We start from the raw sequence: 55,155 nt of genomic DNA on the forward strand, positions 1-55,155 counted from the left end.
GAAAATGTATATCGTTGGCAGAAGAAATTATTTAGACCAGTTATCAAAAACTTCATTGATGACTTTATTCTCGATAAAAATCATCTGCTACCACAGAGAATCTATAAATAATAGTGCGTAAGTCCTACCAGTTTAAATCATGAGAATATTTACATATTTTATCTTTGCATTATTGTGTTTTAGTGCAGATTATAACTTTGCAGATGGTGCATATTTAAAAATAGAAATAACGGCAATAACCATTTTAGGACTCGTTTCCTATAGTCTGGTTTATTTGACTCTCTTCGAAAAAATGTCGGATGAGCTGTATAGTCCACATTTAAAAATCATCTTGTGTTTAGCTTTGCATTTGATCGCTGTTGCGATCTTTTATATGAAATATCGTAAACACTACAGATCTACTAAATCATGAAAATATATTGAGATTCAGGATAGATGTTGAGCTTTTTGACAATGATGATGCATATAAAATAAAGAGGTACCTCATGCCAAGAATATTTATCAGATTCTCAAGGTGCATTTTACTTATTTCACTATTCACATTGGCGGGGTGTGATACATACATGTGGCGAGCTAATATCAAGCATTTAGATAAAATAAAACAAAGTGGTTATTTGCCGAAACTCAATCGTGATCGCGATATCGAAGGCCCTGATGTGAATCAAAATGGAATTCGTGATGATGTTGATCTTTATATTGAAAAGAATTTTATAAATATGGAACAAAGACAGGCGGTAAAACAATTGGCTATGGTTCTGCAAGAGAGCTTATTACTCGATACTTCTCAGCAATACCCGCTACGAAAAATTGCATTTGAAAAATCGCGCGCGATAGGCTGCATTTACGAGCGTTTTTCTCAAGATACTTTGTACAAACCATCCAATGTCGTTCAGCATGTCATTGCAGTCACCACAAACACAAAACAGCGCTTTAAGGCGTATTTAGCTTTTAGTAAAGCGATGGATGGTAAAAGTATCACACTTCCAAATGAGAACTTATGTAATGAATAATTCATGCTTACAGCAAAGTCACTTCTCATGTGGAAATATCAGAAAATTACTAATCATTAATTTTCTTAATTTTCAATAAATAACATTTAAAAATATTAACTTAATTATACTTTATGGAAAAATAATTTAAAAATATCTATAATTACTTAATTCGTATCCACCTTGGGGTGGATTTTTGCTTTTTAAGCATTCTGATTTTTTAATTTAACTTCTCCCACTGAACTTGGTTTAGATTTTGCTTTCATATTGTATATAAAGTGCTATGGTATGTTTTATGCACAACTTTATTGCACTATAAAAGAAAGATGGAATAGATCAGTTCAATATCAATTCTCAAGTATGAGGTGATGACATGGCTAAAACACTTGGAATAATGGATAAGGCGGCAATGCGTCAGAAAGGTTGGATGTTGTTTGCTATTGTCGTAGGACTACAAATATTGTTTGTTGTGGGCAGTTATTTACTTCAAGGCTCTTAATTATCTGATTTAAAAAACCACCGTTGAGGTGATTTTTTCATAAATTGTTAGACTTACTTTTTTATAAGAATATTCGTTACTTTGAAGGATGAGGGATATATTCCGTAAGGTAACCAAAATCCTTCGTCAGACTGATAGAATGTCTATATCCCACAGGCTGACAGGTGACATCCATGTCGATGGTCAATTAAATATGATTGATGGAATAGTTAGATTATAAGTTGAACCTGCTTCAATACCGCCTTTAACGTATTTTCATAATCAAAAGATGCATTGGTACTGTCCTGATAACGCCAAGCCACATAACCATCTGGACGAACCAGCACCGCACCTGATTCATGAACTTCAGACTTGGCATTCCAAGTACCATAGACATCACGATACTCACGTGAACCAATCTGAATTACATCTAAATAAGGTAAATCTAGAGTCTCGGCAGCCAATCTCCAGCCTTTACCTGATAAACCTGTCAGTAAGGTAAAACGGCCTTTACCGCTAATATCCAAAGTGGATTGCTTTTGGCCTTTGCTATTGATTAGCCAGGTATGTGGAACTTTGGCACCTGGACGAGTCGTGGCTTGCAGATAAAGCTGTTCATCTTTGTCAAAGATCTCAGGCTCAGCTTCATTCATTACCGCATTTGAGCTATAGCGCTGATTCAGTTCAACACCTTGGGCATTAAATTCAAAATGCTTAATCTCAAGTGCTTCAAATAACTTTTTACGAATTTCGGCACCTTGCTCATCTTCAGCAAAAATACGTTCCAGCATTTGTTTTTGCGTAGTGATGCCTTGGTCAAAACCAAAGACTTCTTTTAAATGCTTATAGTCAAAACGAGACTGGTTGGCACGTGCGACTATCTGCTTGCCTACAGGCGCACGTTCAGACGTATATGAATCGAGGAGGGAAGGTGCGGCCCAACCTTTGATTGCATAGGCGAGTTTCCAGCCAAGGTTAAACGCATCCTGCATACAGGTATTTGAACCTAAACCGCTTGAAGGCGGGTGACGGTGTACAGCATCACCACCACAGAACACGCGGCCTTTAGAATATTCAGTTGCCCAAGTCTGGTTTACATACCAGTAGGACAGTTTTTGGATTTCAACATCTTCCACTTCAGCGCCAACAAATGTATTCAGACGCGATCGAACCTGTTCTTCAGTCACTTGTGGCTCGCCTTTGGAAATGTCAAAGCCCCAGCCCATAATCCATTCATTCCAAGGCGTAATGGCACGTAGCAAGCCCATGCCGAGATCACCAAAGCTGGCTTCAGGATTGACGATCCATTGCAGAATGGCAGGGCGGTGCTGAATATATTTGCTTAAATCGGCTTTAAAAGTCACATAGACTGTACCCGCACGCGCCATCACACCTTCGAGTGGTAGCTCAAGTTGCTCAACCACTTTTGAGCGTGCGCCATCCATACCAATCAGATATTTGGCTCTTAAACTAAATTCTGTGTTGGTAATCCGGTTCAGGAAAGTAGCGGTGACACCATTTTCATCCTGAACATGCGATAAATATTCAGTATTGAAGTTATAGATTGCACCGCGCTCACCGGCATTCTTGACCAGTAAGGCTTCCATTTTCGGCTGAATCAAATCCACCAATGGACATGGACTGCCTTTGATATAGTCGCCATGACGTTCATCACCTGTGCCCCAAGCGCTTAAACGGGCAATTTCTTCACCGACCAGACTGGTGGTAATCAGGCTTTCGCCCATGTGTTCCCACGGTGTCGCAATTTCTTTGACTTGTTCTTCAATGCCTAAATCACGTAATACTTCCATAGCACGCTGATTGGTAATATGTGCACGTGGACTATTGGCCAGCCAGTTAAACTGTGTGAAGAGTTGAACTTTAATTCCATAGTTTGCCAGTGCTAAACCTAAGGTCGATCCTGCAGGTCCTGTGCCAATTACCAATACGTCAGTATCGTAATGCTGTGTCATACATGACTCCATGTGTCTGTCTGAAGAACAAGATTTGAATATATTTACAATCCAGTGTAGTGAAATTCAGGCAATACAATAGGAGTATTCATATAAACTATAGGTCTATTGAGATTCTTACTACTTTCTCGTTTGGCAGCTTAAAATGCCTGAGAATATGCGGCTGAGTTTATGGAACTTCGACATTTACGTGCTTTTTTAACAGTAGCTCAGGAACAGAGTTTTACCAAAGCAGCAGATAAGCTGTTCACGGCGCAGCCTTCTTTAAGTCAGCAGATTAAGGATCTGGAGCAGGAAGTCGGTGTAATGCTGTTTGACCGTTCATCCCGGCAAATCAAACTGACCGATGAGGGGCAAGCTTTTCTGATTCATGCTGAACAGGCGCTTGAAAGTGCCAAACTGGCAGTTGCCGCGGCGCGTCAGGTGGCGCAGCAGAAAAATAACCAGATCCATATTGGCTTTTTAAATGTTGCAGAACTGAAAGTGATGCCAAATATTCTGGCCAAACTGAAGCAGAATATTCCTGATTTAAAAATTCATCTGCATAGTCTGACCTGTATGGAGCAGATTCAACGCCTGAAAAATGCCGAGCTGGATTTGAGCTTTACCCGCTATTGTCTGCAACATCCCGATTTTGACAATATTCATTTAATGAATGAACAGATTTATCTGGTGGCAGCCGAGTATTTACATCCCACAGATCGGCCATTGAAGTTACAAGAACTGAAAAATCATCAGTTGATTATGTGTGAGCAAAATGCCTCGCCAGTCTTTTATGCGCAGTTGAATCACCTGATGTCTTTTGAACAATTGCAGCATGACCAAATACTGTGGGTTACCAATGTGTTGCAACATATTAACCTGATCAATATGGGCATGGGTTTTAGCTTCGTCCCGGAATATCTGCTGCGTTTTTTAAATGAGCATGTGAAAATCGTGCAAACAGATCAAGTCCTGCCACAATTAGGACTTTATGCAACATTTAACAAGAATTCTCATAATTCTGCATTGAATATTATTACCCAGGCACTGGACAATAGATCTTAAATAAGCCATTGAAAATGTTGAAGGGAAACATGCTAAAACTCATTTATTATGTACCAGATGAACATCTTGAAGTGACTAAGGAAGCCTTGTTTAAAGCGGGTGCAGGCGGCATCGGAGATTATACCCACTGTGCCTGGCAGGTACTGGGAACAGGACAGTTTAAAGCGCAGCAAGGTGCAGATCCTTATATTGGTGAAGTCGGGGAATTAGAGCAGGTTGAAGAGTGGCGAGTAGAAATGCTGGTTGCTGATGAAAAGGCGGTCGAGGTCGCCAAAGCTCTGAAAGCAAGCCATCCTTATGAAGAGCCTGCTTTTGAGTTTATTCAGCTCCTGGATATTAAAGTCTAAACGTGCAACCTTATTGCTGCTAGAAGTAATGGTGCGCATCGTGTTTTAGCGTACCATCAGCTTATCTGTTTAAAATGATTAACCTCCTTTTATGAGTATAAAATCAGTCATCATCATAAAAATAAAACAGGAAAATAATAATGCAGTGGTCAAAACAGCTCGGCAATATCCTCAAGAATACGCTCAGTAAAACTATCAAACATGGTGCGGGAATCCTGCATAGCCGCATTCCCTATTCTCATGACAATCCCTATCTGGATGGCATATTTGCGCCACAACGACAGGAGCATTTTGCTACTCAATTGATGGTAGATGGGCAAATTCCTGTAGAACTAGAAGGTGCGCTGATGCGGATTGGCCCGAATCCGATCACGGTAAAGAACCCACGAAATTATCACTGGTTCACCGGTGACGGCATGATTCACGCGCTGAAACTCAAAGCTGGTGAAGCACATTGCTATAAAAGTGCTTATGTCGGATCGGCCAGTGTGCAGAAAAAATTGCATAGACCCCAGATTTTAGGGAAAACGCGTGGAGTCGCGGATGCGGTCAATACCAATATCATCCACTTTGCCGGGAAAATCTGGGCACTGGTCGAAGCGGGGGCTTATCCGATCGAAGTAAATCGTGAACTGGAATCAAAACGGCATCAACTTTTTGAAAATGATCAGGATTTACCGTTTACGGCTCATCCGCATATCGACCCGGAAACAGGAGATATTCATGCGGTTTGTTATGATGCCTTGAATCATCATCAGGTTTTTTATTTACATATTGATGCTCAAGGCAAACTGCAACATCATGTCGAAATTCCAGTCAAACATGGCCCGATGGTGCATGACTGTGCCATTACTCAATCTCAGGTGCTGATTCTGGATTTGAATGTCAACTTTTCTATGCGTAGTGCCTTAAAAGGCTCACTATTACCCTATCAATGGAATCCTAAACATCAGGCTCGTATAGGTATGCTGCCTTTTGGTGGCAGTGCGGCAGACATCCGCTGGTATGAGATTGATCCCTGTTTTATTTTTCATACGGTCAATGCTTATGACCTGAACACAGGTGATGTAGTGATGGATGCAGTGGTACATTCCAAGGCACTGGTCAGTTCCATTCAGGGACCAATAGAAGATCAGGAGATTCGGCTGGAAAGATTGATCTTCGAGCAGCAAACAGGAAAAGTCACTCGAACTGTATTATCCAATATCAAGCAGGAATTTCCGCGGATCAATGAAGCCTATACAGGGCGGCCTTATCGCTATGTCTATAGTATTTCCTTTGCCGGCTTTGATGATCCTTATCATGTTAGCAGTAATACACTCTTGTACCATGATCTGGAAACCGGCAGTACAGCAAGCTATTCCTTTGGAGCAAACTGGGTTACAGGTGAGGCAGTTTTTGTCGCCCGAGAAGGTGCTCAAACAGAAAATGATGGCTGGCTGATGTCTTATCTACACGCCTTGGATGGCAGTCCATCGAAAGTGGTGATTTTAGATGCGCAATATATTCAGAAGGGGCCTATTGCCACGATTCATTTACCGGTTCGTGTACCCGTCGGATTTCATTGTAACTGGATGGATGACCGGAAATTGAGAACTTATTATTCTTAGATTTTGATGATGCATAAGCACTTTGGGTGCTGGCACAGTCTCATATCGCGTGAAGATTTAAATCTTTATTTAATAGGTTGATGTTACTTTGAAGGATGAGAAGGGTAGGTCTAAATTAACCGAGATCCCAGGTTAGGCAGAAAATTCATTTCTGAATCTCTGCCTAAGAGTGGTATTCATATCGCCAAGAATATCAAATCAAAGATTTATTCTTCTATTGCTACTGTTAAACTTTCTGGATAAATAACTCACGATCAAAACGGTATTGCGGGAAGAACACGCCGTCTTTGGCGCGTTCACCTGCACCAATCACCATGACTGGATATTGCTGATCATTTAAGCCCAAGATATCGCGTACCATCGGTTCATCAAAACCTTCCATCATGCAGCTGTCAAAACCATAAGCACGTAAGGCCAAGACCAGATTTTCGCAAGCCAGTGCCGTTGTTTTGGTTGCCCAAAGTTTGGCATCATTTGGACTAAAGGCAGAAACAGGCATCTGTTTATCTAAAGTGCGGGCAACTTTGAAAGCCACTTTTTTAAAGTTGCCAAAGACATTTAAATAACCGGTTTTATAGTTATATGGAATGTATTTATAGTATTTTTTGATGGCAGCTGGCGCTTCCGGATATGGAAATTCATTGACATTCCGTTTGGCCATTTCATCAATACGGTCGGTACGTGCCACACAGATAATCAGCTCAGAAGCCGTTTTTGCTGCCAGTTGGCTCATGCAGGCTTTGACCAGTCGCTTTTTCTTCGCTGGGTTTTGTACCACATAAAATGTCCAGGGCTGCAAGTTTGACGAATTGGGAGCCAGCAACGCCAGATCCAGACAAGCATCAAGTACATCTTCTGGAATTGGTTTTTTGGTAAATTTACGCACTGAACGACGACTTTCGATCACTTTACGGAAATTATCGACATCAATATCCTGTGGAGCAGGTTCATAATAACGTTTTTTATCAGGATTGGCGCTATCAATGGTTTCAGGAGACTGGGCAATAATGGATGAATTTTCAGTAGACATATTCTTTATTCTTACAGGTAAAGGAATCAATGAGGCAGTCTAAACCAGCTCATTGAGATCCTAAGTTTGAAAATTAGTTGAATTGTGTGAAATCAGGTTTACGTTTTTGCATAAAAGCTTGTACGGCTTCCAGCATTTCCGGAGAGCCAACGCGCTGCATGAAAATTTCTGCTTCATGATCGATGCAGGCCACAATTTCATCCAGATTATGTTTCATCAAGGCTTTGGTTTGCTTCAAAGATGCCAAAGGTAATGCTGCTAAAGTCTGCGCCTGTTTTTGTGCAGCCGCATAGGCATCTTCTTCAATACTATTCACCAGACCGGCACCGAGTGCTTTTTCGCTATTGAATTTTTGTGCAGTCAGCAATAATTCAGCCGCTTTATGATAGCCCGCCTGCTGAATCAGCAATTTGCTTGAAGCGCCTTCAGGCGATAGGCCCAGACTGACAAATGGAATCTGGAACAGGGCAGTATTGTCACTATAGACCAAGTCACAATGCAATAAGATGGTTACCCCAATCCCGATTGCAACGCCACGTACCGCTGCAATTAAAGGCTTGGAAAACTTGGCAGCCGCTTTGAGTAAAATAAAGGGCGGGCCTTCAGCCGCAGGGGCCTGACCTTTCTTGGCAGCAGATTTCATGAAATCCTGCATATCATTGCCCGCGCTAAAGTCCGTGTCCTGACCGCGTAACACCACCACACGCACCTGATTGTCCTGATCTGCTTCATCGAGCGCTTGAGCAATCCATAAATACAGCTCGCTGTATAAGGCATTTTTCGCTTCCGGGCGATTGATGGCTAAAGTGAGTACGCCATGTTCTAAATTCGCATGCAAATGCTCATGAGGTTGTTGAATACAGCTCAGTGTCATCGTACTATCCTTGCTTTAAAACTTAATTTGATTTTATGAGATTGATTATGTCGCATATTTATTGGGGCGGCACAACTCATGAGTCATAAAAATGATCTGTTATGAACTATACATTTGATTATCTGGTTTTCATTGGCCGTTTTCAGCCTTTTCATCTGGCGCATATGCAAACCATTCAGATTGCTTTGGAACACAGTCAAAATGTGATTTTGGCCCTTGGTTCTGCGCAGAATGAACGCAATATCAAAAATCCATTTCTGGCTTCGGAACGTGAAGCCATGATCCTTGCAAATTTTAGTCCGGAAGATCAGGCGCGGATTCAATTTGTAGAAGTCATTGATGTTTATAACGATGAAAAATGGCAAAAACTGGTGAAATCGCTGATAAATCAGGCCATAGAACCGAATGCCAAAGTCGGACTGATTGGACATTTTAAAGATGATTCTTCATATTATTTAAAATTTTTCCCGGAATGGGAAATGGTCGAACTGGAAAGCCTAGAAGGTGCTTTATCCGCTACGCCGATGCGTGAAGCTTATTATCGCGGTGAAATTCAACGGGATAAATTTCCACAAGGCACGATTGAGTTTCTAGAGCAATTCCAGCATACCGAAACCTATCAGCAACTCAGTCAAAAATTTGTCCAGAAGGATAAAAGCAATCTGGCCTGACTCGATCAGATGGCTAGAGGCTGATTCATGGTGGTCTGAGCATGCTGTTTTAAACATTCACCCAGAATCGCCAGAGCAGGAGACTGCTGTTTCCAGTGATGCCAATACAAGGGGACTTCAATTCGCATTTCACCGGAAAGTTCAATCAATTGTCCTGATTCCAGCAAATGCCGGGTTTGATAATCCGGCAACCAGCCATAACCCAAGCCCATGACAATGGCATCAAAAAATGCATGCGTCGATGGAATAAAAAAGTGAGGATATTGTGCCGGACTCAGGCCAAATTCTTGCTGGATATACTGGGTATGCAACTGGTCTTTTTCATTAAACAGAATCGCCGGTGCGTGGCGTAAGGCATCACGATGTATTCCTTGTTGAAACCAGTTCCGGGCAAATTCAGGCGTGGCAACCAGACGGTAGTGCATTTGTCCAATCCGCTCGGCCAGACAGCCTTTCATGGCTTTGGCTTCAGTGCTCAAACAGGCATTGACCAGTCCGGCTTCCAGTAAATGATGGGTTTGTGATTGGTCATCCAGTTGAAAATGCAGCACAATTTTATGCTGGATCAGTTGGGCTTGTAAGGTCGGCAATAACCAGGTCGCAAGTGAATCGGCATTGGTGGCAATATTCAGACAGTAAAAACCTTCCTGTTGTACCTGTCCGCCCAAATCCTGCATCAAATTCTGTTCTAGCAAACGCTGATGCTGTAAATAATGCAATAAAGTTTGTCCAGATTGAGTCACGCGACAAGGCCGGTCTCTCACCAGCAGCAAGTGTCCCAATTGTTTTTCCAGACTCTGAACACGAAGGGTCACTGCTGAGGCAGTAATATTGAGTTGTTCTGCCGCCAGATCAAAACTTCCAGTTTTTGCAACCGCGTAAAAAGCATCACATTGTTTCGCATTCAGCATCGCTACAATCTAAGAAAAATTTAGTTAAATTGATATTAACTTAGTTTTAATGAATAGCTTCCTTTTTGTTGAATAATTCATGTATTCAAAAAAGGGGAATGTGATGTTCAGTTATATGGTCAGTGGCTTTGCTGTAGGTATGAGCCTGATTGTCAGTATCGGGGCGCAGAATGCCTTTGTACTAAAACAGGGTTTAAAACAGCAGCATATCTTCCTGGTCTGTTTGACGTGTGCCTTGTCTGATACTATTTTGATATTATTAGGTGTTTTTGGTTTTGCTCACATCATTGAACATTATCCAAATGCGGTTATGTTTTCTAAATATATTGGCGCAGGATTCCTGTTTTATTATGGTCTGCAACATGCAATCAATGCATTTAAATCAACAGAAGTTTTGGCTCCAAGTGATCAAGTTACAGCACATTTTTTACAAGTGTTGATGATCTGTCTGGCATTTACTTGGTTAAACCCGCATGTTTATTTAGAAACCGTCATCCTGATTGGTTCAATTTCAACGCAATATAGCCTAGGAAAATGGTGGTTTGCGCTTGGTGCTGTGTGTGCATCCTGGTTTTTCTTTTTTAGCTTGGGCTATGGGGCAAAGATATTGACACCCTGGTTTCAGCATCGCCATGCCTGGAAGGTTCTGGATGCTCTCATTGCTTGTACCATGTGGATCGTCGCAGGGTCATTAATTCTAAGTATTTAATTCAACTGGTAATATAAAAATCCTCAATTGAGGATTTTTATATTTTGAACAAGAGAATGCGAGTAAGGTCTGTAATTGATATTTGTCTAAACATTTTTCAAAGAGAATCACAATAGAAAATGGAGTTTGCAGTGCTCGCTGTGTAAGCAAATTTTACTTCAGATTTTGTTGGAATATATGATCATATTTAGGAGATGAATTTTAAAATCAAAGTATTAACAGTCTCCATTCGATGAGCATACTTCGATTAAGCCATTTCTTAAAAATAAATACTAACGATTATTTTTTCCATTAGTCACTAAGGGTTTTACAAAAACTTCAGTTAACTGGTATAAAAATAACGAAAACAAAAATTCTAAAACTGAAAAGAAAATTTAATTTCAGCTTGAAGCGTGTATCTAAATCCGATCAATAAGAAATTAAACAAGGTGGATTTAAAATTGAAAACAACAATAAAAACTGGACTGATTGGCCTGGCAATCTGTTTATTTTTCAGCAGTCAGACTTTTGCAAAATCATGGACGCTCACTCCTAAAAGTGATGTCGGCTTTGAGATCAAGTCAATGGGACTGACTGTGGTCAAAGCCAAGTTTAATCAGGTGCAATCCAGCATGCAGTTTGATGCCAAGGCACCGCAAAATGCTTCAACGCATCTGGTCATGGATGTGGAGAGTTTGAGTTTTAATAAACCGTTATTGAAACATATGATTTTGGGTGAAGACCTTTTTTATGTTGAAAAATACAAAACGGTAAGTTTTAAAAGTATCCAGTTTAAAGACCTGGGCAATGGTAAATACAATGTTTTAGGTAATTTGACTTTGCGTGGTGTGACCAAACCGGTGATTTTTGAAACAACCTTTAAGTCGAGTCTGTCTAATGACAACTTGCTCGAAGTCCAGGCATTTGCAGTGATTAACCGCAGTGATTTCGGCATGAGAAAGGGGATCGCAGGCGTAGGGGAGAAAGTGAATCTGCATCTCTCGGGTCATTGTGAAGTTAATTAAGGGTGTTTGAATACAGTCTTTTTTCAGATTAATAGACTGCTGCATGTCTATTGCTTAGCTTTAAAAATTGAAGCATAGAAGACATATAAAATGCTTGTATTACATCAAAGTAATCACAAAAAAAGCCCGATTTTTTCGAGCTTTTATCCTTGCAGGAAATAGTCAATTAAGCACTTTGCAGAGCTTTTAAATCTTCCAGGACTTGTTCGGCATGACCTGCGGCTTTGACTTTACGATATTCTTTGACCAGTTCGCCGTTATGGAAAATAAAAGTCGAACGCTCGATCCCCATGACTTGTTTGCCATACATGTTTTTTTCTTTAATCACATCAAAGTGATTACACAGGATTTCTTCTTTATCACTGATCAGATTAATACTCAGATTCTGCTTTTCAGTAAAATTTTGATGGGCTTTGACCGAATCACGAGATACGCCAATAATGGTGGTATTTAAAGCATCAAACTGATCTTTTAAACAAGAAAATCCGACGGCTTGAGTGGTACAACCCGGAGTAGAATCTTTAGGATAAAAATAAATCACCAGCCATTCTGTATCCAGCTGGGTTAAATTGATTTCAGCTGTCGTTGCAGGGAAACTCTGGTCAAGCAAACTGATGGCAGTCATATTAACTCCTGTTTTATTTAAATTTTTCAAAAAAATAAGCCACATTATAGTGGCTTATTTCATCAAAGAATAATGAGATATTATTTCTTCGGCGCAGCTTGAGCTGATTTCATTGCTTCTTCAGTCAAAGTTTTCAGTTTGCCTGTTAACTGTGGACCAAAACATGCTTGCAGGTCTTTATTCTGCTTCTGTACAAAAGCTAAAGTTCCAGGACTTTTCTTCTGATTAATGGTGCTTTGGATTTCCCATTTTTGTGCATTGGTTAGTTTACCATCTGCTTCAACAGCGCAAGTACAATATTTACTGACTTCAGCAGCGGTCAGTTTTTTACCTTTGCCAGTTTCATCTTTACAAACATTGATCAATGCAGATTTTACATTGGTGCTTTTATAAGCTTGTTGTAATTTGTCATCAGCTGCCTGAGCCGTTGTTGCGAACATAGCAGCAGCTGAAACAATTGCTGAAAGCACGATGCTTGATTTTAAATTCTTCATAAACTCTACCTTGTTATTACGGTATATAACGTGTCGGGTCTTCAACACCTGCGTCCGCAAAACCCTGTTTACGTAAACGGCAACTGTCACATTTGCCACAGGCACGTCCTTGGTCATCTGCTTGATAGCATGACACCGTTTGACTGTAGTCTACGCCATGTTCAATACCTAAGCGAATAATATTTGCTTTGGATAAATGTAACAAAGGTGTTTCAAATTTGAGCGCCTGACCCTCTACGCCAACCTTGGTCGCAAGGCGTGCCATGTTGGCAAATGCGTCAATAAATTCCGGTCGGCAATCCGGATAGCCCGAGTAATCAACCGCATTAATTCCGATCACAATTGCTTCGGCTTTAAATACTTCCGCAGCGGCTAAAGCATAAGACAGGAAGATGGTATTACGTGCCGGAACATAGGTAATCGGGATACCGGCTTGTTCATGATCAGGCACCTCAATGCTATGATCGGTAAGGGCTGAGCCACCCAGATTGCCCAGATCAATATTAATCACACGATGTTCCACACCGGCAGCTTGAGTCAGTGCTTTGGCTGCATCCAGCTCTGTGGTTGAACGCTGACCATACTTAAAACTGATCGCGATACATTCGTAGCGTGCCTGTGCCCAAGCCAGACATGTAGTTGAGTCTAATCCGCCAGATAACAGAACAATGGCACGAGGGCGCATAAGCTGATTCTCCAAAAAAGTAACTTTACAAAAAATTAACGACCAGTTTCATCATTCCATAACAACTTGTGCAGCTGTAACTGGAAACGAACAGGGAGATGGTCTTCTAAAATCCACTGAGCCAAATCACGCGCCAGTTGCGGTAAACGAACCGCGCCTTTTTCAACCGCAAATGCAGGCGAGAACCAGACTGTACTGACTTTCTCTTGAAGCTGATACTGTTCAAGCTGCTGCTTTGACCATTCATAGTCTTCACGGTTGCAGATCACAAACTTGATTTGATCATGTGGCGTTAAATGATCCAGATTGGATAACAAATTTCGTGCAACTTCACCTGAAGTTGGGGTTTTTAAATCTAGAACTTTGGAAACGCGCGAGTCTACTTTAGCAACATCTAAAGCGCCACTGGTCTCTAAAGAAACCTCACAACCTAAATCAGCAAGGCGCTGCATTAAAGGCAGGGCATTCGGTTGAGCCAGTGGTTCACCACCGGTCACACAGACATAGGGTGTTTTAAAATCGAGCGTGGTCTGAATAATTTCATCCAGAGACTGACGCTGACCACCTTCAAATGAATAGGTGGTGTCACAGTATGTACAGCGTAACGGGCAGCCGGTTAAGCGGATAAAAACCGTTGGCAAGCCCGCAGCATTGGCTTCACCTTGTAATGAATAGAAGATCTCCGTAATGCGTAAACCCGCAGACGGATCAGAAACTGGAATTGCGGAAGAACGAAGCGTATTCATAACAAAACTAACCACTGAGAAATAAATAACCGGGTATAAAAATAAAAATCCCTACGATCATGACTGATCGTAGAGACGGGGAGCGCTTGAAGCTCCGAGGAACACCAATGTGCCCTCTAAGTTAAGACATATTAGTCTTCGCGTAATAGATCGTTCAGGCTGGTTTTGGAACGAGTTTGCGCATCTACTTTTTTCACGATAATCGCAGCATAAAGGCTGTAAGTACCACATTTAGAAGGCAGACTACCTGCAACAACGACTGAACCTGCTGGTACGCGACCATAGTGAATTTCACCAGTGGCACGATCATAAATCTTGGTCGATTGACCAATGAATACGCCCATTGAAATTACAGAGCCTTCTTCAACGATCACGCCTTCAACGATTTCAGAACGTGCACCGATAAAGCAGTTATCTTCAATAATAGTCGGGTTGGCTTGAAGTGGTTCAAGTACACCACCAATACCAACACCACCAGACAAGTGAACATTTTTACCAATCTGTGCACATGAACCCACAGTTGCCCATGTGTCCACCATCGTACCTTCATCTACATAGGCACCGATGTTGACATAAGAAGGCATCAAGATCACGCCTTTAGCCTGGAATGAACCTTTACGCGCCACCGCAGGAGGAACTACACGTACGCCAGCCGCTTTGAATTGTTCTTCAGTCCAGTCTGAGAATTTAGTATCTACTTTGTCATAGAAACGAAGATCACAAGCTTGCATTGGTTTATTGTCGTTTAATTTAAATGATAACAATACCGCTTTCTTAATCCATTGATGAACAATCCATTCACCATCGATTTTTTCAGCAACACGTAAAGTACCATTGTCTAGACCAGCAATTACGTCCTCAACTGCTTGACGGATTTCAGCAGGGCAATCTGCAGCTGTGAAATTCGCACGATCTTCAAACGCTTTTTCAATGATTGTTGAAAGCTGCGACATGATCTTCCTTCCAGAAAAAATTTTCTAGATTTTACACTATATTGCATTAAAAATAGTTGAGCAGACTGAAAATAGATGAAAAATAGCCAAAAGTGTGGGAAGTTTGAAATAATGAACGTGATAAGTGTTATTTTTCATTATTTTAAAATGTAGTAGAAGTGTTAGAAAAAGCCAGGTTATCAACAAGAAAAACTAATTTGTATCAAAAAATAACAAAAGATCAGCAAAACATGAATAAAAAATATTTTTTAAGTCCTTTATATTGAACCCATCACGAATAACTAATGATCAAAATAAGTTCTTTTGAGGAGAGAAATAATGAAGTCTTTACATAAAATTTTAGCAGTTTCCATTTTGGCTGCAGCAGCTGGCTCTGCTATGGCTGCTGATGAAACAATCGTAACAGATGAAGGTGTGGCATCTTTTTCTTTCTTTAAACCCGCAGCTGTTCGTGCTGAAGTCGGTACTACAGGTTATGGCGGGGCAATTTCTTGGAATGCCAACCCATATGTAGGCGTGACTCTAGGTTATAACGGTGGTGACATTTCCTGGTCTGATGATTTATCAATTAACGGTACAAAATATGATCTAGATATGGACAACAATCTGACTTATTTAAATGCTGAAATTCGTCCTTGGGCAAACTGGTTCTACATGGCTGCTGGTGTCGCTTACATTGATAATGATTACGATCTATCTCGACGTATCGGTGGCGGTGAAACCTTAAGTATTGATAACAATGATTATCAGCTTGCTACAGGTGCCACAGAAGGTCGCGTAAACGGTAAGCTATCCTATAAAAATAACATCGCTCCTTATGTAGGACTTGGTTTCTCTCCGGCAATTACCAACCGTTGGGGCGTATTTGGTGAAATTGGTGCATACTACAATGGTAATCCAACCGTGGATTTGATCGCTACGGGTCTTGCACCTGTCGAGGGTTCTCCTAGCGTAGGTACAGCGATTGAAAATGAAGAACGTAAAATTCGCGAAGATAACAAATATGAATGGTTCCCTGTAGCAAAACTGGGTGTAAGCTTCCGCTTCTAAGCTTGAGCTGCATAAAAAAACGAGCTTCGGCTCGTTTTTTTATGCGTTGTAATGAAAGTTTTAAAAGTGATAACCCAGTTTTAAGCCCATGATCCAGGCACTATTATCAGAAACAGCGGATAAGCCTGCAATCTGAGGCATAAGTGACTCAGATGTTGAGACCTCAGGTTTTTGAAATTTTAAATAATAGAACCCTGTGGCAATATCCCAAGTATCTTGAATCTTGTAAAGATGACCTAGTCCAATACCCCAATATCCATCACTCGGATTTAATGTCGAAGCCGGATTTCCTGTACCGGAATCCCATAAAAGCTCGATAGAGTTTATGCCAAAGGAGGGCCATTGATGCGCCAGACCGATTTTGGCAGACCATTGATCCTCCCGATAATCAATCATCCTGAATGATTTTAATTCTGGGAACTGTAAGGCCGCATAGTCAATCACTGCACCGAATTTAGGCGGCTGAATGACAAAATTTTGCCAGTTCGACCAACGCAGTGTGCCATAAAAGGCATTTTGATAAGGCAATCCTGTTTGAAAATCCAGATGGATGGATTGAGGGGTTTGAATCTGGGTATAGGGGGAGGGATTGGTGCCTACGACAATCGATTCAGCAGTTTTATGATGGTGAGCAATGGCTGAACGGTAAGTCAGCGCAGTTCTAAAAAAATATTCGGGTAGTTGATAACTGAATCCTGCAAGCCAGCCCCAAGCGGGATCTTGTTCAAATGTAGCCCGATAACCATTAAATATATAAAAGGTTTGCCCGGATAAATATAAGCTTCCTTCCAGACTTTGATAACTTAGCCCTGTATAAAAATTCCAGTGATTATCCGGTTGGAAGCCGATTAATGATGTGAGATTGTGGCTATCAAACTTGATAGTCGCGGCCTCAACAGAAAGCGCTTCACCTGCAAAAACAGGATTATAACTATAAGCCACATCTACATGATAAGGCTGATCATAAATCAGTCCCCATGATAGTTGAGGGTGAAGCTGTAATTTTAAGGCAACATTAGAAATAAATTGCGTACTGGCAAGTTGGCCCGTAGAAAAGTCAGTAATACCCAGTTGTTGCAGCTGCTCGGTATGCTGTACCTGACCGCTAATATCAGGGCGAACCCAAGCCAATGAAATTTCAGCATAATGATTTTTTTCAAAAAAAGACTGAATACTTTGATTGGACTGTTCAAAAGCAGCGCTATAACCTGACCCAGAAAAAGCGCAGCCCATACAGAAAAGAGCAAATTTGCTGTCGATCATATTGGTATAATTCAATTTATTATTAATGTGATTATGCTTGATATTTATACAGAGTATCCACTTGAAAATAATAAAGAGGCTCGCTGGCCTCTTTGATTGAAAACTTATATATTTTTATTCGTCTGGATAGGCGACTTTTTTAAGCGCTTTAATATCGGCATCCGGCGAGCACAGGGAAATAAACTCGTAGCCATAACCACGTAGTAAATGTCCTTTACGTACCGCAATCCAGGTGGTATTCATGCCAAAAATATCCGTTTTAATCTGCTTTAAACGGTAATCACGCTCCGGGTCATAAGCGACATCGTTGACAATGCCGACGCCCATATTCATTTCCACATAGGTTTTAATCACATCGGCATCGAGTGCGGACATGACGATATCGACATCAAAGCCGGCTTCTTCAAAGGCAGTATCAATCTTGGAACGACCGGTAAAACCACCATGATAGGTAATAATCGGGTAATGGGCCAGATCTTCGATCCGGATCTGATCTTTAGTTGCAAGTGGGTGATTTTGCGGCGTAATAATACTATGTTGCCAGTTATAATAAGGTACGCTGACCAGATTGTCTTCAGTCGTCAGTGCTTCGGTTGCAATACCGATATCGGCTTGACCTTGCAGCAGCATTTCCGTGATTTCTACCGGGCTGGCCTGTTGCAGAATCAAATGTACTTTAGGAAATTCTTTTTTAAATTGGCTGACAATCGGCGGTAGCACATAGCGCGCCTGGGTATGCGTGGTGGCAATGGTCAAGGTGCCTTCATCAACTTTATTAAAATCATCAGCCAGTCGCTTAATATTATCGGCATCGACCAGCATGCGTTCCACAATCCCTAATAGTGCCTGACCCGGCTCGGTTAAACCCAGTAGACGCTTACCCTTACGGATAAACAGCTGCACGCCAAGCTCATCTTCCAGATCTTTAATATGCTTACTTACTCCAGACTGCGAAGTATAAAGTGCAGCTGAGGCTTCAGTTAAATTAAAGTTCTGTCTAACCGTTTCTCGTATAATTCTTAATTGTTGGAAATTCATAATTCTCTTTACCCTAGAAGAGGATGGGGCATTTCGAAGCCCCATCTTTTGGTCTTAAGCGACCTGATTTTCAAATAAATGCAAGTTCACCGCACTTAACCACACGGTTTGATTGGGGCGGAATTGGTGTGCTCTTGCTTCATCAGGTGTCAGTAAAATTTCAATCAAGTTACCCTGACGGTCATTCAGTTCTGCAACGACTTTACCGGCAATCCATAATTCACGTATGAAGGTGGCCTGAATGGCATTGTCTTGTGGCTGTGCATGAATGCGCAGCTCATCAGGACGTGCGAATAAAATCACTTCACCTTGAGCAGCATTTTTTGCGCCATCAAAGTGAATGCGATCTTGCCCGAGCTGAATAATGCCGCCGTTGTTCTGGCCTTCAAAACGATTGGCTTGACCCAAGAAATCAAACACAAATGGGGTTGCCGGCGTTTCATAGACCTCACGTGGCGAACCGATCTGTTCGACATTACCTTTGTTCATCACCACAATCTGATCGGCCACTTCCAGTGCTTCTTCCTGATCGTGGGTCACAAAGATCGAGGTGATGTGCAACTCATCATGCAAGGTACGTAACCAGCGACGTAATTCCTTACGGACTTTGGCATCCAGTGCACCGAAAGGTTCATCTAGCAACAGCACACGCGGTTCAACGGCTAAGGCACGTGCCAATGCAATACGCTGACGCTGGCCACCTGAAAGCTGAGCAGGGTAACGGTCAGACAGAAAACCCAGCTGAACCAAATCAAGTAAACGCGTAACACGTTTTTTAATTTCCGCTTCAGATGGACGGGTTTTACGTGGGCGAACACGCAGACCAAAAGCAATATTGTCAAATACCGTCATATGACGAAACAGGGCATAATGTTGAAACACGAAGCCGACTTCACGTTCACGTACATGAACATTGGTCGCATCCTGACCTTCCAGAATGACCTGACCGCCATCTGCAGATTCTAGACCTGCAATAATCCGTAGCAGGGTGGTTTTGCCGCAACCTGATGGGCCGAGCAGGGCCACCAGTTGACCATCTGGAAAATCCAGCGAGATATTTTTAAGTGCATGGAATGCACCAAAGTGTTTTTCAATATTTTGTACTTGAATACTCATGTTGGCATTCCTTAAGAAACTGTAGAATCTTGATTACGTTTGTCCTGTTTTTCCTGGCGCAGTTCCACCCATGTTTTTAAAATCAGGGTGACAATTGCGAGGAGAGCCAGAAGCGAAGACACGGCAAACGCAGCACTAAAGGTATATTCGTTATAAAGAATTTCGACGTGTAGCGGTAAAGTATTGGTTTCACCGCGGATATGACCGGATACAACCGATACCGCACCAAACTCACCCATGGCCCGTGCATTACACAGAATCACGCCGTAAATCAGACCCCATTTGATATTTGGCAGGGTCACTTTCCAGAAAGTTTGCCAGCCAGATGCACCGAGCACAATCGCAGCTTCTTCTTCTTCCGTGCCTTGTGCTTCCATTAATGGAATTAACTCACGAGCCACGAAGGGTACAGTAATAAAGATGGTCGCCAGGACAATGGCAGGCACTGCATAAAGGATCTTGATGTCATTGTCCATTAACCAGGACCCCATCCAGCCTTGCGTACCGAAAATCAGTACCAGCATTAAACCGGCAATCACGGGAGAGACCGAAAATGGCATATCAATCAAGGTGGTCAGGAAGGATTTACCCCGAAAGTTAAACTTCGCCACTGACCATGCCGCAGCGACACCAAATACCACGTTCAGCGGTACGGCGATTGCAGCAGTCAAAAGTGTAAGTTTGACTGCAGATAAAGTATCTGGATGCACCAATGCCTGTGTATAGACACCAATTCCCTGTTTAAAGGCTTCCACAAAAACCAGAATCAAAGGCAGGATCAGGCAGCTCAAGAAAAAAATCAGTGCAATAGTGATCAGGGTATAACGTACCCAGGTTGGCTCACGGGTTGCATCACGGGATTGCAGTTTTTCAGCCAGTGCATTGCTGTTGGTATTCAAACTCATCGTGCAGTTCTCCCGGTACGGCGGCTGGCCCAAGCTTGCAGTAAGTTAATCAGGAACAGCAGGACAAATGAAATCAGCAACATCACCACCGCAATTGTGGTTGCACCGGCATAATCATATTCTTCTAAACGGGAAATAATCATCAGTGGGGCAATTTCTGTTTCAAAAGGCTGATTCCCGGCAATGAAGATCACCGAACCATATTCACCAACACCGCGAGCGAAAGCTAACGCAAAGCCAGTGATAAGCGCAGGAAGTAAAATCGGGAAAATTACCTTGGTCACAATTTGCAAGCGATTTGCCCCGAGTGCAGATGCAGCTTCTTCCAGTTCAGTTTCCAGATCACTGAGTACCGGCTGTACGGTACGAACCACAAAAGGCAGGCCAATAAAGATGAGAGCCAGCGTAATACCAATCGGGGTATAAGCAACCTGAATACCAATCGGTTCAAGATACTGACCAATCCAGCCAGTCGGCGCATATAAAGAGGTCAAGGCAATACCGGCCACCGCTGTTGGCAGCGCAAAAGGCAAATCGACCAAGGCATCGACAATACGTTTGCCCGGGAAGCTATAACGTACCAGACACCAGGCCAATAACAGGCCAAACACCACATTCACCAGCGCAGCAATAATGGCTGCACTGAAACTGAGTTGTAGGGATTTTTGAATACGTTCAGAGCTCAGGATTTCCCACAAGCCTTCCCAGCCAATGCCCAGTGATTTAATAAAAACAGCAGACAGCGGGATTAAAACGATTAATGATAAATACGCTAGGGTAAAGCCTAGAGAAAGACCAAATCCTGGCAGCACTCGGGATCGCTGCGACATGATGACTCCTCAAAAGAGAGAAAGCTGGTTAAAACTAACCAGCGAAAATTAAAAAAAGAAATTGGACACAAGCATAATTTGCAACGACTAAAATGCAAATTTGAAATAATACTTGCTGTCATCAGTATTGCTGATATGTTGCATAGTCTTTTCTGAAATCAAATACTGGGCAAGTTCAGGAAAAGGGCCAAATCCTGAAGCGACATTGACATGCCCCACCTGTCCGAGATTAATCGGTTTGAGTTTCCAGGCTTTGGCCAGAAACTGGGCGTCTGCATAGCTTAACCAGGGATCATTTTCACTGATTAATAACGTGGCCGGAACCTGAATCTGCACTTGCTGAAAATAATGGCTGTAATCGGTCTGGCTGTTACGAACAAAACCATTTTCCCCAAAACGTGCCGGATTGGCCGGCGCGACCAGAATCAGCTTTTTAACTTTAGCAGTCAATTCTGGATGTTGTGCCAGTGCTGCGACCGAGGTTAAACAGCCAAAGCTGTGCGCTACAATCTGTACATCATCTTGAATATCTTGCAGGGCTTTGACAAATTCAGTGATCCATTCCTGCAAAACGGGATGATTCCAATCTTTTTGTTGCACACGAGAGCATCGACTGAGCTGATGTTGTAAGCATGTTTGCCAGTGATTGTATTCGCTACCACCTACACCTGGAACAATAAGCGTATGTATCATGTCGATGCTCCTGTCAGATCAGCTGCGAATTACTTCGCGCTGTTTGCCTTCACAATCTGGTCGAAAATACCGCCATTCTCAAAATGCGCTTTTTGCACTTTTGCCCAGCCGCCAAATTCCTGATCAATCGTCACCAGTTTGAGTGGTTTGAACACATGATTATATTTCTTTAAAGCTACTTCACTGCGTGGACGATAATAATGTTTGCCTGCCAGGTCTTGACCCAATGGCGAGTACAGGAAGTTTAAATAACCTTGAGCCAGATGCTTATTGCCTTTTCTCGCTGCATTTTTTTCTACAATCGCCACTGGCGGTTCAGCCAGAATAGACAGACTTGGTGTGATAATTTCAAACTTACCTGGTTGCTCACGAATCGCTAAGTACGCTTCATTTTCCCAGGCCAGCAAGACATCACCGATCCCACGCTCGGCAAAGGTGGTGGTTGCACCACGCGCACCTGAATCCAGGACTTTGGTGTTTTTATAAATTTGGCGAACAAATTCTTGTGCAGTCGTGTCATTGCCACCGGCCTGATGTTTAGCCCATGCCCATGCCGCCAGATAGTTCCAGCGCGCGCCACCTGATGTTTTCGGATTCGGGGTAATAATGCCGACACCCGGTTTCATCAGATCGCCCCAGTCTTTAATCCCTTTGGGGTTGCCTTTACGCACCAAAAATACGATTGTTGAGGTATACGGTGTCGAGTTTTGTGGCAGTTTCTTTTGCCAGTCTGCTGGCAATAATTTGGCTTTTTCTGCAAGCACATCAATATCGGCTGCGAGGGCCAAAGTCACCACATCTGCATTCAAGCCATCAATAACAGAGCGGGCCTGTTTACCAGAACCACCATGGGATTGCTTGAAGTTAATTTTTTGACCCGTACGGCTTTCCCAGTATTTGCCAAAACTCTTGTTGACATCTTCATACAATTCACGTGTCGGATCGTAGGAAACATTCAGAAAATCACGTGCTGAAGCACCCAATGAGGTTGCCGAAATCACAGCAGCCAGAACCCCAAGTTTTATTGTTTTTGAAATACTCATTAGAAACCTCAATTTCTTACACGTTTTGTAACATAGCTGCAGAATAAACCTATTCTTTATGCGTAAAAAATAAATAAAAACGAATTTTATATGAAAAAAAAAGATAAGACAGAGCTGAAGTTATTGAAATGAAAATGGCCTTATCAATAAAGGCCATTGTTTCTGCTGGACTGCCTCATTATTTCGTATGATTTACCTTTACAATTTGATCAAAGATCCCGCCATTATCGAAATGTGCTTTTTGTACCTTGGTCCAGCCACCAAATTCTTTGTCGATGGTGACTAACTTTAAAGGTTTAAATACGCTGCTATATTTCTTTAATACTTCGCTATTACGTGGACGATAGAAGTTCTTCGCAGCCACAGTTTGCCCCGCAGGAGAATACAGATAATTCAAATAAGCTTTGGCCAGGTTTTCATTGCCATCTTTCTTGGCGTTTTTTTCTACAATTGCCACCGGTGGCTCGGCCAAAATTGACAGACTTGGCGTGATGATTTCAAATTTACCCGGCTGTTCACGAGTAGCGAGATGGGCTTCATTTTCCCAAGCCAGTAATACATCACCGATCCCGCGCTCAGCAAAAGTGGTGGTGGCTCCACGTGCGCCTGAGTCCAGAACTTTGGTCTGTTTATAAATTTGACGCACGAAATCTTGTGCTTTGCTGTCATTGCCACCAGGTTGATGTTTGGCCCATGCCCATGCCGCCAGATAGTTCCAGCGTGCACCGCCAGAAGTTTTCGGGTTTGGCGTAATGATCTCTACTCCAGGCTTCACCAGATCGCCCCAATCTTTAATCCCTTTTGGATTGCCTTTTTTGACCAGAAAGACGATGGTGGAGGTATAGGGGGTCGAGTTTTGCGGGAATTGTTTCTGCCAGTCTTTAGGCAGCAGACCTCTCGCTGCAATTTCATCAATGTCGGCCGCTAGCGCGAGGGTCACGACGTCTGCATCCAGACCATCAATCACAGCACGGGCCTGTTTACCTGAACCGCCATGCGACTGTTTATAGTTCACGTCCTGACCCGTGGTTTTTTTCCAGTATGCGCTGAATTCCTTATTAAAATTGTCATATAATTCGCGGGTTGGGTCATAAGACACGTTCAGGAAATCTTTTGCAGACACACTGAAAGCAGTGGCCGAAACCAGTGCAGCCAATACCCCAATTTTTAATTTACCAATATTCATTTTTGCCTCAATTTTTTTAGCTTTTGTTGGATAAGGCAAGAATAGCTGGAGATATTTTGCATAAAAAATAATTAAAAATGCATTTGATGTGAGTAAAAGAGATAAATCGATGGAGCTTATCTCTCAGTACTCAATTGTTGATTTGAGAGGCAATAAAATATGCTCTGTTTGAAAAATGCGAAACATGTCAGTGGGATAGAAGTACTCGATCGGGCCTTTCATTATGGTGATGGCTGTTTTAGCACGGCCCGGATTCGACAGGACCGGGTGGAATTATATGATCGTCATCTGGCACGTTTGCAGCTCAGTAATCAAAAATTAAGTTTGCATGCTGATTTAGCTCTGATTGCAGAAAGTTTGGAACTTTTACGTGAATCAGAAAGTCAGCTGAATGGAACATTAAAGATCGTGCTGAGTCGTGGAGTCGGCGAGCGGGGCTATAGTTTGCCAGAGCATCCGGCGGATCTGTGGGTATTTTATTATCCTCAAGCCCTACATGATTTAAAGTATGAACAGATCCAAAGTGGGGTATTACAGCAGGCACTGGGATTGACCATGCCGGGTCTGGTCGGACTAAAAACCTTGAATCGCCTGGAGCAGGTTTTGCTCAAGCAGGAGGCGGATCAGCGCGGTTGGTCTGAGGCACTGGTGACAGATGTACAGGGCGGGGTTGTCGAAGGGGTGAGCAGTAATTGTTTCATTTGTATAAACAATACATGGATTACGCCGGAACTTCGTTATAATGGCGTCTTTGGGGTGATGCGTGCAGAAATTCTACAACGGATGCAAGATCAGGGAATTGCCTGTCAGCAACGTTACATCGATATGGAGGAAATAGCCCATATTCAGAGTCTGTTTTTTTGTAATGCGCTAAACCCGATGAAAATTGTCACTCAATTTGAGCAGCGATCCCTGGATGGCGATGCTTGTATTGAGCTTTTTAACCGTCTTCGATTAAATCAGATGTCTTAATATGTCAGCTTCCAAGTCTAAAGCCAAAAAGAACAATACAGCCAAATTTTCGTCACTTTTCAAAGGAATTGCCTTCGTCCTGATTGGACTTGCCTTGATTTTGGTACTGGTCTTAAAAAGTAGTTTGTGGAAAGACTATCCTGTAGACGGACAAAAACAGCTGCTGGCGATTGGGTCAGGGGAAACCTATTCTGGTTTTATTGACCGTCTGGCCAAAGGAAAACAGGTCAGTTTCCCGATTATTCTCAAGCTTTATCAGCGCATCCTGATTCATGACACCATGAAAGCTGGCGTATATGAAGTGCGCCAGGGCATGAGTATTCGTCAGGTTCTGGATATGATCTCCAATGCTGAAAATGCCCAGATGAACCGGATTTTGGTGATTGAAGGAACCACATTCAAACAGCTGATTGATGCTTTGAAGAAAGATGATCTGGTGACCAAAGAAGTGTCACATTTGCCAACGGCACAACTCCTTAAAGAGCTCAATATTCCATTTTCACATCCTGAAGGTCTGTTTGCACCGGATACATACTTCTTTGCTAAAGGTGAAACTGACCGTAAAATTTTAACCAATCTGTATCAGCGCCAGATGAAGGCACTGGATCAGGCCTGGGAAAAACGCGTGACTGATCTGCCCTATCAGAATAAATATGAAGCGCTGATCATGGCGTCGATCATTGAAAAAGAAACCAGTGTGGATAGTGAGCTAGAACAGGTTTCTGGAGTGTTCGTGCGCCGTTTAAAAATTGGCATGCGTTTACAGACCGATCCTACCGTGATTTATGGAATGGGCGATGCCTATAATGGCAATATTACCCGCAAGGATTTACGTACGCCGACGCCGTATAACACCTATACCATGTCTGGTTTGCCGCCAACGCCAATTGCACTGCCAAGTAAGAAAGCCATTGAAGCAGCCATGCATCCGGATAATTCTGACAACCTTTATTTTGTCGCCACGGGCAATGGCGGACATACGTTTACGACCAATCTGAATGATCACAATAAAGCAGTGCAGGAGTATCTGACCATTTTACGCTCGAAGAATAAGGAATGAGTATGTTTATTAGCTTTGAAGGCACAGAAGGTGTAGGTAAAACCACACTCATTCGTTCGATCTATGACGATTTTATGGCCCAAGGCAAAGATGTGATGCTTACGCGCGAGCCGGGTGGTACGCCGATGGCCGAGCAGATCCGAGCACTACTTCTGGCTGTGAATCATGAAGAAGCGATGGCGCATGATACCGAATTACTATTGATGTATGCGGCGCGTGCCCAGCATTTGGCACAAGTCATTCTGCCAGCCTTAGCAGCCGGAAAAATTGTACTCTGTGACCGTTTTACTGATGCCAGCTTTGCCTATCAATGTGCAGGTCGTGGACTCAGTGAAACAAAGCTGCAGTTATTAAATGATCACTTTGTGGCACGTATGCCGGACATCACCTTCTGGTTAGAAGCACCGATTGAACTGGGAATGAACCGGGCACGCGCGCGTGGCGCACTGGATCGCTTTGAACAAGAGAAAGTCACTTTCTTTGAGAAAGTAAGAGCCGGCTATGAAACGTTGTGGCAGCGTCATCCGGAACGGATCAAACGTCTGGATGCAACCCGTACACCGGAGCAGGTATTCGAGCAGGCTTTAAGTTATTTGAAGTCTGGTTTAAATTGAAATCCTGTTTATTTTAATTTTCACTAGGTAAATGTGTGAAAAATCTTCTATATTGAAGGCAATATAGAAGATTTTTTTAATAAGATGAAAACGACCAAAACCGAAATCCAACAATTTTTACAACAAGAATTTCCACAAAGCCTAGAAAAATGTAGGATCGAAGCCGTTGTTCCACGCGGCGCAACTTTGCTGTATCAGGTTAGCGCACAAGAGTTGCGTCCGGGTGGTACTGTTTCTGGCCCAACCATGATGACCTTGGCCGATCTTGCCTTATATGTCGCTATTCTGGGCGAAATTGGCCTGGTGGGTTTGGCTGTCACCACCAATCTGAATATCAATTTTCTCCGTAAACCTTCAGGTGGCACGGATTTGCGAGGAGAGTGCAAGCTTATTAAAGTCGGTAAAGTTCTGATTGTCGGGGAAGTCTGGATTTATTCAGTAGACCTTGATGAGCCAGTGGCGCATGTTACTGCGACTTATGCCATTCCACCTCAACACTAAACACCTGAAGAATAGAAGTTCAGTGATATAAATAGCCTAAGCTTAATTAAGTAGGTGAGCGCTAAAAGACAGGGAGATATGATTTAAAAATCATATCTCCCCAATAATCTAAATATTGACCAAGGGTGTTTCTACTTCAAAATTCACCGGATTTAGAATGGTCTTGCGTAATTCAGGCAATAATTCCGGATAGTCCAGCGTGAAATGCAGGCCACGAGATTCTTTACGCTGCATGGCACAGCGCACAATCATTTCTGAGACCAGCACCAGATTGCGAAGCTCGATCAGGTTTTTGCTGACCTGATAATCTTGGTAATACTCGGTGATTTCTTTTTTCAGCATTTCAATACGATGCAAGGCACGTTCCAGACGTTTGGTGCTGCGCACAATACCGACATAGTTCCACATGGTCTGACGTAGCTCATCCCAGTTTTGCAGAATCACCACATCTTCATCCGGATTGGTTACCTGTGAGTCATCCCAGATGGGTACGGGCGGAAAGGCATAGTCAGCATTGAAATGAGATTCGATATGCTTGGCTGCACTCATGCCATACACAAAGCATTCTAAAAGTGAGTTACTGGCCATTCGGTTAGCACCGTGCAGACCAGTATAAGAGGTTTCCCCAATTGCATATAGACCTGCGATATCAGTCTGGCTATGTTCATCGACCACAACGCCACCACAGGTGTAATGGGCTGCAGGTACCACTGGAATCATATCTTTGGTGATATCAATACCCAGTTCCAGCAGGCGGGCATAAAGCGTAGGAAAATGTTCTCTAACAAAGCTTTCATCCTTATGGGTAATATCTAGCCAGACATGCCGAATACCCAAGCGCTTAATTTCATAGTCGATTGCGCGTGCGACAATATCGCGTGGTGCAAGTTCGGCGCGCTCGTCAAAACGCAGCATAAAGCGTTCGCCATCGGGCAGACGCAGATAAGCCCCTTCGCCACGCATAGCTTCAGTGATCAGGAAGGAGCGCGCTTGTGGATGATAGAGACAGGTCGGATGGAACTGGTTAAATTCCATGTTAGCCACCCGGCAGCCGGCACGATAGGCCATGGCAATGCCGTCACCCGTGGCAATATCTGGATTTGACGTATAAAGATAGGCTTTCATTGCACCGCCACAGGCAAGGGCGGTAAAGGGCGCTAAAAAAGTATGTACTTTTTCATTTTTTTCATCCAGCACATATAAACCTAGCGCGCGGTTTTCACCGTCTAGGCCAAGTTTATGTGAACAGATCAGATCAATCGCAATATAATTTTCAAAAATAGTGATATTTGATTTTTCTTGGGCGCGTTGTACCAAAGTAGTCGAAATTGCACGACCTGTGGCATCGGCAGCATGAATAATCCGGCGCTGTGAATGGCCGCCTTCACGGGTGAGATGCAACTGTTCCTGTTCATCCAGAGTAAATTGCACACCGTGTTTTAGCAGAAAGTCAACTGATGGTTTGCCCCCTTCTACCGTCTGTTTGACTGCGTCCATTTCACATAGCTGTGCACCTGCAATCATGGTGTCATCAATATGCTGTTCAATCGAATCCATTTCATCGAGTACTGCAGCAACACCACCTTGCGCATAAAAGGTGCTGGCATCTGTCAGGGTGGATTTCGCTAAAACTGCAATATTAAAATGGTCCGGGAGCGATAAGGCTAAACTTAAACCGGCACCGCCACTGCCCACAATAATGACGTCAAATTGATGGGTAAGGGATGAATTAGACATGTCCATCAGCTAATTTTAAAAAAAGTTTGGTAATAACAGCGCTTTTTTGTGCAAAAGGCAAGCGTTGAAACGCTCATTTATTAATGAAAAAAATTAATCAAAGCCTTAACTTAGTGTTTTAATAATGAGATATTGTCCAGATTGAAGCATTGAAACATATTATTACTTAAACTTTACAATGTTTGTGATAAAACCTATTTACATAAATTTATCAACAATTTGAGTGAATAATTTATATGAAAATTCTAGACTTAAAAAAAGGATTATTTGCAGCGACCCTGACCATGAGTGCTGCACAGTTGCAGGCTGTCACACCGGTTGATTTTTCAAATCTGGTCGAGCAGGTCAGTCCTGCCGTGGTCAGTGTCAATGTCGTGAAAAAAATGAGCGAAGAAGAACTCTTACAACAACAAGTTCCGGAAATTCTGCGTCGCTTCTTTGGCAATCAGGTGATTATCCCGCAGCAGCGCATGCCACAGGAAAAAACCGGCTATGGCAGTGCATTTTTTATTAGTAAAGATGGCTATCTGCTGACCAACCATCATGTGGTTGAGGATGCATCTAAAGTCACCATTACCCTGAATGATCGCCGTGAAATTGATGCTACTGTGGTGGGAAGTGATGCACGTACCGACGTAGCTTTACTTAAGGTCACAGGTTCGAATTTTCCAGAATTGCGTACCGGGGATGTAGGCCGCTTACGTGTCGGTGAGCCTGTGCTTGCGATTGGTTCGCCATTTGGTTTTGATTATTCGGCCTCTGCCGGAATCGTCAGTGCCAAAATGCGCAACATGATGGGTGAAACAGCAGTGCCTTTTATCCAGACAGACGTGGCCCTCAATCCGGGTAACTCTGGTGGGCCTTTATTTAACCAGCATGGTGAAGTGGTCGGGGTGAACTCGCGGATCTTCAGTGGAACCGGCGGTTATATGGGGCTCTCCTTCTCGATTCCGATTGATGTGGCCATGGAAGTGGCAGAGCAGCTGAAAAAGAATGGTAAAGTGACCCGTTCCTATCTGGGGGTCAGCTTGCAGGATATCGACCGTAATCTGGCAGAGTCCTACAACCTTTCTAAGCCCGAAGGCTCCTTAATTACTCAGGTTGCACCAAATTCACCCGCTGCACGTGCCGGTCTACGTGTCAGCGACGTGATTTTAAAATATAATGGCACTGCGATTTCACGCACCAGTGAATTATTAAACTATCTCAACCGTACTGCACCTCAGCAACAGGTACAGCTGGAGGTTTTACGTGATGATAAGCGCCGTAATATTTCAGCAACCTTAAGTACCGCACCGGATGATACCCCTGCAAAAGCCGGAGCACAGGCGCAGCCGAGCAAAGGACCTGTAATTGGTGTGGCTATTCGTGATTTAAGTTCGCTAGAAAAGGATCGACTGGAGATCAAAGGCGGGGTCATGATTCAGGATGTTCGTTCAGGTGGCATTGCCGCACAGGCGCGTATCATGCCAAACGATGTGGTGACGCATATTAATAACAAGGCAGTATTGAACGCAGAGCAATTTGTACAAGAAGTTTCTGAGTTGAAGAAGGGCAATGTGGCACGCGTTACGCTCATGCGCCAAGGGCAGCGTGCGATTGTCGGAATGCGTATCTAATTCTATTCAGATTTTTAAATATAAAAAACCGCTTTTGATGGGCGGTTTTTTATTATTTGCAATTTACCCAGCCTATAAATTCGGTAGACTCTATTCAGTTGAAAATAATGGAAAGGATAAGAGAAAAGTGACAGCTATTTTTGATCTTGCGTTAAAGGTGCAAGCTGAACATATCGATGGCTTGGGCCATGTCAATAATGTGGTCTATGTACAGTGGATGCAGGAGGTCGCCACAGCCCATATTGAAAAATTGGGATTGGGGTTAAAGGAATATGTGGAACTGAAACATGCCATGGTGGCAGTTGAGCATCAGGTGCAATATCGCAAGGCTGCTTTCGAGGGCGATGAAATTATTTTGCGAACCTGGTTGAACGATATCAATGCACTGTATTCATTTCGCCAATATGCATTTTATCGACCACAGGATCAAAACCTGTTATTTACAGGTAGTACGCAGTGGGCCTGTATTGAAATGGCCACTGGGCTTCCTAAACGCATGTCGCCTACCTTTACCCAAGCCTATCAACCTCTTTCTGATCAGATCAATCCTTATGATTTTTCAATAGTGTATCTAGATCAATAAGCGCTCACTTCTTTGGCACAGAGTTAGATATTTCAATCAGGTTTAGCAAAAACATGGTGTGATTTTCAAATTTTCATTGCAGTGATTGAGCTTGAGATCGCTGGACAGGTATTTTGGCAGAGTGGACAAAGCCAAAAATATAATTCTTTTTCTAGATCACCATTCTGCTATAATCCTTCGCAATTTCTATTCGGCTTTTGTTATGTAATATTTTTAAATTACATAGCGCGTTTTTTCTCAAGGTAACCCATGGCGCAAGCTAAAAAATCTGTTGATATTAAAAACATTCGTAACTTCTCGATTATTGCGCATATTGACCACGGTAAATCGACCCTCGCAGATCGCTTTATTCAGACCTGTGGTGGTTTGCAAGATCGTGAAATGCAGGCTCAAGTCCTCGATTCTATGGAGCTTGAGCGCGAACGTGGGATTACCATTAAAGCCACTTCGGTGACGCTAAACTATACCCATCCAAATGGTGAAGTTTATCAGCTGAACTTTATTGATACGCCGGGACACGTTGACTTCTCGTATGAAGTGTCGCGCTCGCTCGCAGCCTGTGAAGGTGCTTTATTAGTCGTTGATGCGGCGCAAGGTGTGGAAGCACAGTCTGTCGCCAACTGCTATACCGCGATTGAGCAAGGTCTGGAAGTACTGCCCGTACTGAACAAGATCGATTTGCCGCAAGCTGAACCTGAGCGTGTGATTCACGAGATTGAAGAAATTATCGGCATTGAAGCGACAGAAGCACCGACATGTTCAGCCAAAACCGGTCTGGGCATTGAAAATGTTTTAGAAACCCTGGTGAATGTGATTCCGGCACCTGTGGGTGATCGCGAAGCGCCGTTGCAAGCGCTGATTGTAGATTCATGGTTTGACAACTACCTTGGGGTAGTTTCTCTGGTACGTGTAAAGCAGGGTCGTGTGCGTAAAGGCGACAAGATGTTGATGAAATCAACAGGTCAAACGCACATCATTACTTCTGTGGGGATCTTTAACCCGAAACATACTGAAACAGGCATGTTGGAAGCAGGCGAAGTCGGCTTCGTGATTGCCGGTATTAAAGATATTTTCGGTGCGCCGGTGGGTGATACCATTACCTTGGCAACCACACCTGAAGTTGCAACCCTACCGGGCTTTAAAAAAGTAAAACCGCAGGTTTATGCCGGTTTATTCCCGATTGATGCCAGTGACTTTGAACCGTTTCGTGAAGCTTTGCATAAACTGCAAATTAATGACTCGGCCTTGTTCTTTGAACCGGAAAGTTCGGATGCACTTGGTTTTGGTTTCCGCTGTGGCTTCTTGGGCATGCTACACATGGAGATTGTACAAGAGCGTTTAGAACGCGAGTATGATCTTGATCTGATTTCTTCTGCGCCCACCGTAATTTATGAAGCGGTGATGAAAAATGGCCAGACGATTTATATCGACAGCCCGTCTAAAATGCCGGATGGTTCAACCGTAGAAGATTTACGTGAACCGATTGCCGAATGTCATATTTTAGTACCGCAAGAATATCTGGGTAATGTCATGACCTTGTGTATCGAGCGCCGTGGCATACAAAAAGACATGAAATTCCTCGGCAATCAGGTGTCGATTACTTTTGAAATTCCAATGGCAGAAGTGGTCATGGATTTCTTCGATAAATTGAAGTCTTGTTCACGTGGTTTTGCATCCCTCGACTATAACTTTGTCCGTTTTGAAAGTTCTTCATTGGTAAAAGTGGATGTACTGATCAATGGTGAAAAAGTCGATGCTCTGGCAATGATCTGTCACCGTAACGACGCGCGTCATCGTGGCATTGCGCTGGTGGAAAAAATGAAAGACCTGATTCCGCGTCAAATGTTTGATGTGGCAATTCAGGCGGCAATTGGTGCGCAAATCATTGCACGTTCTACTGTAAAAGCCATGCGTAAAAACGTATTGGCCAAATGTTATGGTGGTGACGTGTCACGTAAGAAAAAACTTCTGTCTAAACAGAAAGAAGGTAAGAAACGCATGAAGCAGGTGGGTAGTGTCGAAATCCCGCAAGAAGCGTTCCTCGCTGTGTTAAAAGTCGAACGCTAGAAGAATAAGGATATAAGCCCATGGATTTTGATTTTAATTTGATTCTTGTTCCTGCGACGCTGTTTTTTGTCGCACTGTGGTTGCTTGACAAGTTTGTCCTGAAACAAAGACAAACTCGCGGCAAGGGCAATGAAAATTTTATCATTACCTGGGCTTATGACTTTTGGCCAGTACTGACGATTGTACTGGTGCTGCGTTCGTTCTTGTTTGAACCGTTTAATATTCCATCGGATTCAATGGTGCCAACCCTGGAAACTGGGGACTTTATTCTGGTGAATAAATTTGACTATGGCGTGAAACTGCCTATGGTCAACACTAAAATTATTGATACTGGCAGTCCAGAGCGTGGCGATGTGGCAGTATTCCGTTATCCACCACAACCGACCATTAGTTATATCAAGCGTATTATTGGTTTACCCGGTGATCATATTGTCTATGATCATGGTCAGTTGAGCATCAATGGTGAACAAGTAGCGAAAGTTCCAGTGGAATTTAGCCGTGAAAAAGATCGTCTGGATACACCCAATGCCATTTATCATAAAGAAACTTTAGGTCAGCATAGCTTTACCATGCGTGAGCTGGAAGGGGTTAATGTCGCACGTCAGGCGCCTTATATTAACTTTGTGGAAAATGGTAAATATTCAAGTGAAAATGGTTTATATTGGGAAGTAAAGGTGCCAGAAGGTCATTACTTTGCGATGGGGGATAATCGCGATCAGAGTGCTGACAGCCGTTTCTGGGGGCTTGTTCCGGAAGAAAACTTAACAGGTCGTGCATTCTATATCTGGATGCATAAAGAACCTGGCTTTAAATTGCCATCGTTTGGTCGCAACGGGACAATCGATTAATTGTTTCAATCAGGAAAATAAAAAATGAGACATCAACAAGGTGCTTCGTATATTGGGATTTTATTTGCAATCGTGGGGTTTGCATTTCTAGCCAAAGTAGCGATTGCAGTGTGGGGACCCTACTTTGATGATCGTATGGTCGATGGTGAGATTGAGGCGCTGTTAAAAAGTGCGCCAGCCAATATAACACCAGAAAAATTCCGTCAGCAGATGAATCAGCGTTTATCAATGAATAATATTCGCGATCTGAAGTTTGATGAAATTGCCAAAGTTACCCATACCGATGGTTTGCAGGTACACAAGAATTATGAAATTCGTAAAAATTTCATAATGAATATCGATTTAGTGATGAAGTTTGAGAAAAATTTTGATCAAAGCGCAGTCAAAACTCAATGATGAGCGTCTTGCCAGACGGATCGGTTATCAGTTTAAACAAGCTGAACTGCTCAAGCTGGCACTGACCCATCGTTCAGTCAGTCATAAACAAAACTATGAACGCCTAGAATTTCTAGGCGATTCTCTTTTAGGGATGATCATTGCGAATTATCTCTTCACTGCCTACCCAAGCGAAAACGAAGGCCGGCTGACGCGTATGCGTGCCACCTTGGTTCGACAGGAAGCATTGGGGAAAATCGCCAATGATTTAAAACTCAGTCAGAGTTTAATTCTCAGTACCGGTGAATTGAAATCTGGCGGTCATCATCGCGAGTCTATACTGGCAGATACTGTAGAAGCCATTATTGGCGCAATCTATGTGGATTGCGCTGATCTCACTGTGTTAGAGCCGATTGTGTTAAAATGGTATGAACCGTATTTGGATCATATTGAGCCGACCGATCAGCTTAAAGACCCTAAATCACGTTTACAAGAGTATCTACAAGCACGTAAGAAACCTCTCCCAGTTTACGAGGTTGTAGATATTCAAGGTGATGCCCCTAATCAGCATTTTAAAGTGGAATGTGAGATTGAGGGATTACCGACCATGCAGGGTGAAGGCGCCAGCCGACGTTTTGCTGAACAAGCCGTTGCGGCAGATATTTTAAAACTTTTGGAGCATAAGTCTTAATGACTACTCATTCCGATCACATTGATGCTGATCACGAGTCGCAAAGCGACAGTCACGACCTGGTAAATCAATTTTTTAGCGCACAAGGCACCGAAATTCCGTCGGATTATCGCAGTGGTTTTGTCGCTATTGTAGGTCGCCCGAATGTGGGTAAATCTACCTTAATGAACCATATTTTGGGTCAGAAACTCTCAATTACCTCACGTAAACCGCAAACTACACGGCATAAAATTGTCGGGATTGATTCGCGTGAAAAGTCTCAGGCGGTATTCGTGGATACGCCGGGGATGCATAAAAAGGAAGTACGTGCCATCAATAAAATGATGAACCGTGCTGCCCATTCGGCTTTACGTGATGTGAATCTGGTTTTGTTTGTGGTGGATGCACAGAAGTGGACGCCGAATGATGATCTGGTACTGGAAAAGCTGAAAAATGCTGAAATGCCGGTGATTCTGGTGATCAACAAATTAGATACTTTTGAGAACAAGAACGAAGCTTTACCACTGATTCGTGAGCGCGAAAAGCTGATGAACTTTGCGGAAATCGTACCTGTTTCTGCACTTCGTGGTGCCAATCTTGAGCATTTACGTGACACGATTGCCAAGTATCTGCCGTTCCAGCCGCCATTGTACTCCCTGGATCAACTAACTGACCGTTCAGAGCGTTTCCTGGCTTCTGAAATTATTCGTGAAAAGATCATGCGTCAGCTGGGTGAAGAACTGCCATATGATTTAACCGTGCAGATTGAATCATTCAAAACTGAACAGCCAGTGATGAATGAAAAGACTGGTCGTATGAAGCCGGCCTGTACCTATATTGATGCTACGATTTTTGTCGATCGTCCAAGCCAAAAAGCCATTGTGATTGGTGAGAAAGGCGTTAAGCTGAAAAAAATCGGTATGGATGCACGTCTCGACATGGAAAAAATGTTCGAACAGAAAATCATGCTGACCCTTTGGGTGAAAGTCAAAGGCGGCTGGTCTGATGATGAACGTGCATTGAAAAGCTTAGGTTATAGCGATATCTAAGTTATAAAATTAATAAGCCCCTTTAAGGAATTTCGTGATGATGAAAGTGTTGGCAGTGCTTGCATGTGTTTTATTCTTGCAAGGCTGTATCCATAAAGTGGTCACGGTTCCTGTCAAGGTGGCTTATAAAACCACAAAAGTCGCAGTCAAAGGCACTGCGGCTGTTGTGGGCGCAGTCATCCCGGATGGAGATGACGACGATGATAAAAAATCAAAAAAAGATAAGGATTAAAGTGTCCGCTTATGCGTAACGAAGTACTGCATGGTTATTTGATTCATCATCGTAAGTACCGTGAGCGCAGCCATATTGTGCATTTATTTACTCAGGAATACGGTCGTATGGATGGCATTCTCCGGCAAACACCGCCGCCGCAATATCAGCCCATCAGTTTGCAAGCCACCGGAAAATCAGAACTCAAAAACTTTACCAAGCTGGAAATTGTCAATCAGCCGATTTTCTTTTTTGGCGATGCCTTTTTTTCAGGCTTTTATCTGAATGAAGTCCTGTTGCGTTTGTGCCCCCTAGAAGTGGAAATGCCGCAAACCTTTGCCAAATATGCAGAGACATTAACTGCATTGCAGCAATTATCAGAACAATCTAATCCCAATTTATACTTAAAACAGATTTTGCGGCAATTTGAACATATCTTGCTGGAAGAACTCGGTTATGGTCTGGATTTTTCCCTAGATGCCAATCAGGCGCAGATTGATCCGCTACAACACTATTATTTTCAGCTCAATGCCGGTTTTATGCCATCGGCCAAAGCATTACGCTCTACCATGTCAGGTCAGCAGATTTTAAGTATGCTAGATCATGAAAATGGTGGGGATTTTAATCCGGAACAGTTACAATTGTTGACGAAACTGTATCGACAGGTGATCACGGCCTTATTGGGTGATCGGCCATTAAAAAGTCGGCAACTCTGGATTCAAAACTCTCAATCTCAAACGTAGTTAGGAAAAGATTATGGCTGCATTACTTGGTGTCAATATTGACCATGTCGCAACATTAAGACAAGCACGTGGTACAACGTACCCAGACCCAGTCAATGCTGCATTGATCTGTGAGCAGGCCGGGGCAGAGGGCATTACCTTGCACTTGCGTGAAGACCGTCGTCACATTCAGGATGAAGATGTGCGTCGTATGCGTCCTGCACTGAAAACCCGTATGAACCTCGAGCTGGCGGTAACAGATGAGATGGTCGCTTTTGCCAAGGAAATTAAACCGCATCATGTCTGTTTTGTCCCTGAAAAACGTCAGGAAGTCACCACTGAAGGTGGTCTGGATGTGGTGACCCATTTCGAATCAGTCAAAGCAGCTACGCAAGAACTGGCGGCGATTGGTTGTGATGTGTCTTTGTTTATTGATGCCGACTTTGCCCAAATTGATGCAGCAGTTGCTTGTGGTGCACCGACTATCGAGATTCATACCGGTGCTTATGCCGATGCAGAAACGCCTGAAGCCCAGCAGACTGAGCTTGAGCGCATTATTAAAGGCGCTGAATATGCCGCATCGAAAGGTCTGGTAGTGAATGCCGGTCATGGTTTAAACCTCGATAATGTAACGCCAATTGCGGCGATTCCACAAATTCATGAACTTAATATTGGCCACTCATTAATTGCAGATGCTGTATTTGTAGGTCTGGCACAAGCTGTTCAGCAAATGAAAGCTGTGATTAAGTCAGCACGTTAAGATCAGAATCGTTATGTCAAATATTAATTATGATGAACTGATGCAGCCGGTGATTGCTTTCCTGGGGTGTGAAACGCCCAAGGCATGGCTGAATGTGGCAGTCGAAAATCTTGAAATCTTGATGCAAGATCATGCTAATTGTGAGAAAAAAGCAGCCAGCACGGCCATGAACCTGATGTTTCGCTATAGTTACTTTGTCGATTTACAGGTGAAGCTTGCGCAGTTAGTGCGTGAAGAAATGCTGCATTATGAACAAGTGCTTGAACTGATGAACAAGCGCGGTCAGGCCTGGCAGAATTTGAGTGCAGGGCGTTATGCCGGTGGCTTGCGCAAAGAAATCCGGACTTTTGAACCTGAAGCCTTGATTGATGTCTTGGTGATTGGTGCTTTTGTGGAAGCACGCTCTTGTGAGCGTTTCTACGCGCTGGCTTCGCGTGTGGATGATGAGTTGGCACGTTATTACCGTTACTTACTTAAGTCTGAATCTCGTCACTTTGAGGACTATCTGGCTTTGGCGATGGATGTGGCGACCACGGCAAAATTGAAAAATCCGCAAGAGGATATTCAAAGCCGGATTGATCATATTCGTAACGTTGAAAAGCAGCTGATTCTGACACCAGATGACACTTTCCGTTTCCATAGCGGTGTTCCGGCTCAAGCGGCTTAATTGCAGTGAACATTTAAAAATCCTCCGTTCATGGGGGATTTTTTATATCCAGAGCAAATATATAAATGAGAATTATTTACATCTACAGACTTAATCCATAAAATACAGCAGATTTCTTAATAACGATGATGAAATAATGAATAAGCTGGTAAAAGTCATGCCTTTTTTGATCTTTGGAGTGATCAGCAGTACAGCCTTTGCACACTATCCTTATGTTGCCCCACTAAGTTATCAAACTTTTAACAATCACACTGCGATTGTATCTGGCTTTTATGACAATCCATTTGCCTCGGAAGTGGCGATTAAAAACTTTAAGTTTCATTATCATACGCCTACAGGCCAAAAGATTTATCTTGCAGATGATGCATGGACCAAAACACAAACCCTAAGTAGTTATAGTCTGGAAAATAAACAAGAGGGTACCTATCGGATTCGTGGCGAGAAACAGGGGAATAGCCTAAAGTATGCACAGGTTGCTCAAAAATGGAAAATGGTTCTAAGTGCTGTTCCAAAAGCCAATCAAGCCGCCAATCAAAATGTGATTTATCAGCAAGCGCTGAAGAAAAACATGCCACAGAAAACTGTGAAGACTATCGATATTATTGAAACCTTTGTCTCACGGCGTGTGACGTCGAATCAGGTCATTCAGCATATCCATGCTGGCTTTGATGTTCAATTTATCACGCATCCAAATGCATTTAAAAAATCTCAAGCGATTCAATTGAAAGTACTGGATGATAAAAAAGGAGTTGCGAATTTAAACGTTGAGATTTTGGCACAAACGACAGATTTTAGTCGTGATAAAAAAATCTATAAAGCGCTCACAACAGATGCGCAAGGGTTACTCAACTTTAATATGCAGGAAAAAGGCCAGTACTTAATGAAAATTGATTATCAGCAGCCTTTCGAAATAAAAAAGAATGATTTAAAGCGTTATAAATATACCTTGGCTTTTAATGTAATGGATTAAGCCAAAACGAGCCTGAAATCATTCAGGCTTGTTTTATAAAATATTAAACGAAAAAAAGCCCACTTCGTTATGAGTGGGCTTTTTAGTATTTGGCTCTCCAACCTGGGCTCGAACCAGGGACCTGCGGATTAACAGTCCGTCGCTCTACCGACTGAGCTATTGGAGAATCTGAAAGCGATTATAGAGGGATTTTGACAGGGGTCAAGCAAAAACTGTCATATTTATAACAAATTCAGCCTGTCTGTTTTTAATTTAGACAATTGCATAAATTTTACGAAAAATACTTGTCAGAATAAATTTCACTTGCTAGATTAAAACCATAAAGTCGTTTGACCAAATGGTCAAACAGTGTGGATTTAAACCTACTTGCCAGCACAAAAATGGCTAAACCGGAGACAGCGAATGAATACGCTCAGCATCCCTCAAATTTTCTCTCAACTCACTTATTATCAAGAAAACTATCTGCAGATTATTGCAGATCCAGCACAGTATTATATTCCTGTTACAGATGCTCATATCAAGCTATGGCCCTTGGCGCAACAGTCCTTGTATCTAGGTGATTTGCTGCAATTGTGGTTTGCAGAAAAATGGTTGGTAGAAACTGAACGTCAATTTAGCTTTGAAGTGTTTTTGAATGCCGATTATCTGAAAGAGCAAAGCAAAGAATTATATATCTATGCCATTTCAGGTAATCTTTTGACCGGTACCAATCAATCCAAAGCTTGGCAGGCATCGACAGCGCAAATACAAGATGTAGAGCTGGCCAATGTGTCCAAGCATTATTTTGAGTTTCAGGGCTTAAGCCGACCACAGATCGCTTGTGTTCAAGCCGGACAGACGAAGGGCAATATTGCTTAGGTCATCGATTGAATGCTGGCCATAGGTTCTCTTGGTTATTCAGGGCGAATAATCATACAGGTCGCAGTGGCATGGGCATATAAACGGCCTTCTTCATCCAGAATCCGACCTTCAGCAATACCCAGATTTTTACTGAGGTTAATTGATTGTCCGGTCGCTTTAAGCTGCTGGTCTTGAGGAATCGGTCGGCACATTTTAACATTCAGATCAATCGTGCCATAACCGACCCCTGCTTCGAGTAAAGTATGAATCGCACAGCCTGTCACCGTGTCTAAAACAGTTGCTGCAAAACCACCATGCACGCCACCAAGCGGATTTAAATGCCGGTGATCGGCTTTGACTTTAAATTCTACGTATCCGCTTTGGATAACGGCAGGTTGCATCGACATGGTTTCGCTAATGCTTGGAGCGGGAATTTTCCCATCTCGCATCGCTTGTAATAAGGCCAAACCGTTCATTTCTTTTGGATTCATTCTGCTTTTCCTGTGATTATTCTTTAGCTGTTTCGATTTTATTTAAAAGTGAAACATCAATAATAGCAAGTGACATATTTTGATGTAATGTTGCTCATAGCAATAGTTATATTAGATGGTTAAAAGTTATTGTGGTTAAAATATTTATTTTTTTCAATGCTATTGCAGATAGCAGGAGAGTACTATTTCTACCGGAAATAGAGATACTTTAGATATTCAGGAATTTCGATCAATGCTATGTGTGGCATACACTTTGGCTGCGATCACTTGTTTGATCTGCTTAAAATACGTTATCAAAAGCAGCTTGGAATGGCATAAAAAAACCCGCGATCAACGCGGGTTTTTAAATCAAGCGAATTGATTATTGTGCAGCTTTTTCAGCTTCGATTGAAGCAATTGCGGCGTCAACGCCTTCGATTGAATCAGCAGCTTTCTTGATGCGCGCAAGTGCATCAACCAACACTTCATCTGCAGTTGCATAAGAAATACGCATGAAACCGCCCAGACCGAATGCATCGCCAGGAACAACGGCAACGCCAGTTTCTTCCAGTAACCAAGCAGAGAATTCTGTGCAAGATTTCAAACCTTTGGCACGAATCAACGGCTTGATGTTTGCGTATGCATAGAATGCACCATCCGCAGGTAAGCAAGAAATACCATTGATGTCATTCAAGCCTTTCACAACCAGGTCATGACGACGTTTGAATGCTTCAATCATTGGCTCAAGAACATCTTGAGGACCATTCAATGCAGCTTCGGCAGCAACTTGTGAAATTGAAGTTGGATTTGAAGTGGATTGTGACTGGATTTTTTTCATCGCACCGATCAGTTTAGCAGGGCCCGCTGCATAGCCAATACGCCAGCCAGTCATTGCATAGGCTTTAGATACACCGTTTAACACGATTGTGCGGTCATACAGGTCTGGTGCAACAGTGGCGATGTTATAGAACTCATCTTCCCAACGAATCGGTTCATACATGTCATCAGACGCGATGAATACTTCAGGGTATTTACGCAGTACCTCAGCCAAAGCAAGAAGTTCTTCTTTGGTGTAGATCATGCCAGTCGGGTTAGAGGGACTGTTCAATACCACTAAACGTGTTTTGTCAGTGATCGCAGCTTCTAGTTGTTCAGGTGTGATTTTGAAACGCTGTTCTTCACCACATTTCACAATCACAGGTACGCCTTCAGCGATGATCACCATATCCGGGTAGCTGACCCAGAAAGGTGCAGGAATGATAACTTCATCACCTTTGTTCAACAAAGCCAAAGACAGGTTAAAGAATGATTGTTTACCACCACAAGAAACCAGAATCTGGTTTGCTGCGTAGTCTAGGTTATTGTCACGTTTCAATTTAGCAATAATGGCTTTTTTAAGACCTGGCGTACCGTCAACAGCGGTGTATTTGGTGAAACCGTTGTTAATCGCTGCAATTGCTGCATCTTTGATGTGTTGCGGTGTATCAAAATCTGGCTCACCTGCGCCCAAACCAATAACATTATGACCTGCAGCTTTTAATTCAGCAGCTTTGTTGGTCACAGCAAGCGTTGGGGACGGTTTGATGGCATTTACACGATCAGAGAGACGTACGTCCACGGCAGTATTCCTTCTTATAGGGATTAAAAAATAAAAAGCACATTATCTTAGCTTAAAATGCGAGGCATGGGGCAAAAGAATTTGGAAAACTTTGAGGGAAAAATGGTGTACTTGCAGAGCTTTATCTTGAACTCCGATGCCAAGGGACAACAGTTAAAAGGCTTGAGTTATCCAGTAAACCCCCATAAGCCAGTCAATATAAACTAAAAATGGCCACTTTATAGTGACCATTTTGTGGTGTTGTCTTGGTACTTATTTATTAAAGCGTGACAGATCTTCATCCGGACGCGCGGTTAAGATTTCAACCCCTGTTTTAGTGACGAGCAGGGTATGTTCATACTGTGCTGACAATGAATGGTCTTTGGTGACCACCGTCCATTTATCACCCAGTAATTTGGTTTTCCAGTCGCCACCATTCACCATAGGCTCAATGGTAAAAGTCATGCCTTCTTCTAAAATCATCCCGGTATCTGGCTGGCCGTAATGCAATACTTGCGGTTCGTCATGGAAAGTCGTGCCAATTCCATGACCACAATATTCACGTACCACACCAAAACGTTCAGATTCGACATATTTTTGAATCACGTGGCCAATATCGCCAATGGTTGACCCTGGTTTTACAGTTTCAATACCCCGGTACATGGCTTCTTGCGCTACTTTACATAGACGGTTAGCAAGAATAGACGTTTCACCACCGACGATGTACATCATGTTGGTATCTCCATGATAGCCATCTTTAATTACAGTGACATCGATATTCAGAATGTCACCTTTTTTCAACTTTTTGCTATCCGATGGAATGCCGTGACACACCACATGATTCACAGAAGTGCAAATCACATGCTGGAAAGCAGGCCGACCTGGTGCTGCACCATAACCTAAGCAGGCTGGAATGGCTTGTTGTTGGTTAACAATATAGTCATGACAAATCGTATCAAGTTCTAGCGTAGTAACACCTGGAACAATATGCGGTTTGATCATATCCAATACTTCTGCCGCCAGTCGCCCTGCCACACGCATTTTTTCAATTTCGTCAGGGGTTTTGATAAGTCGACGTGGCGCTTGGTAAGTGTTGTTCATGATCTCTAAAAACTTTTGGAAATTTGTGTGTGACTATGGTATAAATAGCCGCCCATTTTATCAAATGCTTTTTCGTGAATAAATTTCACGGGCTTTGTGCGATGGGGCAAAAAATCCGCACATATATCGACACATTACTCTGGGTGCTTCTAGGGATTGTTGTCACTTTATATGTGAGTTGCGTTGTCAGCTAAAATTTCGTCATGCGAGGCATGAAACGATGGTAATGGTATTCCCTTATCGAGCTTCATAACGAAGTATGAGGGGATTTTAGCTACAACCCTTCGGGATAGGGACGTTTTTTGACGCTACTGCGTTATGAATAGTTTATTTAGAATGTTAAATCTCACTATTCATGCCTTGTATCGCTAAAAAATGTCCTCTGTCGCAACCACTGATAAAATGACAGCAATCCCTTGGGTGGAGAATGCGGGTATATGGAGGCCTAACCCAAACTTTAAGGTAAAGAAAATGGCAGATTACAACGTAGGCATGCGCGACCTTCTACAAGCAGGCGCACACTTTGGTCACCAAACACGTTTTTGGAACCCAAAAATGCGCGATTACATCTTTGGTGCGCGTAACAAAATTCACATCATCAACCTTGAGCACACTGTTCCTGCGTTAAATGATGCTTTGAACTTTGCTAACAACTTGGCGAGCAAAAAGAACAAAGTTTTGTTTGTTGGTACTAAGCGCGCAGCTTCTGCAATCATCCGTGAACAAGCGCAACGTGCTGGTCAACCATATGTTGATCACCGCTGGTTAGGTGGTATGTTGACGAACTGGAAAACACTTCGCCAATCTATCAACCGTCTAAAAGACCTTCAAACTCAATCTCAAGACGGTACTTTCCTTAAGCTAACTAAACGTGAAGCTTTAGAACGTACTCGTGAGATGGAAAAACTTGAACGCGGTCTTGGCGGCGTGAAAAACATGGGTGGTTTACCTGACGCATTATTCGTAATCGACGTTGATCACGAAGCAATTGCAATCAAAGAAGCAAAGAACCTTGGTATTCCTGTAATCGGTATCGTTGATACAAACTCTAACCCAGACAACGTAGATTACGTTATTCCGGGTAACGATGATGCGATCCGTGCAGTAACACTGTATGCTTCTGCTATGGCTGATGCGATTCTTGCTGGTAAAGAATATGCTCAATCACAAGCGAATGCACAAGCTAAAGCAGAAGAAGCTCCAGCTTCTGAGGCTTAATGCGTTTGACGCAAGCTTGTCATTTTTGCGACATGTGATGGTGGCAAAGTAAGCGTTATGTATGCAGGCGGCCCATGAGAACTCCTCTGGGCCGTTTCTGTTCTAAAAAGAATTCATTTTCTACCGAATTTAGGAGATAAACATGACTGCAGTTACAGCAAGCATGGTTAAAGAATTGCGCGATCGTACTGGTCTTGCAATGATGGAATGTAAAAAAGCTTTGACAGAGGCGGGCGGCGACGTTGAATTAGCGATCGATAACCTACGTAAATCTGGTCAAGCGAAAGCTGCTAAAAAAGCGGGTAACATCGCTGCTGATGGCGCGATCACGATTGCTCAAGAAGGCAACAAAGCACTTCTTTTAGAAGTAAACTGCCAGACTGACTTCGTTGCAAAAGATGAAAACTTTGCTGGTTTCTCTGCGAAAGTTGCGGCTGCTGCACTTGCTGCAAACGTAACTGATCCTGCTCAAATCGCTGAATTGAAACTAGAAGATGGTGCAACTGTAGAAGAAGCGCGTATCGCTCTTGTTCAAAAAATCGGTGAAAACATCCAAGTACGTCGTGCGAAAATTGTTGAAGGTGCTAACCTTGCAGTTTACAAACACGGTCTTCGTATCGGTGTTGTTGTTTCTTATACTGGTGATGAAGCAACTGGTAAAGGCTTGGCAATGCACGTTGCTGCGTTCAACCCAGTCGCTGTAAATGCTGAAGGCGTTTCTGCTGAGCTTATCGCGAAAGAGAAAGAAATTGCTGAAGCGAAAGCACTTGAATCTGGCAAGCCAGCAAACATCGTTGAGAAGATGGTTGTGGGTTCTGTTGAGAAATACTTGAACGAAGTTGTTCTTGAGCGTCAAATGTACGTAATCGACAACGACAAGAAAGTTGCTGACGTTCTTAAAGCAACAGGTACTACTGTAGCTGAATTCGTTCGTTTCGAAGTTGGTGAAGGTATCGAGAAGAAAGCTGAAATGAGTTTCGCAGAAGAAGTTGCTGCTGCTCAGGCTGCTGCTCAATAATTCGGTAACGAATTATAAAGAAGCTCCACTTTGTGGGGCTTTTTTTATATCTGCATAAAAATACAATAAGTCGAAAGCGGTAGTTTTTCTTGGAAAATGCGAGTTTGCTTAGAAAGTACGCGTGATAAAATCAACGAAATTTAAAGAATTGAAAATCATTAATAGCGCATATAAAACCGACATGGGTATTGGGGTGATGATTGCTTATTGATTGCTGTATATCTGTGTTGATACCTAGCAAAACCAGTTTGAGTGGAGCTCCTTAACACAAAGTCAGCCAAGTCGCCACACCGACACTCATTTTGAAGCTATGTCTCAAGATGATCTCAATAAAATTTAGACTGCTTTTCAACATCATCAGGGTGCTATTGGGGTTCGATCTTATCGAACAATGATTGCAACGTTAGGTGATGATCATAAAGGATCACGCTATTAAGAGTTCATGCTTGAATGATCAAATTGTATTGGTGACATATAATATCGATTCCGCACCCGGCATTGGTTCGATTCAAAAAGATGATATTGTCGAATTTTATAGTGAATATAAATAGCGAGAAGGGGGATGTGGCGCACTGGATGCATCATGATTGTGCCCGAAAACATGTGTATGGCCGGTTAAAACATCAAGGAAGAACCTATCAAGAAGGTTCTTCTCATTAGAAAAAATGAAGAATGCTGCTAAATGCTCTTCATATCTCGTATCTGGCGACTTTTCCAGGAAGGTGCTACTTTAGCTAAATAAGCATCCATGCACCAAATCGGGCCAATAAGAAGGAATTGAAGGTCTTTAAAGAAAGATGGCTTTTTGCCTTCCACTTTGTGGCCATAAAACTGACCAATCCAGGCAAAAACAAATAGGCCAACATAAAAACCGGCACCGACTGGCAGAATCCAGATTAACCAGGCCATGATCAATGTTAAAGCAGCCATTGCAACTGCCAAAACAATATCTAGTCGGGCATAGAAAATAAAAGCCAGAGCTAGCAGAAGGGCGGTCAGTAAAGCACTAAAGTGCGCAATAATGCCAATAATCGAAAAATAGATAGTCGGTACGCAGACCCAGTGAATCAGCTTATTGGTTTTGTTTTGATGACTGTCACTATATTCATCCAGCCATTCAGATATTGTTTTCATTATTCGCTCCATTCCATGAATACGTTGTGCTTGCCTGAAAATATAAAGCAGAATCTAGGTTTGGTCAAAAGTTAATCGTGCCAAAACGTGAATTTTATTTGGCGAATTTGCAACATTCAAGCTGTAATGGACAGGTAGCTGGAGATAAGAGGAACTATAGATTGATTGTCATTTTTCTATAACTTGAAGTTAATAAAAAAGCCACATTACTGTGGCTTTTGGTTAAATGTATTGCAAGCTAAATCTTAAGAATTTGGACCAGCGACACGCTCAATACTGACATTGCCAACACCGGCATTGGTAATGCCGAGTTTCTTCGCTGCGCCATAAGATAAATCGACGACACGGTTACCATGGAATGGGCCGCGGTCATTGACTTTAACCACTACGCTTTTACCATTATTTCTATTGGTTACACGAATATAACAGTTCAATGGTAGGCTACGATGAGCAGCAGTCATTGCATTCATGTCAAAGGTTTCACCGCTTGCAGTTTTACGGCCGTGGAACTGGCGACCATACCAAGAGGCTGTACCTGTCTGACTGAACTTGCGTACAGTATTAGAAGCCACGGTATTCAGTTTTTCAATCACTGAAGGCTCTTCTGCAGGAATTTCAATTTTCGCTGCAATGGTTTCACGGCGAACTTTATCGCCAGAACGCTCAGTGATTGAAAGGCTGTTCAAATTGGTGAAATTTGAATTGAAGCTTTGAGCTTCTTTATTTAATACACGCGTTGCAAGGCGCGAATTGTCATTTTCGTGATTAAACGAAGATGACGGAACCATATCTGCCTGCGATTGCGTCAGTGTGACTATCGTGGCAATGGCCATAAAATACTTCAAAATTGAAGAATGCATCGAATCAACTCCTAACAGCATATCGCATGGATTTGTTCATAAGTAACTGAAAAACCATGTAAACACGCCTGATATTTAACTTATGCAACTACATTTAACGAAATGGATAATATTCATGCCTGCAATATCCTGTCTAGTGTTTAATTAAAATAGTTTAAAAAAGAACTTAAAATAAACAATGAGTGATTAAAATATGATCAATATTGTAACATGATATTAAAATTGATCAATATTTGCTCATAATCACTCATAAAAATGTTGACTTTAATAATTTGTATTAAATTCTCATGTTAACGGCTGGTAATTTCTGTACCTAATAACCACAATGCAGTGGCATACATTCGGCTGCGATTATAAGTAGTAATCACTTGAAAATTTGGATAAGTAATATAGTAAATATGCCCATAATTTTCTTGTAATTGAATTACATTGACCAAGTCTAGATCGTCAATTTGAACAATAGGATTCATTGGGCTAATCCCTTGTGTTTTTAACACACCATATGGGCTAGGTTGGGTCAGATCTTTGGCAATTACCGCATCCGGGTTCGAGCCACTATAACGGGCCGGAAAAGCAATCGGTTGATTACGCTGCCAGCCATGCTGGGCTAAATAGTTGGCAATCGAGCCAATCGCATCTACTGCTGAATTACGCAGGTCAATATGTCCGTTACCATCGTAGTCCACGCCGAATTTTGGAATATTACTTGGCATGAATTGTGGATAACCGACCGCACCTGCATAAGAGCCGACGATAGAAGAAGCTGAAACGCCATCTTTATAAGACCAGGCAATTAATGCCGCCAGTTCATCTTGAAAATACTGGGCACGACGCTCATAACCAAAACCTAAGGTGGCCAGCGCATCACGGGTGACAAAAGAACCCTTATTGGTTCCAAAGCCGGTTTCTACCCCTAAAATTCCGAGAATGATTGACTGTGGTACACCAAACTGCTGTTCAGCGCGATTCAGCGTTTCCGCATATTGCTGTTTAAAGCGCACACCGCGTTGAATGGTCGACTCAGCCAGAAAGTTGGTTTTATAAGAATACCAAGGCTTGCTTTCACCTGGACGATTCATAATATTGATGATATTGGGCAGGTTACGCGCCCCGTTCATGGCTGAATCGACTTGCTGGGCACTCAGTCCATAATTTTGCATGGCAGTCTGTTTAAAACTGGCATAAGAGGGATGAGATTGGAAATCGTTGGCCAGACTGAAACTGCTGAGACCGAATGCGGTCAATGCGATTGAAAGCTGTTTAAATTTTTTATAAAAATTCGATTTCAACATCTTGGTACGATTTCCAATTTTTGATAAGTTACGGGCAATGTTATTTGAATCATGCCATGAAAAAGATTGAGAAATTTTTTCAATCATGAGGCTGTAAAAACCAGATTAAAGATAACATTCGGATGATTAAGAGACCTAGATGCATATACAAAAATAGTGAAAGACTGGTTATTTTTGCGTCAGTTTGCCTTGTGGAGCTGCTTATCTGTAACAAGCTATTTCATTGAACATAAAAAAGCCTGACCGAAGTCAGGCTAATTTTAAAAAATCACTCTTAGATGATTCTATGCAGACCTATTCTGTATAGAACAAGGTGTCATGATATTCAGCCATGGCGCGAAGCTCATCCTTGTTCAGATTGAGAATGATTTTATCTGCAGCCATATTGATGGCCTTAATCACAGCAGAAGCACCAATATCTGCTGCCTTGCGTTTGATCATGCCAAGATCCAAGGTTTTATTAAAATCGACCATAAAGTGACGTACCGTCGCTTCACCAAACTGCTTATACAGGTTGCTAAACATTTGTTTGTCGATACTCTGACCGGCTTTTAGTTCCGCATAATGATGTTTTAAATTGGTCACCAGATTGGCATCCAGCGACTCACCAATACGGATTTGTCCTTCAGGGTCTTTAAACAGACTACGTTCAGAGAAAGCAATAGATTGCTTCACCACATCATTCGGCGCTTTACTCAATAACTGTTTCAGCAATACCGCCACAGTTGACTTGATATAGCCCGCCAGTTTTTCCGCAGTATCGCGCTTATCACTTGCAGGAAAACGACGCACCAGTTCCGTGAGAATCGCATCAATAATTTCATCATTAATCATCAATGCGGTTTTATCACGGAGTGGGTAAAGCGGCTCATTTGAATTTTTATTTTGTTGTGCAGTCTGAATTGTATTTAAAAGCTCTGCAGAAGGAATAAAACCAAAAAATGGCATTGTTAAACCTCAATGTTTTTATTGTCGCGCTAATCGAATAGGGCGAGGCATCCATGTTAAATCCGATACACGGCAAGGGTTGATATCCAATCCACCGCGGCGTGTATAGGTTGCGTAGACCATCAGCTTTTCCGGTTTCAGTTGTTGCCAGAGATCGGCAAACATCTGCTCCACGCATTGTTCGTGAAAACCGTTATGCTGACGATAAGAAATAATATAAGCCAAAATACTCTTATAACAAGGTTTTTTGCCCTGATAGCGTATAAATACTGTACCCCAATCCGGTTGTCCAGTGACTGGGCAGTTACTTCTTAATAAATGTGAATACAGCTGGATTTCAACTTCTTCGGTATGGTTCGCATCCAGAGCCAAAAGACTCGCATCAGGATGATTTTCCAGACGTTCCGGAATTAGTTCATCAATGCAGATGCCTTCAGGTTTGGCAACTTCCAAGTCATCAACCTGAAATAAATCTAACGTAATCTCTGCGCCAGCCGCAGCAGATAAATCTTTTTCCACCGTGGCGATAAAGTCAGCTTGAGATTCAAATTTGGCAAAATTCAAACTATTAAAGTAGAGCTTGAGTGATTTGGATTCAATCAGATTCGGCGAAGAAGCAGGCAGGCTGATCCGTCCAATTGCGACTTGCGGCACACCGGCTGAATTTAACCAGGAAATTTCAAAAACATGCCACCAGTCGGCACCTTGCTGAATCGCTTCAACATGTGCGTATTGTTCACGGGCAGGCGCGCGCGAAATTGGAAACAGAACATCAGGCTGATATTCTGTCGGGTAATTGGTGTCTTTACCAAGGAGAGATTGTTCTACACTCATTATTCACGCATTCCTGAACCACGGGAGAGTAAATGATAGGCCAATGCATAGAGCAGGCCGCAACATAAGGTGACCACTGCAAGTGAAACAGTTACATTGACATCGCTATGTCCTAAAATGCCATAGCGGAAGGCATTGACCATATACACCACAGGGTTGATCAAAGATAAATTTTGCCAGAATGGACTTAAGGCAGAAATTGCATAAAACACACCGCCTAAATAAGTCAGTGGCGTTAAAACAAAGGTCGGGATAATCGAAATATCATCAAAAGATTTGGCATAGACGGCATTGATAAAACCACCCAAAGAAAACAGCAGGGAGGTAATCAATACGGTATAAATCGTCACAAACCAGTTGGTAATGTATAGATCTGCAAAAAACAAACTCACGGCACTAACAATAATCGCCACCAGTACTCCACGAATCACACCGCCCAGCACATGTCCCCAAAGAATGGCATGCATCGGTACCGGACTCATGACCAGCTCTTCAATACTCTTTTGAAATTTTGAACTGAAAAAACTGGAAGAGACGTTGGCATAGCTGTTGGTAATCACGGCCATCATGATCAGACCGGGCACAATGAACTCCATATAGCTATAGCCGCCCATGTCTCCAATCCGCGAACCGATCAGATTGCCGAAAATCACGAAATACAAGCTCATGGTGATGGCAGGTGGTAACAAGGTTTGCGGCCAGATCCGCATAAAACGGCGGACTTCTTTATATACAATGGTATATAAAGCTACGCTGAGTTGATTAATGTTCATTGCGCAGCTCCATCCAGATTTTTTTCGACCATTTTGACAAAAAGCTCTTCCAGACGATTGGATTTGTTACGCATACTGCGTACCTGAATATTCTGTGACTCCAATAGCTGGAACAGATCATTCATGCTATGTGCCTTGTCCATGGTAATTTCTAAGGTCATCGGGTCGATTAAATTAAAACGTACCCCGATAATCTCCAGATGCAAAGGTTCAATCGGTGCTGCAAGATCAAAAATAAAGGATTCTTCATTCAGCTGACTTAGGAAGCTCTTCATGCTGGTGTCTTCTTTAATCACACCACGATCGATAATCGCAATGCGGCGACACAGCATTTCGGCTTCTTCTAAATAGTGGGTGGTGAGAATGATGGATGTCCCTTGCTCATTCATCTCGTTCAAAAACTCCCACATTGAACGACGTAATTCGATGTCGACACCCGCAGTTGGTTCATCCAGAATCAAAAGTTTCGGTTCATGCATCATGGCACGTGCAATCATCAAACGACGTTTCATACCGCCCGACAGCATACGCGCCTGCGTTGCACGTTTTTCCCATAGGCCCAGCTTGGTCAGATAGAGTTCAGCCCGTTGCTGTGCAATTTTTTTAGGAATCCCGTAATAGCCGGCTTGCGTCACCAGAATGTCGAAAGTTTTTTCAAACTGGGCGAAGTTAAATTCCTGAGGAACCACACCTAAACACTGTTTGGCTTGGGAGGGATGGGTATCCAGGTTATGACCAAAAATTTCGACTGTGCCGGCGGTTTTTTTTGTTAATGAACTGATAATACCGATGGTGGTGGATTTTCCGGCGCCATTTGGCCCCAGAAGTGCATAAAACTCACCTTCTGGTACATTTAAGTTGATTCCTTTTAATGCCTGAAAGCCATTGCGATAGGTCTTTGACACATCTCTTAAGATCAGTGCATCAGTCATGAATATCTCAAATGGTGAAAAGTTGAGATATTGTGAGTGATCTTGGAAAATAAGCCAAGTGATTCACATGGAATTCTGTGTTGCTGTTTTGGAACATTGTATAAAGTCTAAGCATAAAATGACGAAGTTATAGATAGTTGCTTTACCTTATGATTTTTTTTGTTATGATGTGCATCGCGCGCTCATAGCTCAACTGGATAGAGTACAGGTCTCCGAAGCCTGTGGCGTGGGTTCGAGTCCCGCTGAGCGCACCATTTTCTTATTTCTTACAACATAAAAATCTCTCTAAATTAAATCTTTATACCAGATTGCTTTTCATAAAACATTTTATTCAGTGCCACCATATAGATAGCATTGCTTAAATCGAATCTCAAACTCTGTCTTTTCACTTTATTCGATACTGCTCAAAAATAATCTTAAAAGTTTTCAGACAAACAAATGATATGCTCATTTTCTTTTACTTATTCTGATTCTATATTTTGAGTTGATGCGCTGATTCACAACAGCTTTAGGTGTTTTAAATACGAGAGCTGATTGCAATGCAGAGTACGATTCTTTGAATATCTTGAGGATGAAATAACTCAAATGTTTTTAATAAACCGATTTTTGAATAGATTATTTATTGAGTAAAATTCATTAAAATAATTTAAAGGTGAAAATATTGAAGTGAGTATCCTGAAATAGATTATGCTATTCACCAAGCTTGAGTAGCTGATTTCTGTATTTTTTGGGTAAGCCATATGATAGAACTACGACATTTAAAAACACTGACAGCGCTAAGAGAACATGGATCACTGGTTGCAGCAGCAGGAGATCTCTGTTTAACACCTTCAGCTTTGTCTCACCAATTGCGCGAACTCGATCAATGGTTCGGGGTTGAAGTGGTCAATCGCCGTAGTCGCCCTGTGAGTTTTTCTAATGTAGGTTTACGTTTGTTGAAACTGGCTGATGATGTGCTACCACAAGTACAGATAGCGCAAAGTGATATCACACGTATTGTGCATGGACAGACAGGCCGTATTATATTCTCGTCAGAGTGTCATAGTTGTTTTGACTGGCTAATGCCACTTTTGAATCAGTATCGTATCCAATATCCAGATGTTGATTTGGATTTTGCTTCGGGCTTTGAAGCCAATCCGCATGAATTGTTACAAACGGGCGAGTTTGACTTGCTGATTACTGCCGATCCGATTGCACTCAAAGGTGTGGAATATTTCCCGGTATTTGAATATGAATCACGTTTGGTGTTGTCTAATACACATCCTTTAGTACGTGCCCAAGAGATTACGGTGCAGGAACTGGCAGAAGAAACATTAGTAACTTATCCGGTAGATAAGCATCGTCTGGATATCATGTCACGCTTGTTTATTCCTGCGAATATTTTGCCAAAACAGATTCGGACGACCGATCTGACTCAAATGCTGATTCAGCTTGTTGCCAGTGGTCGTGGGATTGCGGCATTGCCAGATTGGGTGGTAAATGAATATGAAGAGAAGGGCTGGGTGACTTCGCGCCGTCTGGATTGTGTAGCCCCTGAAGGCTTACGCCGTACTTTATATGCAGGTTATCGAACTGAAGAAAAACAGAAAGATTACTTTGAGGGATTCTTAAAGCAGCTTGACCGATTCTCTAAAAAGCGAGCACAGTATTACACTTGATCCTAATCTCAAAGGAGCAGGCTCAATAATATGAATATTAAGGATTCTGTTCCTCTTCATCCTGATGTTGTTGACGGATTTGGTCTCTTTTTACCTGAGGGTCTTTATCTATGCCCAGCTGACCGCGCTTCATCTCTCGATCCTGTTTTTCTTGTGGGTCCAATTCCTCTTCTGGAAATTCTTCATTAATTTTTTCATCTGGATGAGTCATCGCAATATACCTTTTCTAGAAATATAGATTTGTTTTGATCGATTTAATATCGGGTTTGAGTACATTTGTTTATTGTATATGAGCGACTTTATTACACTGTTGTTTTATAACTGATTTGATTTTATAAATTGTGATGCTTGTAAGTGTGTTTATACAGTACATTTTAAATAAAAATTAGTGCTTTATGTTCAAAATAACAATGGATTATATCTATAAGAAAATTACTTTTAATTCGGCTAATTACAGCGGTTCCTGTAGAGGTTTGCTAATTTCTGAGTAGCGCTTATTATTCTCAATAATTTAAAAAAATAAATTTTAAAAAACTGAATAAATTAATAAAGGATGATGTGAACACATATTGAGCTAAATTAACTTAAATTAAAATTTTATAGAAATCATATATTTATGCTAAAAATATTTTCTTCTAAAAAGAATAATATTTGGAAACGCAGATTCAAATCTCAAGTGCGACACATTTGTAGTTAGTTGAAAAAGTTAGGTGTATTCGTAGAATCATTGGACTTTTTCAACTCGCAATTGGAAAGCACACAATGAAGAAATACACCCAACTTTC

The 55,155-nt window shown here is 42.4% G+C and carries 60 protein-coding genes, 2 tRNA genes and 1 pseudogene; 33 read left to right on the forward strand and 30 right to left on the reverse strand.

Annotated features, from left to right (window positions below; genetic code table 11):
• The 3 genes and pseudogenes from FTU45_RS11390 to FTU45_RS15495 form a co-directional block, all read left to right on the forward strand.
• A pseudogene (locus tag FTU45_RS11390) lies at window positions 1-111 on the forward strand (IS701 family transposase); the annotation flags it as partial.
• Window positions 112-563: 452 nt separating this feature from the next.
• Window positions 564-1,010: a hypothetical protein gene (locus tag FTU45_RS11395; protein ID WP_157799600.1), complete on the forward strand. Its 447-nt coding sequence runs from the start codon at window positions 564-566 to the stop codon at window positions 1,008-1,010.
• Window positions 1,011-1,362: 352 nt separating this feature from the next.
• Entirely contained in the window at window positions 1,363-1,488 is a 126-nt protein-coding gene (locus FTU45_RS15495) for a KGW motif small protein (RefSeq protein WP_252357259.1), read from the forward strand.
• Between the two features lie 209 nt (window positions 1,489-1,697).
• On the opposite strand, the gene FTU45_RS11400 is transcribed toward FTU45_RS15495, so the two are convergent.
• Window positions 1,698-3,440 carry an FAD-dependent monooxygenase gene (locus FTU45_RS11400; protein WP_100329053.1) on the reverse strand — a complete coding sequence of 581 codons (1,743 nt, stop codon included), beginning with the start codon at window positions 3,438-3,440 and terminating at the stop codon, window positions 1,698-1,700.
• A gap of 171 nt (window positions 3,441-3,611) precedes the next feature.
• On the opposite strand from FTU45_RS11400, the gene FTU45_RS11405 reads away from it, so the two are divergent.
• The 3 genes from FTU45_RS11405 (at window position 3,612) to FTU45_RS11415 (ending at window position 6,444) form a co-directional block, all read left to right on the forward strand.
• The gene (locus tag FTU45_RS11405; protein ID WP_100329052.1) at window positions 3,612-4,487 is read left to right on the forward strand and encodes a LysR substrate-binding domain-containing protein; all 876 of its coding nucleotides are present in this window, start codon (window positions 3,612-3,614) and stop codon (window positions 4,485-4,487) included.
• Between the two features lie 29 nt (window positions 4,488-4,516).
• Entirely contained in the window at window positions 4,517-4,834 is a 318-nt protein-coding gene (locus tag FTU45_RS11410; protein ID WP_005097590.1) for a hypothetical protein, read from the forward strand.
• Window positions 4,835-4,974: 140 nt separating this feature from the next.
• Window positions 4,975-6,444, forward strand: a complete 1,470-nt coding sequence (locus FTU45_RS11415) for a carotenoid oxygenase family protein (RefSeq protein WP_100329051.1) — start codon at window positions 4,975-4,977, stop codon at window positions 6,442-6,444.
• 226 nt (window positions 6,445-6,670) lie between these two features.
• Here the strand turns inward: FTU45_RS11415 and FTU45_RS11420 are convergent, their stop codons facing one another.
• Window positions 6,671-7,474, reverse strand: a complete 804-nt coding sequence (locus FTU45_RS11420; RefSeq protein WP_005097588.1) for a nitroreductase family protein — start codon at window positions 7,472-7,474, stop codon at window positions 6,671-6,673.
• A 73-nt stretch (window positions 7,475-7,547) separates the two neighbouring features.
• Window positions 7,548-8,348, reverse strand: a complete 801-nt coding sequence (locus FTU45_RS11425; protein ID WP_005097587.1) for an enoyl-CoA hydratase-related protein — start codon at window positions 8,346-8,348, stop codon at window positions 7,548-7,550.
• Between the two features lie 101 nt (window positions 8,349-8,449).
• Between FTU45_RS11425 and FTU45_RS11430 the strand changes: the two genes are divergently transcribed.
• The gene (locus tag FTU45_RS11430; protein ID WP_005097586.1) at window positions 8,450-9,019 is read left to right on the forward strand and encodes a nicotinate-nicotinamide nucleotide adenylyltransferase; all 570 of its coding nucleotides are present in this window, start codon (window positions 8,450-8,452) and stop codon (window positions 9,017-9,019) included.
• Between the two features lie 5 nt (window positions 9,020-9,024).
• On the opposite strand, the gene FTU45_RS11435 is transcribed toward FTU45_RS11430, so the two are convergent.
• On the reverse strand, window positions 9,025-9,930 hold the full coding sequence (locus tag FTU45_RS11435; protein WP_100329049.1) for a LysR family transcriptional regulator ArgP: 906 nt from the start codon (window positions 9,928-9,930) through the stop codon (window positions 9,025-9,027).
• Window positions 9,931-10,033: 103 nt separating this feature from the next.
• Between FTU45_RS11435 and FTU45_RS11440 the strand changes: the two genes are divergently transcribed.
• Window positions 10,034-10,639 (forward strand): LysE/ArgO family amino acid transporter, encoded by a 606-nt coding sequence (locus tag FTU45_RS11440; RefSeq protein WP_005097584.1) that lies wholly within the window; start codon window positions 10,034-10,036, stop codon window positions 10,637-10,639.
• Between the two features lie 440 nt (window positions 10,640-11,079).
• A complete protein-coding gene (locus FTU45_RS11445; protein WP_051064995.1) occupies window positions 11,080-11,643 on the forward strand; it encodes a YceI family protein in 564 nt (187 codons plus the stop codon).
• A gap of 166 nt (window positions 11,644-11,809) precedes the next feature.
• On the opposite strand, the gene FTU45_RS11450 is transcribed toward FTU45_RS11445, so the two are convergent.
• From FTU45_RS11450 to dapD, 5 genes are all read right to left on the reverse strand, one after another.
• Window positions 11,810-12,268 carry a peroxiredoxin gene (locus FTU45_RS11450; protein WP_005170083.1) on the reverse strand — a complete coding sequence of 153 codons (459 nt, stop codon included), beginning with the start codon at window positions 12,266-12,268 and terminating at the stop codon, window positions 11,810-11,812.
• Window positions 12,269-12,348: 80 nt separating this feature from the next.
• Entirely contained in the window at window positions 12,349-12,762 is a 414-nt protein-coding gene (locus tag FTU45_RS11455) for a hypothetical protein (RefSeq protein ID WP_005170085.1), read from the reverse strand.
• A gap of 16 nt (window positions 12,763-12,778) precedes the next feature.
• Window positions 12,779-13,447, reverse strand: a complete 669-nt coding sequence (gene queC / locus FTU45_RS11460; RefSeq protein WP_005170088.1) for a 7-cyano-7-deazaguanine synthase QueC — start codon at window positions 13,445-13,447, stop codon at window positions 12,779-12,781.
• 35 nt (window positions 13,448-13,482) lie between these two features.
• The gene (queE, locus tag FTU45_RS11465; protein ID WP_100355703.1) at window positions 13,483-14,193 is read right to left on the reverse strand and encodes a 7-carboxy-7-deazaguanine synthase QueE; all 711 of its coding nucleotides are present in this window, start codon (window positions 14,191-14,193) and stop codon (window positions 13,483-13,485) included.
• Window positions 14,194-14,324: 131 nt separating this feature from the next.
• The gene (dapD, locus tag FTU45_RS11470) at window positions 14,325-15,146 is read right to left on the reverse strand and encodes a 2,3,4,5-tetrahydropyridine-2,6-dicarboxylate N-succinyltransferase (protein WP_005097576.1); all 822 of its coding nucleotides are present in this window, start codon (window positions 15,144-15,146) and stop codon (window positions 14,325-14,327) included.
• A 318-nt stretch (window positions 15,147-15,464) separates the two neighbouring features.
• Here dapD and carO point away from each other — a divergent pair, with 318 nt between their 5' ends.
• A complete protein-coding gene (gene carO, locus FTU45_RS11475) occupies window positions 15,465-16,196 on the forward strand; it encodes an ornithine uptake porin CarO type 6 (RefSeq protein ID WP_180076423.1) in 732 nt (243 codons plus the stop codon).
• Window positions 16,197-16,256: 60 nt separating this feature from the next.
• Here the strand turns inward: carO and FTU45_RS11480 are convergent, their stop codons facing one another.
• The 8 genes from FTU45_RS11480 to FTU45_RS11515 all read right to left on the reverse strand — a co-directional run bounded on the left by FTU45_RS11480 (window position 16,257) and on the right by FTU45_RS11515 (window position 24,270).
• Window positions 16,257-17,459, reverse strand: coding sequence for an outer membrane protein transport protein (locus FTU45_RS11480; RefSeq protein ID WP_180076424.1), 1,203 nt, complete (start codon window positions 17,457-17,459; stop codon window positions 16,257-16,259).
• 114 nt (window positions 17,460-17,573) lie between these two features.
• Window positions 17,574-18,497 carry a CysB family HTH-type transcriptional regulator gene (locus tag FTU45_RS11485; RefSeq protein ID WP_180076425.1) on the reverse strand — a complete coding sequence of 308 codons (924 nt, stop codon included), beginning with the start codon at window positions 18,495-18,497 and terminating at the stop codon, window positions 17,574-17,576.
• A 54-nt stretch (window positions 18,498-18,551) separates the two neighbouring features.
• A complete protein-coding gene (locus FTU45_RS11490) occupies window positions 18,552-19,613 on the reverse strand; it encodes a sulfate/molybdate ABC transporter ATP-binding protein (protein WP_180076426.1) in 1,062 nt (353 codons plus the stop codon).
• A gap of 11 nt (window positions 19,614-19,624) precedes the next feature.
• A complete protein-coding gene (gene cysW / locus FTU45_RS11495) occupies window positions 19,625-20,518 on the reverse strand; it encodes a sulfate ABC transporter permease subunit CysW (RefSeq protein WP_005097571.1) in 894 nt (297 codons plus the stop codon).
• Entirely contained in the window at window positions 20,515-21,348 is an 834-nt protein-coding gene (cysT, locus tag FTU45_RS11500) for a sulfate ABC transporter permease subunit CysT (RefSeq protein WP_005097570.1), read from the reverse strand. Before cysT ends, cysW begins: the two co-directional genes overlap by 4 nt.
• Before the next feature lie 87 nt (window positions 21,349-21,435).
• A complete protein-coding gene (locus tag FTU45_RS11505) occupies window positions 21,436-22,041 on the reverse strand; it encodes an alpha/beta hydrolase (RefSeq protein WP_005097569.1) in 606 nt (201 codons plus the stop codon).
• A 29-nt stretch (window positions 22,042-22,070) separates the two neighbouring features.
• Entirely contained in the window at window positions 22,071-23,084 is a 1,014-nt protein-coding gene (locus tag FTU45_RS11510) for a sulfate ABC transporter substrate-binding protein (protein WP_180076427.1), read from the reverse strand.
• A gap of 178 nt (window positions 23,085-23,262) precedes the next feature.
• Entirely contained in the window at window positions 23,263-24,270 is a 1,008-nt protein-coding gene (locus tag FTU45_RS11515) for a sulfate ABC transporter substrate-binding protein (protein WP_005097566.1), read from the reverse strand.
• Window positions 24,271-24,429: 159 nt separating this feature from the next.
• Here FTU45_RS11515 and pabC point away from each other — a divergent pair, with 159 nt between their 5' ends.
• The 4 genes from pabC (at window position 24,430) to FTU45_RS11535 (ending at window position 27,417) form a co-directional block, all read left to right on the forward strand.
• Window positions 24,430-25,242: an aminodeoxychorismate lyase gene (gene pabC / locus FTU45_RS11520; protein ID WP_159516070.1), complete on the forward strand. Its 813-nt coding sequence runs from the start codon at window positions 24,430-24,432 to the stop codon at window positions 25,240-25,242.
• A gap of 1 nt (window position 25,243) precedes the next feature.
• Window positions 25,244-26,302 (forward strand): endolytic transglycosylase MltG, encoded by a 1,059-nt coding sequence (gene mltG / locus FTU45_RS11525; protein ID WP_100329040.1) that lies wholly within the window; start codon window positions 25,244-25,246, stop codon window positions 26,300-26,302.
• A 2-nt stretch (window positions 26,303-26,304) separates the two neighbouring features.
• Window positions 26,305-26,916, forward strand: a complete 612-nt coding sequence (gene tmk / locus FTU45_RS11530; protein ID WP_074383333.1) for a dTMP kinase — start codon at window positions 26,305-26,307, stop codon at window positions 26,914-26,916.
• 84 nt (window positions 26,917-27,000) lie between these two features.
• Window positions 27,001-27,417 (forward strand): PaaI family thioesterase, encoded by a 417-nt coding sequence (locus tag FTU45_RS11535; RefSeq protein WP_005097561.1) that lies wholly within the window; start codon window positions 27,001-27,003, stop codon window positions 27,415-27,417.
• Window positions 27,418-27,525: 108 nt separating this feature from the next.
• On the opposite strand, the gene nadB is transcribed toward FTU45_RS11535, so the two are convergent.
• Window positions 27,526-29,154 (reverse strand): L-aspartate oxidase, encoded by a 1,629-nt coding sequence (nadB, locus tag FTU45_RS11540; RefSeq protein ID WP_005097560.1) that lies wholly within the window; start codon window positions 29,152-29,154, stop codon window positions 27,526-27,528.
• Window positions 29,155-29,390: 236 nt separating this feature from the next.
• On the opposite strand from nadB, the gene FTU45_RS11545 reads away from it, so the two are divergent.
• The 12 genes from FTU45_RS11545 (at window position 29,391) to FTU45_RS11600 (ending at window position 39,695) form a co-directional block, all read left to right on the forward strand.
• Complete coding sequence (locus FTU45_RS11545; protein ID WP_005097559.1) at window positions 29,391-30,773, forward strand: Do family serine endopeptidase; 1,383 nt, start codon at window positions 29,391-29,393, stop codon at window positions 30,771-30,773.
• Window positions 30,774-30,900: 127 nt separating this feature from the next.
• Window positions 30,901-31,356 carry a thioesterase family protein gene (locus FTU45_RS11550; protein ID WP_035337975.1) on the forward strand — a complete coding sequence of 152 codons (456 nt, stop codon included), beginning with the start codon at window positions 30,901-30,903 and terminating at the stop codon, window positions 31,354-31,356.
• A gap of 249 nt (window positions 31,357-31,605) precedes the next feature.
• Complete coding sequence (lepA, locus tag FTU45_RS11555; RefSeq protein ID WP_005097556.1) at window positions 31,606-33,423, forward strand: translation elongation factor 4; 1,818 nt, start codon at window positions 31,606-31,608, stop codon at window positions 33,421-33,423.
• 20 nt (window positions 33,424-33,443) lie between these two features.
• Complete coding sequence (gene lepB / locus FTU45_RS11560; RefSeq protein WP_005097555.1) at window positions 33,444-34,271, forward strand: signal peptidase I; 828 nt, start codon at window positions 33,444-33,446, stop codon at window positions 34,269-34,271.
• A gap of 24 nt (window positions 34,272-34,295) precedes the next feature.
• Complete coding sequence (locus FTU45_RS11565; protein ID WP_100329039.1) at window positions 34,296-34,667, forward strand: DUF4845 domain-containing protein; 372 nt, start codon at window positions 34,296-34,298, stop codon at window positions 34,665-34,667.
• Window positions 34,639-35,337 carry a ribonuclease III gene (gene rnc / locus FTU45_RS11570; RefSeq protein ID WP_005097550.1) on the forward strand — a complete coding sequence of 233 codons (699 nt, stop codon included), beginning with the start codon at window positions 34,639-34,641 and terminating at the stop codon, window positions 35,335-35,337. Before FTU45_RS11565 ends, rnc begins: the two co-directional genes overlap by 29 nt.
• Window positions 35,337-36,365: a GTPase Era gene (gene era / locus FTU45_RS11575; RefSeq protein ID WP_005097549.1), complete on the forward strand. Its 1,029-nt coding sequence runs from the start codon at window positions 35,337-35,339 to the stop codon at window positions 36,363-36,365. Before rnc ends, era begins: the two co-directional genes overlap by 1 nt.
• 37 nt (window positions 36,366-36,402) lie before the next feature.
• The gene (locus FTU45_RS11580) at window positions 36,403-36,597 is read left to right on the forward strand and encodes an NF038104 family lipoprotein (protein WP_005097547.1); all 195 of its coding nucleotides are present in this window, start codon (window positions 36,403-36,405) and stop codon (window positions 36,595-36,597) included.
• An 11-nt stretch (window positions 36,598-36,608) separates the two neighbouring features.
• A complete protein-coding gene (locus FTU45_RS11585) occupies window positions 36,609-37,319 on the forward strand; it encodes a DNA repair protein RecO (protein WP_180076428.1) in 711 nt (236 codons plus the stop codon).
• Between the two features lie 13 nt (window positions 37,320-37,332).
• On the forward strand, window positions 37,333-38,058 hold the full coding sequence (gene pdxJ, locus FTU45_RS11590) for a pyridoxine 5'-phosphate synthase (RefSeq protein WP_159516068.1): 726 nt from the start codon (window positions 37,333-37,335) through the stop codon (window positions 38,056-38,058).
• Window positions 38,059-38,071: 13 nt separating this feature from the next.
• Window positions 38,072-38,725: a tRNA-(ms[2]io[6]A)-hydroxylase gene (locus tag FTU45_RS11595; RefSeq protein ID WP_159138194.1), complete on the forward strand. Its 654-nt coding sequence runs from the start codon at window positions 38,072-38,074 to the stop codon at window positions 38,723-38,725.
• A gap of 136 nt (window positions 38,726-38,861) precedes the next feature.
• Window positions 38,862-39,695 carry a DUF4198 domain-containing protein gene (locus FTU45_RS11600; protein ID WP_180076429.1) on the forward strand — a complete coding sequence of 278 codons (834 nt, stop codon included), beginning with the start codon at window positions 38,862-38,864 and terminating at the stop codon, window positions 39,693-39,695.
• A gap of 90 nt (window positions 39,696-39,785) precedes the next feature.
• On the opposite strand, the gene FTU45_RS11605 is transcribed toward FTU45_RS11600, so the two are convergent.
• Window positions 39,786-39,861 (reverse strand) — tRNA-Asn (locus tag FTU45_RS11605).
• A 236-nt stretch (window positions 39,862-40,097) separates the two neighbouring features.
• On the opposite strand from FTU45_RS11605, the gene FTU45_RS11610 reads away from it, so the two are divergent.
• On the forward strand, window positions 40,098-40,553 hold the full coding sequence (locus FTU45_RS11610) for a hypothetical protein (RefSeq protein WP_005170144.1): 456 nt from the start codon (window positions 40,098-40,100) through the stop codon (window positions 40,551-40,553).
• A gap of 35 nt (window positions 40,554-40,588) precedes the next feature.
• On the opposite strand, the gene FTU45_RS11615 is transcribed toward FTU45_RS11610, so the two are convergent.
• The 3 genes from FTU45_RS11615 to map form a co-directional block, all read right to left on the reverse strand.
• Window positions 40,589-41,026, reverse strand: coding sequence for a PaaI family thioesterase (locus FTU45_RS11615; RefSeq protein WP_005170148.1), 438 nt, complete (start codon window positions 41,024-41,026; stop codon window positions 40,589-40,591).
• A gap of 361 nt (window positions 41,027-41,387) precedes the next feature.
• The gene (locus tag FTU45_RS11620) at window positions 41,388-42,623 is read right to left on the reverse strand and encodes a pyridoxal phosphate-dependent aminotransferase (protein ID WP_159516067.1); all 1,236 of its coding nucleotides are present in this window, start codon (window positions 42,621-42,623) and stop codon (window positions 41,388-41,390) included.
• A gap of 252 nt (window positions 42,624-42,875) precedes the next feature.
• Window positions 42,876-43,703, reverse strand: a complete 828-nt coding sequence (map, locus tag FTU45_RS11625; protein ID WP_005097535.1) for a type I methionyl aminopeptidase — start codon at window positions 43,701-43,703, stop codon at window positions 42,876-42,878.
• Window positions 43,704-44,174: 471 nt separating this feature from the next.
• Here map and rpsB point away from each other — a divergent pair, with 471 nt between their 5' ends.
• The 4 genes from rpsB (at window position 44,175) to FTU45_RS15635 (ending at window position 46,599) form a co-directional block, all read left to right on the forward strand.
• Window positions 44,175-44,921, forward strand: coding sequence for a 30S ribosomal protein S2 (gene rpsB / locus FTU45_RS11630; protein ID WP_005097534.1), 747 nt, complete (start codon window positions 44,175-44,177; stop codon window positions 44,919-44,921).
• Between the two features lie 142 nt (window positions 44,922-45,063).
• Window positions 45,064-45,939: a translation elongation factor Ts gene (gene tsf, locus FTU45_RS11635; protein ID WP_005097533.1), complete on the forward strand. Its 876-nt coding sequence runs from the start codon at window positions 45,064-45,066 to the stop codon at window positions 45,937-45,939.
• 410 nt (window positions 45,940-46,349) lie between these two features.
• Entirely contained in the window at window positions 46,350-46,490 is a 141-nt protein-coding gene (locus FTU45_RS15630; RefSeq protein ID WP_347929327.1) for a DUF3465 domain-containing protein, read from the forward strand.
• A complete protein-coding gene (locus FTU45_RS15635) occupies window positions 46,456-46,599 on the forward strand; it encodes a DUF3465 domain-containing protein (RefSeq protein WP_347929744.1) in 144 nt (47 codons plus the stop codon). The genes FTU45_RS15630 and FTU45_RS15635 overlap by 35 nt, the downstream gene beginning before the upstream one ends.
• Window positions 46,600-46,617: 18 nt before the next feature.
• Here FTU45_RS15635 and FTU45_RS11645 read toward each other — a convergent pair whose 3' ends face one another.
• From FTU45_RS11645 to FTU45_RS11675, 7 genes are all read right to left on the reverse strand, one after another.
• Window positions 46,618-47,073 (reverse strand): DUF962 domain-containing protein, encoded by a 456-nt coding sequence (locus FTU45_RS11645; protein ID WP_005097532.1) that lies wholly within the window; start codon window positions 47,071-47,073, stop codon window positions 46,618-46,620.
• Between the two features lie 245 nt (window positions 47,074-47,318).
• On the reverse strand, window positions 47,319-47,933 hold the full coding sequence (locus tag FTU45_RS11650; RefSeq protein ID WP_005097531.1) for a septal ring lytic transglycosylase RlpA family protein: 615 nt from the start codon (window positions 47,931-47,933) through the stop codon (window positions 47,319-47,321).
• Window positions 47,934-48,223: 290 nt separating this feature from the next.
• Window positions 48,224-49,225, reverse strand: a complete 1,002-nt coding sequence (mltB, locus tag FTU45_RS11655; protein WP_074383547.1) for a lytic murein transglycosylase B — start codon at window positions 49,223-49,225, stop codon at window positions 48,224-48,226.
• 294 nt (window positions 49,226-49,519) lie between these two features.
• Window positions 49,520-50,173, reverse strand: a complete 654-nt coding sequence (locus tag FTU45_RS11660) for a hypothetical protein (RefSeq protein ID WP_005097528.1) — start codon at window positions 50,171-50,173, stop codon at window positions 49,520-49,522.
• A gap of 18 nt (window positions 50,174-50,191) precedes the next feature.
• Complete coding sequence (gene queF / locus FTU45_RS11665; protein WP_100329030.1) at window positions 50,192-51,007, reverse strand: NADPH-dependent 7-cyano-7-deazaguanine reductase QueF; 816 nt, start codon at window positions 51,005-51,007, stop codon at window positions 50,192-50,194.
• Complete coding sequence (locus FTU45_RS11670) at window positions 51,007-51,780, reverse strand: ABC transporter permease (RefSeq protein ID WP_005097525.1); 774 nt, start codon at window positions 51,778-51,780, stop codon at window positions 51,007-51,009. The genes queF and FTU45_RS11670 overlap by 1 nt, the downstream gene beginning before the upstream one ends.
• Entirely contained in the window at window positions 51,777-52,712 is a 936-nt protein-coding gene (locus FTU45_RS11675) for an ABC transporter ATP-binding protein (protein WP_005170164.1), read from the reverse strand. The genes FTU45_RS11670 and FTU45_RS11675 overlap by 4 nt, the downstream gene beginning before the upstream one ends.
• Before the next feature lie 178 nt (window positions 52,713-52,890).
• Between FTU45_RS11675 and FTU45_RS11680 the strand changes: the two genes are divergently transcribed.
• Both FTU45_RS11680 and FTU45_RS11685 read left to right on the forward strand, forming a co-directional pair.
• Window positions 52,891-52,966, forward strand: a tRNA-Arg gene (locus FTU45_RS11680).
• A 486-nt stretch (window positions 52,967-53,452) separates the two neighbouring features.
• Complete coding sequence (locus tag FTU45_RS11685) at window positions 53,453-54,370, forward strand: LysR family transcriptional regulator (RefSeq protein WP_180076430.1); 918 nt, start codon at window positions 53,453-53,455, stop codon at window positions 54,368-54,370.
• Window positions 54,371-54,407: 37 nt separating this feature from the next.
• Here the strand turns inward: FTU45_RS11685 and FTU45_RS11690 are convergent, their stop codons facing one another.
• On the reverse strand, window positions 54,408-54,581 hold the full coding sequence (locus FTU45_RS11690; RefSeq protein ID WP_180076431.1) for a hypothetical protein: 174 nt from the start codon (window positions 54,579-54,581) through the stop codon (window positions 54,408-54,410).
• Between the last annotated feature and the right edge of the window lie 574 nt (window positions 54,582-55,155).

The organism is Acinetobacter sp. YH12106 (assembly GCF_013418995.1).
GTDB lineage: Bacteria > Pseudomonadota > Gammaproteobacteria > Pseudomonadales > Moraxellaceae > Acinetobacter > Acinetobacter pseudolwoffii.

Coding starts and splice junctions, on each gene's coding strand:
- map (WP_005097535.1), bottom strand. CDS start 43,703: ATGAACAACACTTACCAAGCGCCACGTCGACTTATCAAAACCCCTGAC.
- FTU45_RS11420 (WP_005097588.1), bottom strand. CDS start 7,474: ATGTCTACTGAAAATTCATCCATTATTGCCCAGTCTCCTGAAACCATT.
- queE (WP_100355703.1), bottom strand. CDS start 14,193: ATGAATACGCTTCGTTCTTCCGCAATTCCAGTTTCTGATCCGTCTGCG.
- FTU45_RS11405 (WP_100329052.1), top strand. CDS start 3,612: ATGGAACTTCGACATTTACGTGCTTTTTTAACAGTAGCTCAGGAACAG.
- FTU45_RS11690 (WP_180076431.1), bottom strand. CDS start 54,581: ATGACTCATCCAGATGAAAAAATTAATGAAGAATTTCCAGAAGAGGAA.
- era (WP_005097549.1), top strand. CDS start 35,337: ATGACTACTCATTCCGATCACATTGATGCTGATCACGAGTCGCAAAGC.
- rpsB (WP_005097534.1), top strand. CDS start 44,175: ATGGCAGATTACAACGTAGGCATGCGCGACCTTCTACAAGCAGGCGCA.
- pdxJ (WP_159516068.1), top strand. CDS start 37,333: ATGGCTGCATTACTTGGTGTCAATATTGACCATGTCGCAACATTAAGA.
- tmk (WP_074383333.1), top strand. CDS start 26,305: ATGTTTATTAGCTTTGAAGGCACAGAAGGTGTAGGTAAAACCACACTC.
- lepB (WP_005097555.1), top strand. CDS start 33,444: ATGGATTTTGATTTTAATTTGATTCTTGTTCCTGCGACGCTGTTTTTT.
- cysT (WP_005097570.1), bottom strand. CDS start 21,348: ATGTCGCAGCGATCCCGAGTGCTGCCAGGATTTGGTCTTTCTCTAGGC.
- FTU45_RS11610 (WP_005170144.1), top strand. CDS start 40,098: ATGAATACGCTCAGCATCCCTCAAATTTTCTCTCAACTCACTTATTAT.
- FTU45_RS11565 (WP_100329039.1), top strand. CDS start 34,296: ATGAGACATCAACAAGGTGCTTCGTATATTGGGATTTTATTTGCAATC.
- FTU45_RS11685 (WP_180076430.1), top strand. CDS start 53,453: ATGATAGAACTACGACATTTAAAAACACTGACAGCGCTAAGAGAACAT.
- FTU45_RS11450 (WP_005170083.1), bottom strand. CDS start 12,268: ATGACTGCCATCAGTTTGCTTGACCAGAGTTTCCCTGCAACGACAGCT.
- FTU45_RS15635 (WP_347929744.1), top strand. CDS start 46,456: ATGATATTGTCGAATTTTATAGTGAATATAAATAGCGAGAAGGGGGAT.
- queC (WP_005170088.1), bottom strand. CDS start 13,447: ATGCGCCCTCGTGCCATTGTTCTGTTATCTGGCGGATTAGACTCAACT.
- dapD (WP_005097576.1), bottom strand. CDS start 15,146: ATGTCGCAGCTTTCAACAATCATTGAAAAAGCGTTTGAAGATCGTGCG.
- FTU45_RS11580 (WP_005097547.1), top strand. CDS start 36,403: ATGATGAAAGTGTTGGCAGTGCTTGCATGTGTTTTATTCTTGCAAGGC.
- FTU45_RS11490 (WP_180076426.1), bottom strand. CDS start 19,613: ATGAGTATTCAAGTACAAAATATTGAAAAACACTTTGGTGCATTCCAT.
- lepA (WP_005097556.1), top strand. CDS start 31,606: ATGGCGCAAGCTAAAAAATCTGTTGATATTAAAAACATTCGTAACTTC.
- FTU45_RS11660 (WP_005097528.1), bottom strand. CDS start 50,173: ATGCCATTTTTTGGTTTTATTCCTTCTGCAGAGCTTTTAAATACAATT.
- cysW (WP_005097571.1), bottom strand. CDS start 20,518: ATGAGTTTGAATACCAACAGCAATGCACTGGCTGAAAAACTGCAATCC.
- FTU45_RS11595 (WP_159138194.1), top strand. CDS start 38,072: ATGTCAAATATTAATTATGATGAACTGATGCAGCCGGTGATTGCTTTC.
- FTU45_RS11505 (WP_005097569.1), bottom strand. CDS start 22,041: ATGATACATACGCTTATTGTTCCAGGTGTAGGTGGTAGCGAATACAAT.
- FTU45_RS11675 (WP_005170164.1), bottom strand. CDS start 52,712: ATGACTGATGCACTGATCTTAAGAGATGTGTCAAAGACCTATCGCAAT.
- FTU45_RS11650 (WP_005097531.1), bottom strand. CDS start 47,933: ATGCATTCTTCAATTTTGAAGTATTTTATGGCCATTGCCACGATAGTC.
- FTU45_RS11510 (WP_180076427.1), bottom strand. CDS start 23,084: ATGAGTATTTCAAAAACAATAAAACTTGGGGTTCTGGCTGCTGTGATT.
- FTU45_RS11435 (WP_100329049.1), bottom strand. CDS start 9,930: ATGCTGAATGCGAAACAATGTGATGCTTTTTACGCGGTTGCAAAAACT.
- FTU45_RS11440 (WP_005097584.1), top strand. CDS start 10,034: ATGTTCAGTTATATGGTCAGTGGCTTTGCTGTAGGTATGAGCCTGATT.
- pabC (WP_159516070.1), top strand. CDS start 24,430: ATGCTCTGTTTGAAAAATGCGAAACATGTCAGTGGGATAGAAGTACTC.
- FTU45_RS11400 (WP_100329053.1), bottom strand. CDS start 3,440: ATGACACAGCATTACGATACTGACGTATTGGTAATTGGCACAGGACCT.
- FTU45_RS11670 (WP_005097525.1), bottom strand. CDS start 51,780: ATGAACATTAATCAACTCAGCGTAGCTTTATATACCATTGTATATAAA.
- mltB (WP_074383547.1), bottom strand. CDS start 49,225: ATGTTGAAATCGAATTTTTATAAAAAATTTAAACAGCTTTCAATCGCA.
- nadB (WP_005097560.1), bottom strand. CDS start 29,154: ATGTCTAATTCATCCCTTACCCATCAATTTGACGTCATTATTGTGGGC.
- FTU45_RS11600 (WP_180076429.1), top strand. CDS start 38,862: ATGAATAAGCTGGTAAAAGTCATGCCTTTTTTGATCTTTGGAGTGATC.
- FTU45_RS11415 (WP_100329051.1), top strand. CDS start 4,975: ATGCAGTGGTCAAAACAGCTCGGCAATATCCTCAAGAATACGCTCAGT.
- FTU45_RS11585 (WP_180076428.1), top strand. CDS start 36,609: ATGCGTAACGAAGTACTGCATGGTTATTTGATTCATCATCGTAAGTAC.
- FTU45_RS15630 (WP_347929327.1), top strand. CDS start 46,350: ATGATCATAAAGGATCACGCTATTAAGAGTTCATGCTTGAATGATCAA.
- FTU45_RS11515 (WP_005097566.1), bottom strand. CDS start 24,270: ATGAATATTGGTAAATTAAAAATTGGGGTATTGGCTGCACTGGTTTCG.
- FTU45_RS15495 (WP_252357259.1), top strand. CDS start 1,363: ATGGCTAAAACACTTGGAATAATGGATAAGGCGGCAATGCGTCAGAAA.
- FTU45_RS11615 (WP_005170148.1), bottom strand. CDS start 41,026: ATGAATCCAAAAGAAATGAACGGTTTGGCCTTATTACAAGCGATGCGA.
- queF (WP_100329030.1), bottom strand. CDS start 51,007: ATGAGTGTAGAACAATCTCTCCTTGGTAAAGACACCAATTACCCGACA.
- carO (WP_180076423.1), top strand. CDS start 15,465: ATGAAGTCTTTACATAAAATTTTAGCAGTTTCCATTTTGGCTGCAGCA.
- FTU45_RS11535 (WP_005097561.1), top strand. CDS start 27,001: ATGAAAACGACCAAAACCGAAATCCAACAATTTTTACAACAAGAATTT.
- FTU45_RS11485 (WP_180076425.1), bottom strand. CDS start 18,497: ATGAATTTCCAACAATTAAGAATTATACGAGAAACGGTTAGACAGAAC.
- FTU45_RS11480 (WP_180076424.1), bottom strand. CDS start 17,459: ATGATCGACAGCAAATTTGCTCTTTTCTGTATGGGCTGCGCTTTTTCT.
- tsf (WP_005097533.1), top strand. CDS start 45,064: ATGACTGCAGTTACAGCAAGCATGGTTAAAGAATTGCGCGATCGTACT.
- FTU45_RS11645 (WP_005097532.1), bottom strand. CDS start 47,073: ATGAAAACAATATCTGAATGGCTGGATGAATATAGTGACAGTCATCAA.
- FTU45_RS11545 (WP_005097559.1), top strand. CDS start 29,391: ATGAAAATTCTAGACTTAAAAAAAGGATTATTTGCAGCGACCCTGACC.
- mltG (WP_100329040.1), top strand. CDS start 25,244: ATGTCAGCTTCCAAGTCTAAAGCCAAAAAGAACAATACAGCCAAATTT.
- FTU45_RS11425 (WP_005097587.1), bottom strand. CDS start 8,348: ATGACACTGAGCTGTATTCAACAACCTCATGAGCATTTGCATGCGAAT.
- FTU45_RS11430 (WP_005097586.1), top strand. CDS start 8,450: ATGAACTATACATTTGATTATCTGGTTTTCATTGGCCGTTTTCAGCCT.
- FTU45_RS11455 (WP_005170085.1), bottom strand. CDS start 12,762: ATGAAGAATTTAAAATCAAGCATCGTGCTTTCAGCAATTGTTTCAGCT.
- FTU45_RS11410 (WP_005097590.1), top strand. CDS start 4,517: ATGCTAAAACTCATTTATTATGTACCAGATGAACATCTTGAAGTGACT.
- FTU45_RS11395 (WP_157799600.1), top strand. CDS start 564: ATGTGGCGAGCTAATATCAAGCATTTAGATAAAATAAAACAAAGTGGT.